Source organism: Rhizobium chutanense (assembly GCF_002531935.1).
GTDB lineage: Bacteria > Pseudomonadota > Alphaproteobacteria > Rhizobiales > Rhizobiaceae > Rhizobium > Rhizobium chutanense.
Genome location: NZ_NWSV01000003.1, coordinates 393,343 through 447,499, shown reverse-complemented (window position 1 = coordinate 447,499; position 54,157 = coordinate 393,343). Strand labels below are relative to the sequence as shown.

Annotated in this window: 58 protein-coding genes and 1 pseudogene (2 of these 59 running past the window's edge); 37 read left to right on the top strand and 22 right to left on the bottom strand. The window is 62.9% G+C overall.

The genetic code is table 11. The features are described 5' to 3' along the window. On the top strand, positions 1-149 hold the final stretch of the coding sequence (locus CO666_RS07245; RefSeq protein WP_097611381.1) for a branched-chain amino acid aminotransferase. The gene continues 739 nt to the left of window position 1, outside the view; only the last 149 of its 888 coding nucleotides appear in the window; its start codon lies beyond the left edge, outside the window; it ends in the stop codon at positions 147-149. 299 nt (positions 150-448) lie between these two features. On the opposite strand, the gene CO666_RS07240 is transcribed toward CO666_RS07245, so the two are convergent. Then, positions 449-724 (bottom strand): DUF4242 domain-containing protein, encoded by a 276-nt coding sequence (locus CO666_RS07240; RefSeq protein WP_003587811.1) that lies wholly within the window; start codon positions 722-724, stop codon positions 449-451. An 86-nt stretch (positions 725-810) separates the two neighbouring features. Between CO666_RS07240 and CO666_RS07235 the strand changes: the two genes are divergently transcribed. Continuing rightward, positions 811-2,196, top strand: a complete 1,386-nt coding sequence (locus tag CO666_RS07235) for a tetratricopeptide repeat protein (protein ID WP_097611380.1) — start codon at positions 811-813, stop codon at positions 2,194-2,196. A gap of 91 nt (positions 2,197-2,287) precedes the next feature. Here CO666_RS07235 and CO666_RS07230 read toward each other — a convergent pair whose 3' ends face one another. Together CO666_RS07230 and CO666_RS07225 are read right to left on the bottom strand one after the other, a co-directional pair. Then, entirely contained in the window at positions 2,288-2,833 is a 546-nt protein-coding gene (locus CO666_RS07230) for a hypothetical protein (RefSeq protein WP_097611379.1), read from the bottom strand. Positions 2,834-2,992: 159 nt separating this feature from the next. Then, positions 2,993-3,895, bottom strand: a complete 903-nt coding sequence (locus CO666_RS07225) for a LysR family transcriptional regulator (protein WP_097611378.1) — start codon at positions 3,893-3,895, stop codon at positions 2,993-2,995. 138 nt (positions 3,896-4,033) lie between these two features. On the opposite strand from CO666_RS07225, the gene CO666_RS07220 reads away from it, so the two are divergent. The 4 genes from CO666_RS07220 (at position 4,034) to nadE (ending at position 9,183) form a co-directional block, all read left to right on the top strand. Beyond that, a complete protein-coding gene (locus tag CO666_RS07220; protein WP_097611377.1) occupies positions 4,034-5,260 on the top strand; it encodes an HlyD family secretion protein in 1,227 nt (408 codons plus the stop codon). 96 nt (positions 5,261-5,356) lie between these two features. Continuing rightward, entirely contained in the window at positions 5,357-6,976 is a 1,620-nt protein-coding gene (locus tag CO666_RS07215) for an MDR family MFS transporter (RefSeq protein ID WP_097611376.1), read from the top strand. 22 nt (positions 6,977-6,998) lie between these two features. Continuing rightward, a complete protein-coding gene (locus CO666_RS07210; protein WP_097611375.1) occupies positions 6,999-8,204 on the top strand; it encodes an adenylate/guanylate cyclase domain-containing protein in 1,206 nt (401 codons plus the stop codon). A 145-nt stretch (positions 8,205-8,349) separates the two neighbouring features. After that, the gene (gene nadE / locus CO666_RS07205) at positions 8,350-9,183 is read left to right on the top strand and encodes an ammonia-dependent NAD(+) synthetase (RefSeq protein ID WP_097611374.1); all 834 of its coding nucleotides are present in this window, start codon (positions 8,350-8,352) and stop codon (positions 9,181-9,183) included. Between the two features lie 12 nt (positions 9,184-9,195). Here nadE and CO666_RS07200 read toward each other — a convergent pair whose 3' ends face one another. After that, on the bottom strand, positions 9,196-9,867 hold the full coding sequence (locus CO666_RS07200) for a glutathione S-transferase N-terminal domain-containing protein (protein ID WP_097611373.1): 672 nt from the start codon (positions 9,865-9,867) through the stop codon (positions 9,196-9,198). A gap of 114 nt (positions 9,868-9,981) precedes the next feature. Here CO666_RS07200 and CO666_RS07195 point away from each other — a divergent pair, with 114 nt between their 5' ends. Next, entirely contained in the window at positions 9,982-10,599 is a 618-nt protein-coding gene (locus CO666_RS07195; RefSeq protein ID WP_097611372.1) for a TetR/AcrR family transcriptional regulator, read from the top strand. Here the strand turns inward: CO666_RS07195 and CO666_RS07190 are convergent. After that, positions 10,561-11,826 (bottom strand): MFS transporter, encoded by a 1,266-nt coding sequence (locus CO666_RS07190; protein ID WP_097611424.1) that lies wholly within the window; start codon positions 11,824-11,826, stop codon positions 10,561-10,563. The genes CO666_RS07195 and CO666_RS07190 overlap by 39 nt on opposite strands. A gap of 117 nt (positions 11,827-11,943) precedes the next feature. Between CO666_RS07190 and CO666_RS07185 the strand changes: the two genes are divergently transcribed. Beyond that, a complete protein-coding gene (locus CO666_RS07185) occupies positions 11,944-12,285 on the top strand; it encodes a nuclear transport factor 2 family protein (RefSeq protein WP_097611371.1) in 342 nt (113 codons plus the stop codon). Positions 12,286-12,300: 15 nt separating this feature from the next. On the opposite strand, the gene CO666_RS07180 is transcribed toward CO666_RS07185, so the two are convergent. The 3 genes from CO666_RS07180 to CO666_RS07170 form a co-directional block, all read right to left on the bottom strand. After that, the gene (locus CO666_RS07180) at positions 12,301-13,032 is read right to left on the bottom strand and encodes a sulfite exporter TauE/SafE family protein (protein WP_097611423.1); all 732 of its coding nucleotides are present in this window, start codon (positions 13,030-13,032) and stop codon (positions 12,301-12,303) included. A 64-nt stretch (positions 13,033-13,096) separates the two neighbouring features. Beyond that, positions 13,097-13,750: a class I SAM-dependent methyltransferase gene (locus CO666_RS07175; RefSeq protein WP_097611370.1), complete on the bottom strand. Its 654-nt coding sequence runs from the start codon at positions 13,748-13,750 to the stop codon at positions 13,097-13,099. A gap of 208 nt (positions 13,751-13,958) precedes the next feature. Next, positions 13,959-14,285 carry a hypothetical protein gene (locus CO666_RS07170; protein WP_097611369.1) on the bottom strand — a complete coding sequence of 109 codons (327 nt, stop codon included), beginning with the start codon at positions 14,283-14,285 and terminating at the stop codon, positions 13,959-13,961. A gap of 210 nt (positions 14,286-14,495) precedes the next feature. On the opposite strand from CO666_RS07170, the gene CO666_RS07165 reads away from it, so the two are divergent. Both CO666_RS07165 and CO666_RS07160 read left to right on the top strand, forming a co-directional pair. Next, positions 14,496-15,098 (top strand): superoxide dismutase, encoded by a 603-nt coding sequence (locus CO666_RS07165; RefSeq protein WP_003569477.1) that lies wholly within the window; start codon positions 14,496-14,498, stop codon positions 15,096-15,098. 107 nt (positions 15,099-15,205) lie between these two features. Then, on the top strand, positions 15,206-16,051 hold the full coding sequence (locus CO666_RS07160; RefSeq protein WP_097611368.1) for a metallophosphoesterase: 846 nt from the start codon (positions 15,206-15,208) through the stop codon (positions 16,049-16,051). Between the two features lie 226 nt (positions 16,052-16,277). On the opposite strand, the gene CO666_RS07155 is transcribed toward CO666_RS07160, so the two are convergent. Continuing rightward, on the bottom strand, positions 16,278-16,970 hold the full coding sequence (locus CO666_RS07155; RefSeq protein WP_097611367.1) for a helix-turn-helix transcriptional regulator: 693 nt from the start codon (positions 16,968-16,970) through the stop codon (positions 16,278-16,280). 130 nt (positions 16,971-17,100) lie between these two features. On the opposite strand from CO666_RS07155, the gene CO666_RS07150 reads away from it, so the two are divergent. From CO666_RS07150 to CO666_RS07135, 4 genes are all read left to right on the top strand, one after another. Next, positions 17,101-17,736: a LysE family translocator gene (locus CO666_RS07150; protein ID WP_097611366.1), complete on the top strand. Its 636-nt coding sequence runs from the start codon at positions 17,101-17,103 to the stop codon at positions 17,734-17,736. A gap of 128 nt (positions 17,737-17,864) precedes the next feature. Continuing rightward, on the top strand, positions 17,865-18,305 hold the full coding sequence (locus CO666_RS07145) for a c-type cytochrome (RefSeq protein ID WP_097611365.1): 441 nt from the start codon (positions 17,865-17,867) through the stop codon (positions 18,303-18,305). Between the two features lie 137 nt (positions 18,306-18,442). Then, positions 18,443-19,357: a c-type cytochrome gene (locus CO666_RS07140; protein ID WP_097611364.1), complete on the top strand. Its 915-nt coding sequence runs from the start codon at positions 18,443-18,445 to the stop codon at positions 19,355-19,357. Between the two features lie 23 nt (positions 19,358-19,380). Further along, positions 19,381-19,635, top strand: coding sequence for a hypothetical protein (locus tag CO666_RS07135; protein ID WP_097611363.1), 255 nt, complete (start codon positions 19,381-19,383; stop codon positions 19,633-19,635). Here CO666_RS07135 and CO666_RS07130 read toward each other — a convergent pair. Continuing rightward, the gene (locus CO666_RS07130; protein WP_097611362.1) at positions 19,632-20,126 is read right to left on the bottom strand and encodes a GNAT family N-acetyltransferase; all 495 of its coding nucleotides are present in this window, start codon (positions 20,124-20,126) and stop codon (positions 19,632-19,634) included. The genes CO666_RS07135 and CO666_RS07130 overlap by 4 nt on opposite strands. 999 nt (positions 20,127-21,125) lie before the next feature. Between CO666_RS07130 and dmeR the strand changes: the two genes are divergently transcribed. The 3 genes from dmeR to bla all read left to right on the top strand — a co-directional run bounded on the left by dmeR (position 21,126) and on the right by bla (position 23,460). Next, positions 21,126-21,398: a Ni(II)/Co(II)-sensing transcriptional repressor DmeR gene (dmeR, locus tag CO666_RS07120; protein ID WP_049734460.1), complete on the top strand. Its 273-nt coding sequence runs from the start codon at positions 21,126-21,128 to the stop codon at positions 21,396-21,398. Positions 21,399-21,421: 23 nt separating this feature from the next. After that, positions 21,422-22,438: a CDF family Co(II)/Ni(II) efflux transporter DmeF gene (dmeF, locus tag CO666_RS07115; RefSeq protein ID WP_097611361.1), complete on the top strand. Its 1,017-nt coding sequence runs from the start codon at positions 21,422-21,424 to the stop codon at positions 22,436-22,438. A 92-nt stretch (positions 22,439-22,530) separates the two neighbouring features. Continuing rightward, positions 22,531-23,460: a class A beta-lactamase gene (gene bla, locus CO666_RS07110; protein WP_097611360.1), complete on the top strand. Its 930-nt coding sequence runs from the start codon at positions 22,531-22,533 to the stop codon at positions 23,458-23,460. A 374-nt stretch (positions 23,461-23,834) separates the two neighbouring features. On the opposite strand, the gene CO666_RS07105 is transcribed toward bla, so the two are convergent. Continuing rightward, entirely contained in the window at positions 23,835-26,174 is a 2,340-nt protein-coding gene (locus tag CO666_RS07105) for a glucose/quinate/shikimate family membrane-bound PQQ-dependent dehydrogenase (protein WP_097611359.1), read from the bottom strand. A 141-nt stretch (positions 26,175-26,315) separates the two neighbouring features. Further along, on the bottom strand, positions 26,316-27,818 hold the full coding sequence (locus CO666_RS07100; protein WP_097611358.1) for a protein adenylyltransferase SelO: 1,503 nt from the start codon (positions 27,816-27,818) through the stop codon (positions 26,316-26,318). Between the two features lie 256 nt (positions 27,819-28,074). Here CO666_RS07100 and CO666_RS07095 point away from each other — a divergent pair, with 256 nt between their 5' ends. Continuing rightward, positions 28,075-29,532 carry an MFS transporter gene (locus tag CO666_RS07095; protein ID WP_097611357.1) on the top strand — a complete coding sequence of 486 codons (1,458 nt, stop codon included), beginning with the start codon at positions 28,075-28,077 and terminating at the stop codon, positions 29,530-29,532. A 46-nt stretch (positions 29,533-29,578) separates the two neighbouring features. On the opposite strand, the pseudogene CO666_RS07090 reads toward CO666_RS07095, so the two are convergent. Further along, positions 29,579-30,091: pseudogene (locus tag CO666_RS07090) on the bottom strand (DUF1697 domain-containing protein); the annotation flags it as partial. A gap of 94 nt (positions 30,092-30,185) precedes the next feature. Continuing rightward, positions 30,186-32,294: a S9 family peptidase gene (locus CO666_RS07085; RefSeq protein ID WP_097611355.1), complete on the bottom strand. Its 2,109-nt coding sequence runs from the start codon at positions 32,292-32,294 to the stop codon at positions 30,186-30,188. Between the two features lie 254 nt (positions 32,295-32,548). Between CO666_RS07085 and CO666_RS07080 the strand changes: the two genes are divergently transcribed. Together CO666_RS07080 and CO666_RS07075 are read left to right on the top strand one after the other, a co-directional pair. Then, positions 32,549-32,938, top strand: coding sequence for a DUF930 domain-containing protein (locus CO666_RS07080; protein ID WP_010069440.1), 390 nt, complete (start codon positions 32,549-32,551; stop codon positions 32,936-32,938). A 101-nt stretch (positions 32,939-33,039) separates the two neighbouring features. Next, entirely contained in the window at positions 33,040-33,837 is a 798-nt protein-coding gene (locus CO666_RS07075) for a polysaccharide deacetylase family protein (protein ID WP_097611354.1), read from the top strand. A gap of 50 nt (positions 33,838-33,887) precedes the next feature. On the opposite strand, the gene CO666_RS07070 is transcribed toward CO666_RS07075, so the two are convergent. After that, positions 33,888-35,180: an NAD(P)/FAD-dependent oxidoreductase gene (locus tag CO666_RS07070; RefSeq protein WP_097611353.1), complete on the bottom strand. Its 1,293-nt coding sequence runs from the start codon at positions 35,178-35,180 to the stop codon at positions 33,888-33,890. 18 nt (positions 35,181-35,198) lie between these two features. After that, positions 35,199-36,365 carry an AI-2E family transporter gene (locus CO666_RS07065; RefSeq protein ID WP_097611352.1) on the bottom strand — a complete coding sequence of 389 codons (1,167 nt, stop codon included), beginning with the start codon at positions 36,363-36,365 and terminating at the stop codon, positions 35,199-35,201. Between the two features lie 47 nt (positions 36,366-36,412). Here CO666_RS07065 and CO666_RS07060 point away from each other — a divergent pair, with 47 nt between their 5' ends. Continuing rightward, on the top strand, positions 36,413-36,682 hold the full coding sequence (locus tag CO666_RS07060; RefSeq protein ID WP_179869627.1) for a hypothetical protein: 270 nt from the start codon (positions 36,413-36,415) through the stop codon (positions 36,680-36,682). A 19-nt stretch (positions 36,683-36,701) separates the two neighbouring features. On the opposite strand, the gene CO666_RS07055 is transcribed toward CO666_RS07060, so the two are convergent. Then, the gene (locus tag CO666_RS07055) at positions 36,702-37,667 is read right to left on the bottom strand and encodes a VOC family protein (protein WP_179869626.1); all 966 of its coding nucleotides are present in this window, start codon (positions 37,665-37,667) and stop codon (positions 36,702-36,704) included. Positions 37,668-37,853: 186 nt separating this feature from the next. Here CO666_RS07055 and CO666_RS07050 point away from each other — a divergent pair, with 186 nt between their 5' ends. From CO666_RS07050 to CO666_RS07035, 4 genes are all read left to right on the top strand, one after another. Beyond that, the gene (locus CO666_RS07050; RefSeq protein ID WP_010063341.1) at positions 37,854-38,273 is read left to right on the top strand and encodes a universal stress protein; all 420 of its coding nucleotides are present in this window, start codon (positions 37,854-37,856) and stop codon (positions 38,271-38,273) included. Between the two features lie 118 nt (positions 38,274-38,391). Then, positions 38,392-39,060 (top strand): PAQR family membrane homeostasis protein TrhA, encoded by a 669-nt coding sequence (gene trhA / locus CO666_RS07045; protein WP_097611350.1) that lies wholly within the window; start codon positions 38,392-38,394, stop codon positions 39,058-39,060. Positions 39,061-39,197: 137 nt separating this feature from the next. Further along, positions 39,198-39,707, top strand: coding sequence for a GNAT family N-acetyltransferase (locus CO666_RS07040; protein ID WP_179869625.1), 510 nt, complete (start codon positions 39,198-39,200; stop codon positions 39,705-39,707). A gap of 159 nt (positions 39,708-39,866) precedes the next feature. Then, positions 39,867-40,568, top strand: coding sequence for a pentapeptide repeat-containing protein (locus CO666_RS07035; protein WP_097611348.1), 702 nt, complete (start codon positions 39,867-39,869; stop codon positions 40,566-40,568). Between the two features lie 252 nt (positions 40,569-40,820). Here CO666_RS07035 and CO666_RS07030 read toward each other — a convergent pair whose 3' ends face one another. Further along, the gene (locus CO666_RS07030) at positions 40,821-41,348 is read right to left on the bottom strand and encodes a GNAT family N-acetyltransferase (RefSeq protein WP_097611347.1); all 528 of its coding nucleotides are present in this window, start codon (positions 41,346-41,348) and stop codon (positions 40,821-40,823) included. A gap of 84 nt (positions 41,349-41,432) precedes the next feature. Beyond that, on the bottom strand, positions 41,433-41,846 hold the full coding sequence (gene msrB, locus CO666_RS07025) for a peptide-methionine (R)-S-oxide reductase MsrB (protein WP_097611346.1): 414 nt from the start codon (positions 41,844-41,846) through the stop codon (positions 41,433-41,435). A 189-nt stretch (positions 41,847-42,035) separates the two neighbouring features. Here msrB and CO666_RS07020 point away from each other — a divergent pair, with 189 nt between their 5' ends. From CO666_RS07020 to CO666_RS06980, 9 genes are all read left to right on the top strand, one after another. Then, the gene (locus tag CO666_RS07020; RefSeq protein WP_097611345.1) at positions 42,036-42,251 is read left to right on the top strand and encodes a hypothetical protein; all 216 of its coding nucleotides are present in this window, start codon (positions 42,036-42,038) and stop codon (positions 42,249-42,251) included. A gap of 202 nt (positions 42,252-42,453) precedes the next feature. Further along, a complete protein-coding gene (locus CO666_RS07015) occupies positions 42,454-44,820 on the top strand; it encodes a putative monovalent cation/H+ antiporter subunit A (protein ID WP_097611344.1) in 2,367 nt (788 codons plus the stop codon). Then, a complete protein-coding gene (locus tag CO666_RS07010; RefSeq protein ID WP_097611343.1) occupies positions 44,817-45,236 on the top strand; it encodes a Na(+)/H(+) antiporter subunit B in 420 nt (139 codons plus the stop codon). Before CO666_RS07015 ends, CO666_RS07010 begins: the two co-directional genes overlap by 4 nt. After that, entirely contained in the window at positions 45,236-45,613 is a 378-nt protein-coding gene (locus CO666_RS07005; protein WP_097611342.1) for a Na+/H+ antiporter subunit C, read from the top strand. Before CO666_RS07010 ends, CO666_RS07005 begins: the two co-directional genes overlap by 1 nt. A gap of 58 nt (positions 45,614-45,671) precedes the next feature. Beyond that, on the top strand, positions 45,672-47,246 hold the full coding sequence (locus tag CO666_RS07000; protein WP_097611341.1) for a Na+/H+ antiporter subunit D: 1,575 nt from the start codon (positions 45,672-45,674) through the stop codon (positions 47,244-47,246). After that, complete coding sequence (locus CO666_RS06995) at positions 47,243-47,716, top strand: Na+/H+ antiporter subunit E (RefSeq protein ID WP_097611340.1); 474 nt, start codon at positions 47,243-47,245, stop codon at positions 47,714-47,716. The genes CO666_RS07000 and CO666_RS06995 overlap by 4 nt, the downstream gene beginning before the upstream one ends. Next, positions 47,713-48,084, top strand: coding sequence for a cation:proton antiporter (locus CO666_RS06990; RefSeq protein WP_097611339.1), 372 nt, complete (start codon positions 47,713-47,715; stop codon positions 48,082-48,084). Before CO666_RS06995 ends, CO666_RS06990 begins: the two co-directional genes overlap by 4 nt. Then, positions 48,081-48,413 carry a monovalent cation/H(+) antiporter subunit G gene (gene mnhG, locus CO666_RS06985; protein WP_097611338.1) on the top strand — a complete coding sequence of 111 codons (333 nt, stop codon included), beginning with the start codon at positions 48,081-48,083 and terminating at the stop codon, positions 48,411-48,413. Before CO666_RS06990 ends, mnhG begins: the two co-directional genes overlap by 4 nt. A 439-nt stretch (positions 48,414-48,852) precedes the next feature. After that, positions 48,853-49,284, top strand: coding sequence for a Ros/MucR family transcriptional regulator (locus CO666_RS06980; RefSeq protein WP_097611337.1), 432 nt, complete (start codon positions 48,853-48,855; stop codon positions 49,282-49,284). A 274-nt stretch (positions 49,285-49,558) separates the two neighbouring features. Here CO666_RS06980 and CO666_RS06975 read toward each other — a convergent pair whose 3' ends face one another. Both CO666_RS06975 and CO666_RS06970 read right to left on the bottom strand, forming a co-directional pair. After that, a complete protein-coding gene (locus tag CO666_RS06975; RefSeq protein ID WP_097611336.1) occupies positions 49,559-49,981 on the bottom strand; it encodes a SufE family protein in 423 nt (140 codons plus the stop codon). A gap of 276 nt (positions 49,982-50,257) precedes the next feature. After that, entirely contained in the window at positions 50,258-50,746 is a 489-nt protein-coding gene (locus CO666_RS06970) for a DUF5330 domain-containing protein (RefSeq protein WP_097611335.1), read from the bottom strand. Positions 50,747-51,197: 451 nt separating this feature from the next. On the opposite strand from CO666_RS06970, the gene CO666_RS06965 reads away from it, so the two are divergent. The 3 genes from CO666_RS06965 (at position 51,198) to CO666_RS06955 (ending at position 54,082) form a co-directional block, all read left to right on the top strand. After that, entirely contained in the window at positions 51,198-52,739 is a 1,542-nt protein-coding gene (locus CO666_RS06965; RefSeq protein ID WP_097611334.1) for a sensor histidine kinase, read from the top strand. Beyond that, entirely contained in the window at positions 52,711-53,646 is a 936-nt protein-coding gene (locus tag CO666_RS06960) for a peptidoglycan-binding domain-containing protein (RefSeq protein ID WP_097611333.1), read from the top strand. The genes CO666_RS06965 and CO666_RS06960 overlap by 29 nt, the downstream gene beginning before the upstream one ends. A gap of 91 nt (positions 53,647-53,737) precedes the next feature. Beyond that, positions 53,738-54,082: a DUF1491 family protein gene (locus CO666_RS06955; protein WP_097611422.1), complete on the top strand. Its 345-nt coding sequence runs from the start codon at positions 53,738-53,740 to the stop codon at positions 54,080-54,082. Positions 54,083-54,109: 27 nt separating this feature from the next. On the opposite strand, the gene CO666_RS06950 is transcribed toward CO666_RS06955, so the two are convergent. Next, positions 54,110-54,157, bottom strand: the 3' end of a protein-coding gene (locus tag CO666_RS06950; protein ID WP_097611332.1) for a DUF2336 domain-containing protein. It continues 1,002 nt past the right edge of the window; the window shows 48 of its 1,050 coding nt (coding positions 1,003-1,050); its start codon lies beyond the right edge, outside the window; it ends in the stop codon at positions 54,110-54,112.

Sequence of the window (54,157 nt, the reverse complement as noted above, 5' to 3'; positions counted from 1 at the left end):
CCGACGAAATCTTCACGACAGGCAATTACTCCAAAGTCGTCGGCGTCATCCGCCTCGACGACCGCAACCTCCAGGAAGGCCCGGTTACCCGCAAGGCGCTGGATCTCTACATGGACTGGGCCCACGGCAGAACCGAGAGCGAGGAGTGAGGAATGGTCCCGCGGAGCGGGAGCAATCGATCCAGTGAATCGATTGCAATGACGAACGCCCGGAGCGCAAGCGTAGGGCTGGAGCGGTTCGGCGCAGCCGAAGCAATCGATCCAGTGAATCGATTGCAGCTGCGAACGCCCGGAGCGCAAGCGCAGGGCTGCAGCGGTTCGAGCTAGCAAGCACAAGTCTGCGCCTCATCCGCCTGCCAACATCTTAGCCGCGGTCACGCCACGGGTTCCGGCCGTCCTTCGGACCGAGCTTCGCAGGTAGCGACCATCGATCCCTTGAAAATAGCATCTCAGGCCAGGTCGTCAGCAGCAATGTGCTGGACTTCGATAATGCGCTGCAAAGGAAGTTGCGCGATCTGGTTCGCTTCCTCGACACGCTCGGCAGAGGGCGCGTCGAAGAGGCAAAAAGACTTCTCTTCCGACGGCACGAAGGTCGAGCGCAGATACCGGACGGGCTTGCCTTGTTCAGTCATTTCGGCAGTCACGACCTTTGCGCGTGCCGCGGCGGCTGAAAGCTGCTGCGGAGTAATGCCGGGCAAGTGTCTTTCGACCATATACTGTGGCATGATGGGTTTCCTTCTGCGTAATGGATGAAGTTCAACCTCGATACGCTCACTTTGTAAGATGATAGCGCCGATCGGCGGTAAACGAAATGAGTATCTACTTCGCCGTAATCTTCACCGATCTCGTCCGTCACTCCGCGGTCTGGAACAATGTCTCACGGGATGCGGCAGCGGGCATCATCACGGAATATCGCTACCTGTCGCAGTCCCTTGCCAGCCAGTACGGCAGGCGGCATGAAAATTTCACGGGGGATGGTCACCTCTTTCTTTTCGAATCCGCCGACGTCGCAGTTCATTTCTCGCTGAAACTTATTGCGTATTGGAAACAACGCCGCCGGTCTCTGGCCGCATCTCAGCACGGGCATGATCTTCCGATCCGGGTGGGCTGCCACTTCGGCGAATGCTATCGGATTGCAGACGACGACGCGTGGATCGGCCGTGCCATCAATATCGCAAAGCGCGTGGAAGCGAGCGCCGACCCGGATACCTTATTTATCTCACAGACCATTCTCGAGCTTATCGACCTTCCTGTTTACAATTTCGAGGATGCTGGAAGTTTCGAGCTCAAAGGCGACTTTCTGCCTTGTCGCCAGCTCTACAGGATGGTGTCCGTCGACCAGGCCGCACTTGCCGCAAGGCCCGAGGACAAAATGACCGCGGAGGACTGGTTCCTGAGAGGGGTCGGGCTCGGATCGGGATTTGCTGATGCGGTGGAAGACGAACTGCGTTGCTATCGCAAGGCCCTGGAACTCCGTGCCACATATCCGGAGGCTCACAACAATCTCGGAATTCTTCTGAAAAGGCTAGGTGACGCCGTGGAAGCTGCCGAACATTACCGGGAGGCGCTCCGCCTTTGGCCGAATTATCCCGAAGGCCATTATAATTATGCGATCCTCCTGCAGGAAATGGGCGATAAGGGCAGCGCGGAAACACATTATCGTGACGCCATTCGCCTTCGTCCCGACTTTGTGGACGCTCGCCTGCGATACGCCGGCCTTCTCGAGGCGAACGATCCGGTTCAGGCCCACTGCCAATACCGAGAGGTCCTTCGTCTCCGACCCGGCTTCGCCGAGGGCAATAACAACTACGGCGTCTTCCTGGAGCGGATGGGAGATATGGCCGGCGCAGAAGCCTGTTATCTCCGAGCTTTGGAGCAGCAGCCCGATTACGCAGAGGCGCACTACAACTATGCCATGCTACTTGAGCCAGGCGACCGCCGCAGGGCGGAGGAAGAGTACCGCGCTGCCATTCGTGCGAGGCCGAATTATCTGGAGGCCCATAACAATCTCGCCGTCCTGCTTCACGAGAACGGGGACTTGCCCGCGGCAGAGCGCCATTACCTCGCCGCTCTGCAGTTGAAACCGGACGACCCGGGTGCGAACTACAATTTGGCTCTGCTCGCTCAGGCAAAGGGCGACGCAGAAACGGCCAGCCGCCATTTCCGACTTGCAGAAGAGTTGCGGAGCGGCAGCTAATGCAGGTCGCCTGAAGTAGGGCATTCCCGCACCGGTCAAGTCATCCACTTGCGATGCTGCGCAATCTATCCACTAACAGATGTGGGGCGCGTCAGAAGTACTCATCTCGCCTGTAGAATTTGCCGTAGAGGTGCGTCAGCACCGAATTGGCTGCCAATTTTTCTTCATCGCCGTCTCCATAAACCAGTTTGGGCGGATCGCTTTCGCTAAAAATGAGAGCGACAAAATGATTGTCACCCACGCCGGCGATCCCTGTCGAAACGTCGCGCCCCTCGATGATCGTACCGTTCTGTGCAGAGCCACTCGCGGCTGCGGCCGCTTCGAAACTCGATTTATTGAAAATGACGTACCACAGCCAAGGATCGAACAAAGGCACGATGACCATCGTCCCAAAACAAATCGGGACAATCATGATAGCAACAAGACGACTCACCATTCCGCGGAGACGACGACGAAATAACGCGACAAATACGCCGATGAACCAAACGAACAGAACGCCCACGACCGAGAGAAAGAGCAGCGCCCCTCCCAATAGATCGAAGAGCCCTCGTAGCCCATTGGCCGAATCAAGCGGCCAAAAATCCAGGGCGCGATGGTAAGCGGCACATATGGTGCCAAGACACGCAGCGGTGACCATTCGCCGAACATTCCAAGTGTCTATTGGCACAACCGACGCACCATCCTGTTGTTTTCATTATCGAACGGTGTTCAGTGAAGTCGAGGCATTTTTGGGGCAGAGCGGTCCTGCTGCCATTGTGTCGCAGTGAAGGGCGACCTCTGAGGTGAAATTACCTCCTCACGTCATCCACTTCCGATGCTCCGCAAATCTCTCCGCCAAGAGATCGATGAACAGCCGCACCTTGGTCGCCAGATGGCTGCGGTTGGGATAGACGGCGTTGATGTTGAACTCGACCGGGCGGTAGTCCGGCATGATCTTCACCAGCCGCCCTTCGGCGATGTCGTCGAACACCACGAAGCTCGGCGCCAGGAAGATGCCCTGACCGTTCAGCGTCAGGAAACGTAGCATCTCGGCGCTGTTGGAGACGGCGTTGCCGGCGATCTTGACGCTTTCCTGCCGGCCCTCGCCATCCTCGAAGCGCCATTCCTCGCCATAGGGATAATAGGCATATTGCAGGCAATTGTGATCGGCGACCTCGGCCGGCCTTTGCGGCATCGGACGGCTCTCGAAATAGGCCGGCGAGCAGACGAGCATATGGCGCCAGGGCGTCAGCTTGCGGGCGACGAGAGACGAATCCGGCGGCGGCACGGTGCGGATCACCAGATCGTAGCCGTCCTCGATCATGTCGACCATCCGTTCGCCGATGCTGAAATCGAGCGAGATCGACGGATAAAGCGCCATATATTCGCTGACAACAGGCAGCAGGAAACGCACGATGGCGCTGCTGGTATAGACCTTCAGCGTGCCGCGCGGCGTGGTGCTGAGTGCGCCCGCCGTCCGGTCCGCCTCGTCGAGTTCGGCCAGGATCTGCGAGGAGCGTTCGTAATAATATTTGCCGGTTTCGGTCAGGCTGACCTTGCGCGTCGTGCGGTTGAGGAGCCGCACGCCGAGCCGATCCTCCAGCGACTGCACATGATTGCCGACCATCGTGACCGACATGTTGAGCCGTCGCGCGGCGGCGGAAAAGCCGCCGCATTCCACCACGCGGCCAAAGACCATGAGACTTGTCAGCCGATCCATATTGCCCTCGGATTATCCGCTGAGAGTTGATGATCCTTCCCGATATAAGCAGATTATCAGAATGAATGGCAGGGTGCATTTTCCTTTCAATCGGACAGGGCCTCTCACAGGGGAGGCCAGGATTGAAGGAGAAGGACGATGGTCGAGTTACCCCGCAAGGACATTTTCGAAGGTGCCAGGCAGGCCGAGCAGATCCTGGCCGAGGAAGCCGCCAGGGCGCCTGTCGCCGAGGCGGCTCCCATGCCGGCCGCCGAAGCGCCGGTTGCGGGTGCTTCCGGAAGGACCGGCCGCAGCATCGTCAAACGCGCCGTCATGGCTGCCGCGCTGCTCGCCGGCGCCGCTTTATCAGGCGATTTCGGCTACCGCTACTGGACGGTCGGCCGCTTCATCGAATCCACCGACGATGCCTATGTGAAGGCCGATTACACCACGGTCGCCCCGAAGGTCGCCGGCTATATCGGGCAGGTGCTGGTCAACGACAATGACACGGTCAAAGCAGGCCAGGTTCTCGCCCGCATCGACGATCGCGATTTCCAGGCAGCCCTTGCGCAGGCGCGAGCCGATCTCAAGGCGGCGGAAGCCGCCATCACCAATATCGACGCACAGATCGCCCTGCAGCAGTCGGTGATCGAGCAGGCGAGGGCGACGATCGACGCCTCGCAGGCCTCGCTGGATTTTGCCGTTTCCGATGCCGCCCGCTCGGCCCGTCTGATCACCAGCGGCGCCGGCACGCAGTCCCGCGCCGAGCAGACCCAGTCGGCCAGGGAACAGGCCGCCGCCGCCGTGGAGCGCGACCGGGCAGCCCTTGTGGCGGCCGAGAACAAGGTGCCGGTGCTCCAAACTGAGCGCGAACAGGCGGTTGCCCAGCGCGACCGCGCGGCCGCCGCCGCCCAGCAGGCCGAGCTTAACCTTTCCTATACGCACATCGTCGCCGCCGTCGACGGCACGGTCGGCGCCCGCTCGATCCGCGTCGGCCAGTATGTCACCTCCGGCACCCAGCTGATGGCCGTCGTGCCGCTGCATGCGGTCTATGTCGTCGCCAATTTCAAGGAAACCCAGCTGACCCATATCAGCCCCGGCCAGCCGGTCGAGATCAAGGTCGACAGCTTTCCCGATATCTCGATCAAGGGTCATGTCGACAGCGTTTCGCCGGCCAGCGGCCTCGAATTCTCGCTGCTGCCGCCGGATAATGCCACCGGCAACTTCACCAAGATCGTCCAGCGCATCCCGGTCAAGATCGCCATCGACGACGAGGCTCTGAGAGGCCTGTTGCGCTCCGGCATGTCGGTCGAGCCGGAAATCGACACCAAAGCTGCCCGGAACGAGACGGCGAGAGGCGAGGGATTATCCGGACATGCCGGATGACCCCGATCATTCCCCGAATGATCCCGATCATTCCCCGAATGATCACCCCAACCCCGTCATGAGAAGGTTTCCGTGAGAACCGGAAAGAGATCAGCCATGGCCACTCTTCAGATCGCCGCAAACAGAAACTCGCTGGCGCGCCCCGCCGTCGCGGCGCCCGCCCAACCCGCCGCCATCAGCCCGCTGCGCATGTGGGTGGCCGTCGTCGGCTCGACGCTCGGCGCCTTCATGGCGGTCCTCAACATCCAGATCGTCAACGCCTCGCTGGCCGATATCCAGGGCGCCATCGGCGCCGGCACGGATGACGGCGGCTGGATCTCGACTTCCTATCTGATCGCCGAGATCGTCGTCATTCCGCTCAGCGCCTGGCTGGCGCGGGTCTTTTCGCTGCGCAACTATCTGCTGGTCAACGCCATCCTCTTCCTCGTCTTTTCGGTCGCCTGTGCCTTTGCCGCCAATCTGCAGCAGATGATCATCCTGCGCGCCATCCAGGGCTTCTCCGGCGGCGTGCTGATCCCGATGGCCTTCACCATCATCATCACGCTTCTGCCCAAACCCAAACAGCCGATCGGTCTTGCTCTCTTTGCCCTTTCGGCCACCTTCGCGCCGGCCATCGGCCCGACGATCGGCGGTTACCTCACCGAGAACTGGGGCTGGGAGTATATTTTCTACGTCAACCTGGTGCCCGGCGCACTGATGGTCGGCATGCTCTTCGCCTCGCTCGACCGGGCGCCGATGAACCTGAAACTGCTCGCCAAGGGCGATTGGCCTGGCATCGTCACCATGGCGATCGGCCTGGCCGCGCTGCAGACGGTGCTGGAAGAGGGCAATAAGGAAGACTGGTTCGGCTCGGATTTCATCCTCCGCCTGGCTGTTGTCGCTGCCGTCTCGCTCACCCTCTTCATCGTCATCGAGTTGAAGACCGCCCATCCGCTCTTGAACCTGCGCCTGCTGGTGCGGCGCAATTTCGGCTTCGGCATCGTCGCGAACTTCCTGCTCGGCATTGCGCTTTACGGCTCGGTCTTCGTGCTGCCGATCTATCTCACCCGCATCCAGGGCTATAATTCCGAGCAGATCGGCATGGTGCTGGCATGGACCGGCATCCCGCAGCTGCTGCTGATCCCGCTGGTGCCGCGGCTGATGAAACGTTTCGACGTCCGCCTGCTGATCGTCGTCGGTTTTGCTCTCTTTGCCGCCTCGAATTTCATGAATGTGCATATGAGCGGCGACTATGCGAGCGACCAGCTGTTCTGGCCGAACATCGTCCGCGCCATCGGCCAGGCGCTGGTCTTCACGCCGCTCTCGGCGATCGCCACGGCGGGCATCGAGCAGGAGAATGCCGGTTCGGCCTCCGCCCTCTTCAACATGATGCGCAATCTCGGCGGCGCGGTCGGCATCGCTTCGCTGCAGACCTTCCTGTCGAAGCGCGAACAGTTCCACTCCAACATCCTGACCAATTCGGTCTCGGTCTTCGAGGAGGCCACGCGCGATCGCATCGCCAGGCTGACGGCCTACTTCATGAGCCACGGCGTCAGCGATCAGGCGCTCGCCGGCCACAAGGCCATCGTCGCCATCGCGCTCAAAATACGCAAACAGGCCAATATCATGGCCTTCAGCGACACCTTTTTCCTGCTCGGTGCCGCCCTCGTCGTCGCCCTGCTCGCAAGCCTGCTGCTGAAAAAGCCCGGTCAACTCTCCGGCGGCGGTGCCCATTAGTTGTCTGAAGGAGGAGATAGCCATGATATCAGCGATCCATGTTCCCGATGCCGATCGGTTTCCGCCAAGGGCCGCCGGCAATGCCGTCAGCACCGGTGCGCTGCTCTCGGTCATCGAATGGCTCTCCGGTGACGAATGCCACGCGCTCGACGAAGCAGGCCTCGTCTCCGGCCTCGGCCGCAGGCTTCAGGCGCTCGGCCTGCCGGTCGACCGGCTGACCCTGCATCTGATGACGCTGCATCCCGAGCTCATCGGCCGCACCATCGCCTGGGCGCCGGGCGAGCCGGTGGAGATCCACGATCGGGAACACGGCGCCCGTGTCGCCATATCGAACACGCCGCTGCGCAAGGTGATGGAAACCCGCGAGCCGCTGGTCGTCGGCATCGGTGAAAGCGCCCATGGACGCTGGCAGCATATCGATGTCTTTGCCGATCGCGGCCTGATGCAGCTCGTTATCGCACCGCTCTGCAGTGTCGACGGCCCGGTCAGCGCCGCCGTCTTCGCCACCAGGCGGCCGGGCGGCTTCACGGCAGTCGAGCAGCAGCTGATCGAACGTATCCTGCCGGCGCTGCGCAACACCAGCGAGCTGCGCATTCTGCGTCAGGTCGAGCTCAGCCTGCTCGACACCTATATCGGCCCGTTGACGGCAAGCCGGATTCTGGCCGGCCGCATCCGCCAGGGCGAGATCGAATCGATGCGGGCGGCCCTGCTGCTTTGCGATCTCAGAGGCTTCACCGAACTGTCGAACCGGCTGCCCGGCAGCACCGTGCTCGGCCTGCTCAATGCCTATTTCGACAGGATCGTGCCGGCGATCACCCGCGAGGGCGGCGAGGTGCTGAAATTCATGGGCGATGCCGTGCTCGCCTTCTTCCCGGGCTACGATGCCGCCCATTCCTGCAGCGCCGCTCTCGCCTCGGCCTGCGCCATCCTCGATGAGATCGACCGTTTCCAGTATGAAGGCATCGGCGTGAAGGCCGGCATCGCCTTGCATTACGGCGAGGTCAGCTACGGCAATATCGGCTCCGGCCGCCGCCTCGACTTCACCCTGATCGGCCGCGACGTCAATCTCGTCAGCCGCATCCAGACCGCCTGCAGCGAGTTGGGCGAGGCCCTGCTGATGTCGGAACCGTTCTGCGAAGAGGCCGGGGCGGGGGGTGTGGCGTCGGTCGGAGCGCACAGGCTGAAGGGTTTTGCGGAGCCGGTGGAGCTGTTTACGATTGTGCGGTAGGTGCGAGCCCGCCCGGCCCAGAGATACGGCATCCCAACGCCCACCTGCATCGAATGCATGACAGCTCTGCCCGAAACGGCTTCGCCTTATCCCCATCTTTCCGACATAGTGGCACCGAAATTCCATACGTGGGAGGAAGAGGCTTATGACCGTGCTGTCCGACGAACAAGGCGAGATCATTCGCGATCTCGGCGTTGCCGCCGAGATCGATCCCGAGCACGAGATCGAGCGGCGGACCGCCTTTCTCAAGGATTATCTCGTGGCGTCGGGCATGCGCGGCTACGTGCTCGGCATCAGCGGCGGCGTCGATTCGCTGACGGCGGCGCTGCTGGCTCAGAAGGCGGTGCGCGAGCTGCGGGACGGCGGCCACGCGGCGGAATTCATCGCCGTGCGGCTTCCCTACGGCATCCAGGCGGACGAGGCCGATGCGGCGAGGGCGCTCGCAACGATCGGTGCGGATCGCACGATGGTGGTCAACATCAAGGCGGCGGCGGATGCGATGCTGGCGGCGGCTCAGAACGGCGGCCTCGCCTTCGCCGATGCCGGCCGGCAGGATTTCATCCTCGGCAACATCAAGGCTCGCCAGCGCATGATCGCCCAGTTCGCGCTCGCCGGCGCGCTCGGCAGCCTCGTCATCGGCACCGATCACGCCGCCGAGGCGGTGATGGGCTTCTTCACCAAATTCGGCGATGGCGCCGCCGATATCCTGCCGCTCGCCGGCCTCAACAAGCGCCGCGTCCGCCTGCTGGCCAAGCGGCTCGGCGCCCCGGACGAACTGGTGTTCAAGGTGCCGACAGCCGATCTCGAGGATCAGCGGCCGCTGCGCCCCGACGAGGAGGCATACGGCGTCAGCTACGACGAGATCGACGATTTCCTCGAGGGCAAGCCGGTCGGCGAGATCGCCCGCCGCCGCATCCTCGCCGCCTATCGGGCGACCGCCCACAAGCGCGCTTTGCCGGTCGCCGTCAACACTCTCTGAGCGCGGCCGACGCTATGGCCGGACCGGTTCGCCGGTCCGTCCGGCCGAGGCGAGATAGGCCTGTGGCGCGAAATAGACGCCGTCGGCATCGAAAGCCTGGAGGTCTTCGGCCTGCAGCGCTTCGCGCACCTTCGGTCGTGCCGCCACCCGGGCCATGAAGCCGTGCAGATCAGGCCATTGCTTGAGGTCGATCGCGGTCCAGGGCGACCAGTTCAGGCAGACGAAAAGATAGGCGTCCGCCACCGTGAAGGCCTCGCCGGTGAGATAGGGTCCGGCGAGACGGCCGTTCAGCCAGGCGAGCCGTTTGGAGATCAGCGCTCGGATCTCCCCATGCACGCCGGAATAAACCGGGTTGAACAGCAGCACCATCGGCTTGTGCAGCTCAGCGGTGATGAAATTGAGATAGGATTGCACCTCGTTGCGGCTGATGTCGCCGAGTTCGGGCAGCAAGGCCGAACCTTCGGCGAGGAACTGCACGATCGCCGGCCCCTCGGTCAGCACCTTGCCGTCGTCGAGCATCAGCGCCGGCACATAGCCGTTGCCGTTGATGCTGAGATAGTCCTTGCCGTCGCTGGTTCTCTGGGTCTGCCGGTCGACCTGAACGAGTTCGATATCCAGCCCCAGCTCCCGGCAGATGATGTGCGGCGAAAGCGAGCAGGCGGCGGCGTGCATATAAAGTTTCATTGCGGTTTCCTCTCCTCATCAGGCGGTCGATGCCGACCCCGATACCGTTGAATATCTGTACTGTTCCGCATAAAATAATTCTCGTCAAGAATTTAATGCGAAACGGTACAAAATATGAAGGATGAGAAGAAGCGCGGCCGCCCGCGGGGGTTCGACGCCAAGGCGGCGCTCGGCAAGGCGCGGGATGTCTTCTGGGACCGGGGCTTTGCCGCCGCCTCGCTCGACAATCTGAGTGCCGCGACCAATCTCAACCGCCCGAGCCTCTACGGCGCCTTCGGCGACAAGGAAGCGCTTTATCTCGATGCGCTGGAAGCCTATCGGCAGGACGGCATGGCGGTGCTGGCGGAAGCGCTCGACCCGTCACTACCGCTGCGCGACAATCTCGCCCGCGTCTATGCCGCTGCGCTGGCGATCTATCTGCATGGTGAGACCGCCGCCCGAGGCTGCCTGCTGATCGGCACGGCGACGGCCGAAGCGGTCGAGCATGAGCGGGTCCGCGCGGTGCTCGGCCGCAGCCTCAACGATTTCGACGGCGAGATCGAAAAGCGCATGCGCCTTGCGGTCGAAAGCGGCGAACTTCCAGAGAGCGCCAACCCGCAGATGCTGGCAAGGCTGGCCTCCGCCGTCATGCATTCGCTCGCCGTGCGCGCCCGTGCCGGCGACAGCCGCGAGGTGCTGGAGGCGATCGCCCGCTCAGGCGTCGAGCTGATCTGCGGGAGCCTGCATGGTTGATGTCTTGGCCTCCCTCGGCCGCACCATCCAGGCATAGGCAGCGCCCGCCAGAAGCAGCAGTGAGGTGCCGAGGAACACCGAGCGCATGCCGATATGCCCGCCGACGAAGCCGCCGAGGATGGGGCCGGCGACCTGGCCGACATATTGCGAGGAGATGGAAAGCCCGAGAATGCTGCCGGCAGCACTGTCCGGCACGCTGTGGCGGATGACGGCGGCGATGCAGGGCAGCAGCCCGCCGAGGGCTGCGCCCATCAGGAAGCGCAGCATGATCAGCTGCCAGGAACTGGTGACGAGCGCCTGCGGGATCAGCAGCAGCCCGGCAACGGCAAGCGCGCCGGCGATGACGGGCCAGTGGCCGATCCTGTCGGCGAGCCTGCCGAGCCGGGAGGCCGAAAGAATGCTGCCGAGCGCGGCCGCCGACATGACGAGACCCGATATCATTGTCACCTCATCGGCCGCCGGCACGATCTGCGCGACATAGACGGTGATGATCGGTTCGATCGACATATTGGCGAACATCAACAGCATGCCGGTCGCCAGCATCGCGATCACAGGGCGCTTGTCGGCGATGGATTTCCAGCCGCCGCTCGCCTTGGCCGCCTGTTTGCGGGCCGGCGACTTCTCCTCCTTGATCAGCAGGGCGGTGGCGAGAAAGGCCAGGAAGATCAAAGCCCCGGCGGCGAGAAAGGTGCCGCGGATGCCGATGATGCGCGGCAGCGCGCCGCCGATCAGCGGCCCGACGAGATTGCCGGCCATGATGCCGGAAGAGAGCACGCCGAGCGCCCAGGCTGAACGGTCCTTCGGCGTCTGCGTCGCCACCAGCACCATCGAGCCGGAGGAATAACCGCCGGCAAGCCCGACGAAGAGGCGCAGCGCCGCCAGCTGCCAGACATTGCCGGCCATGCCCATCAGCGAGATCGCCACCGTCATGCCGAGGCTGGCGCGCACCAGCATCAGCTTACGGCCGTAAATATCGCCGAGCCGCCCCCAGAGCGGCGCGACGAGAGCGGCGGCCAGGAAGGTGGCGCCATAGGCAATGCCCGACCATTGCACGATCGCCGCATGATCGGTCACGCCGAGCTCTTCGACATAAAGCGGCAGGAAGGGAAGCAGCAGCGTCATCGCCACGATCGTGGTGAAGGAGCCGATCAGCGAGACGGCAAGGTTGCGCCTCCAGTAGATCGAGCCGGCTCCAGCGCTGGCCGCGTCCCGTTGCGTGTCGGTCATTCTTGCCTCGGCGTCGATCCTGCGGGCGCCGTGGCGCCGCAAGCTGGATCATCTCGGGTGAAAGTGGTAAAAGGTAACCGATTGCATAATGCAATCGGATAATCGGAGGGTTTTGCCATGAACGAGATGCGATCCAGGCAACAGACTGTCCGCGATCTCTACACCGCCTATCTCGCCGATCGCAAGGACCTTGTCGGCGCCATGCTGACGGAGGATTTTACCTTCTCCAGTCCGCGTGACGACCACATCGACCGGGCGGCCTATTTCGAGCGCTGCTGGCCGAAGGAGCCGGTCTTCCGCGCGATCGAGATCGAATTCCTGGCGGTCGAGGGCGACGAGGCTGTTGTTCGCTATCGCGCCGAAAAACTGGACGGCGGCAGCTTCGCCAACATGGAAAGCCTGCGCTTCCGCGGCGACAGGATCGCCTCCGTGGAGGTCTATTTCGGCCGAAATCTGTAAGTTCGCGGAGACGGCTTAGAAGATGCGCATCGCCGACGTCGCGATGATGACCATCGACACCGCCACCATCAGCGGCCGCACCGGCAGCCGCTTGACGAGCATGGCGCCGAAAGGGGCGGCGATAACGCCGCCGATGATCAGGCCGATCGCCGAATTGAGCTCCGACCAGCCGAGCGTGACGACGAAGGTCAGCGAAATCGTCAGCGTCACCGCGAATTCGGTGAAGTTGGTCGAGCCGATCACCCGCTTCAGATCGTGGCCGCGGCCGACCAGCGTGCTGGTGACGACGGGTCCCCATCCGCCGCCGCCGATCGCATCGAGCACGCCGCCACAAAGCCCGACGGGCGGCACGGCCCAGTCGCGCACCTCGCGCCTGCCCGGTGGCCGAAACGCCTTGTAGAGGATCAGCAGCCCGATCGCGATCAGATAGGCCGAGACGAAGGGCGCGATCGTTTTGCCGTCGATATTGGCGAGCAGGGTGGCCCCGATCGCGCCACCGATCATGCCGGCCGGCGCGAGCCGCGCCACCAGGCGCCAGTCGACATTGCGATGATAGGCATGCGACAGGCCCGACGCGGCGGTCGTGAACATTTCCGCCACATGCGTCATGGCGCTGGCATTGGCTGCCGGCACGCCGAAGGCGAGAAGGCTCGTCGTCGACAGCACGCCGAAGGCCATGCCGAGTGCGCCGTCGACGATCTGCGCGCAAAAGCCCACCACGATGAAAAAGAAGAAGTCCGATGTCATGCGGTCCCCTCGGGCGAATGCCGGCATTATAGTGGAAGCCGCGAATGCGGGGAAAAAATCCTTCTCAGGCGGCAGGCCCGCGCTGCTTCAGTCGGACGATCTTGAAGAAACCGTTCGGAAAGACCGGCAGGATCTCGGCAGCGGCAAAATCGCCGCGGCGCTGGACCCAGGCGAGGATGCGATGAATGCGGAAGGCGGAGGACCAGCCGATGTGGCGCACCAGCGGCGCCACCGCCGTCTCGATCGCGCCCTGCAGGCCGGCGCCGTCGCCGAGCTTGCTGGCGAGGATGATCTCGCCGCCCGGCCTGAGCACCCGGGCGCATTCGTCGAGCGCCCGTTCGGGCTCGGGGACGAGGGTGATGACGAAGGGCAGGCAGACCGCATCGAAAGACCGGTCGGCAAAGGTGAGCGCATGCGCATCCATCACCTCGAGCGCCTGCACATGCGCAAGATTTTCGCGTTTTGCCTTTTCCCGCGCCCGCGCGATCATGTGTTCGGAAATGTCGATGCCGGTCACCCGGCAGTGGCGCGGGTAATGCCCGAGCGTCAGGCCGGTGCCGACCCCGATTTCCAGAATATCGGTGCCGGCTGCGGCGGCGAGTGCTGCCAGCTTGCGGTGACCATCGCGCAGGATGCCGCGATAGACCCGGTCATAGACTGGTGCCCAGCGCTGATAGATTTTCTGCTGATCTTCCGCCCTGCCGCGAAGCTCTGACATGTCGGCGCGCCTCCCTAACCCTTCTTTCAACTCCCGAGAGTAGGTTTCGGTTCCCCGCGCAATGTGACGCAAGGCACGGATTTGAAAGGCGGCTAAGAGCAATTCCAGCAAAAGTGCGTCGCGGTTTTGCGTCCGGAATTGTGTAAAAACAAAGAGATAGAGCATCTTCGTGATTCGAAGAACGGAAATGCTCTGGCCCCGCGGCAGCCTATTTTGCCGGCATGAGCCCGAGTTTTTCGGCGTCCAGCTCGCTGCCGATCTCGACGGATTTCTTTTCCTTATCGTAAACGCAGATCTGGGCGATCAGCCCATTGGCGCCCTTCGGCTTGCCCGTCACCAGAGCGAGCCCATAATGCGAGCTGCCGAAGGGGTCGACGGTGGCGGCGGGCTTTTCGAGCGCGACCGCCGCCTGCTTGCATTTGGCCTCGACGTCGGCGGCGAGCTGCCTCCACGCCTCGTCGGAGGAGGCATGCGCCGCGCCCGAGAGCGAAAGCAGCGCGGCGGCCGCCAGAAGCTGGATTATATTCCTGTTCATATCGGGTCTCCCTTGATCTCTCACAGGCAAAGCGGTTTTCGCGGCGGGCAAGCCGGGCGATTTGCCCGCGCGAATGAAGCCCTGCAACTGAGGCAAATTTTCCTCCGGCCGGTCGTTTTTTGATATTTCGCCGGTTGCCTCTCCGTGCTTCCCCTCCTATGTTCCGCCTCACCTGCCGAGACGCAATCTATTGCCAAGAGGAGATCTGACATGGCTTTCGAATTGCCTGAACTTCCCTATGATTACGAAGCGCTTGCTCCCTTCATGTCGAAGGAAACGCTGGAGTTTCACCACGACAAACACCACAAGGCCTATGTCGACAACGGCAACAAGCTCGCCGCCGAAGCCGGTCTCTCGGACCTCTCGCTCGAAGACGTCGTGAAGAAGTCCTTCGGCACCAATGCCGGCCTCTTCAACAACGCCGCCCAGCACTACAACCACATCCATTTCTGGAAGTGGATGAAGAAGGGCGGCGGCGGCAACAAGCTGCCGGGCAAGCTCGAAGCCGCCTTCGCCTCCGATCTCGGCGGCTACGACAAGTTCAAGGCCGATTTCGCCAATGCCGGCGCCACCCAGTTCGGCTCGGGCTGGGCCTGGGTTTCCGTCAAGAACGGCAAGCTCGAAATCTCCAAGACCCCGAACGGCGAAAACCCGCTCGTTCACGGCGCCACCCCGATCCTCGGCGTCGACGTCTGGGAACACTCCTATTACATTGACTACCGCAACGCCCGACCGAAGTACCTCGAAGCCTTCGTCGACAGCCTGATCAACTGGGACTACGTCCTGGAACGTTACGAAGAAGCCACGAAGTAAGCGGTTTTCATCTGAACATTCGGCACCCGGCGCCCCAAACGCCGGGTGTTTCGTTTTCACGCCAAGCCGTCACATCCCTGTCACCGGCTGCTCCTAATCACGCCCCCATGTCTTCTTTCGCTTCTCCCCTGTTCCGCTTCGGCATCATCGCCGACCCGCAATATGCCGCAATTCCGCCGCATCAGGCGATGGACCGCCACTACGCCAGCAGCCTTGCCAAGGTTGCCGAGGCGATCGAGGTCTTCAACGGCTGGGAGTTGAGCTTCGTCATGACGCTCGGCGATGTCATCGACCGGAGTTTCTCAAGCTTCGACGATATCCTGCCGGTCTATGACAAGCTCCGGCACGAGGCGCTCTTCCTGCTCGGCAATCACGATTTCTCGGTCTCGCCCGGCCATCTCTCCGAAGTCGCCGCGCGTCTCGGCCTGCCGTCGCCCTATTACAGCTTCTCCCGCCACGGCTGGCGCTTCATCGTGCTCGACGGCAACGAGGTCAGCACCTTCGCGCCGCCGGAAGGCCATCCTCATCGGGCCCTGGCTGCCGAGATGCTGGCGGCGCTGCAGGCCAAAGGTGCGGCGAATGCCCATCGCTGGAATGCCGCACTCAGCGACGCACAGTTCGCCTGGCTGGCCGATGAAATCGCCAGCGCTGCCGCCGCCGGTGAACAGGTCATCGTCATGAACCACTATCCGGTGCATCCGCCCTGCGAGCACGGCATGTGGGACAGCGAGCGCATCGTGACGCTGCTCGCCGCGCAGCCCCATGTCGTCGCCTATCTCAACGGCCACGACCATGCCGGCAATTACGGCAAGGCCGGCGCCTGCCACTTCGTCAATTTCAAGGGCGTGGTCGACACCGAGAAAGAAAACGCCTTCGCGATCGTCGAGGTGCATGCCGACCGCATCGAAATCCACGGCTTCGGCCGGGAAGACAGCCGCACGCTGGTTTATTAGCGGCAGGCGGCTCGTTCGTCCTTTGCGGGCTGTCTCGCTACTGCCCGGTTCGCGCGAGTGTTCAAGACCCCTCCCCAACCCCTCCCCACAAGGGGGAGGGGCTTAAACTGCCGCACCCCCTTTCCATATCCGCGCCGTTTCGAGAAGGAACGAGGTGGAGCCCCAGGTAAGTCCCTCCCCCTTGTGGGGAGGGGTTGGGGAGGGGTTTTTCCTAAGGCGCGCCCCATCAAACCGTCACCGGCGCCTCCGTCCACCCGCTCGTCCACAATTCCCTCAAGCTGTCGCCTTCGCCCTTGAAGAAATCCGCGGCCTCCTCACAGTGCTCCACCCGGTCGCTGCGGAAATTGCGGATCGCCTGGCGCAGTTCGCACCAGGCGACGATATTGGCGGTCTGCGAATAGTAGATCAGCGCGATCGGCCGGACCGTTCGCTCGGTCGCGCGGCCGAGTTCGTCGCGGTAGCCGAGCTTCAGCTTGCATTCGTCGCGGATCGCCCGGCGCACGATCGCGAGATCCAGGCCCGCCGGCTGCGCGCTCGAGCCCCAGGCGTACAGCGCCTTGCTGTCCATCGCCTGGCGCAGCGGCGCCGGCACGGCGGCTGATATCTTCCGGTTGACCCGGCGGGCCGCCTGTTTCAGCTCCTCGTCCGCCGTCCGGTCGAGCAGCGCCAGCGACAGCACGATCGCCTCCATCTCCTCGATCGAGAACATCAAGGGCGGCAGGTCGAAGCCCGGCCGCATGATGTAGCCGATGCCGCGCCCGCCCTCGATCGGCACCCGCATTGCCTGAAGGGCTGAAATATCGCGATAGATCGAGCGGACCGTCACTTCGAGCGTCTCGGCCATGTGAGCCGCCGTCATCGGCTTTCTGGCGAGCCTGAGGATCTGAATGATCTCGAAAAGCCGCGAGGCCTTGCGCATTTTTGCCTCTCCCATCCCCAACGCTCCTGACAATACACTGTCAGTTGGGTTCCCGTATAGATCCGCCTATCGGATTGAAAACAATCAGGGTCTTTCCAAAAAGCCCGCAGAACTCAAGGCGGTAACTGACATGAACTACCACGAAAACCTCTGGCTCTTCTTCACCCTTCTGTTCGGCATCATCATCGTGCCCGGCATGGATATGCTCTTTGTGCTCGCCAATTCGCTGACCGGCGGCGTCAGGCGGGGGCTGGCGGCGACAGGCGGCATCATGGCCGGCGGCGCGGTGCATTCGGCCTATGGCGCGGCCGGCGTCGGCCTGCTCGTCACCATGCTGCCGCAGCTTTTCAACGTGCTGCTCTTTGCCGGCGTCGCGTATATGATCTGGATCGGCATTTCGCTGATCCGCAGCTCGATCACCGTCGAGGCGGTCGGGCCGGGAACGGCGCGCTCCGGCTGGCGTGCCTTCCGCCAGGGCGCCGTCACCTGTCTCGTCAATCCGAAGGCCTATATCTTCATGTTCGCGGTCTATCCGCAGTTCCTGAAGCCGGAATACGGGCCGGTCTGGATGCAGGGCCTGATCATGGGAGCCATGACCGTCGTCACCCAGCTCGCCGTCTACGGCACGCTGGCGATGACGGCCGGCCGCAGCCGCGACCTGCTCGTCGCCAATCCCGACGCCACCGCCTTTGTCGGCCGCTTCGCCGGCCTGTTGCTGGTTGCGGTCTCCGCCTTGAGCCTCTGGCAGGGTTGGAAAAGCGCTTGAGCTGTTCGTATCACATTGTTTTTATGGCGATCCGGCAAAACGTGACTATCTCCCGCCATGGATTTTGTCATGCTCCCGGTGCAGATTGGCCGCCGGCCGCCTTGGCCTTCAGAAAATTGGAGAGGAATATGAATTGGAAAGCAGTAGCTGCCGCCGCAGCGATGGCCGCAATAGCCCTCGGTTCGGTGACCGCCGCCGACGGCACGCATGATTCGCGCATTGCCCTGATGAAGCAGATCGGCGGTGCGGCCGGCGCCCTCAGCGCCATCGCCAAGGGCACCAAGCCCTATGACGCCGAAGCCGTGAAGGCGGCGCTGACGACGATTGCCACAACGGCCAAGGTTTTTCCCGATCAGTTCAAGCCGGGCACGGAAACGGGCGACCAAGAGGCGAGCCCGAAGATCTGGGAAAACATGGATGACTTCAAGGCGCGCGCCGCCAAGCTCTCCACCGACGCCGAAACCGCGCTCGCCCAGCTTCCGGCCGATCCCGCCGCTGTCGGCGCCACGGTCAACACGCTGGGCGCCAGCTGCGGCGGCTGTCACAAGGCCTATCGCATCAAGGATTGATAGGCCGTTTGATCTGAACTTGATACACGATCCGCGCCGGCCTTGCTGCCGGCGCGGATCACCTTATTCTCCGCCCGTGCGAGGCCGGTCGCAGAATCGCGCCGCACAGAAAATTCGGCAAAAAGGGGAGGCGGGGCATGATCCGCAGGTTCATCCGGTTACTGCTCTGTCTGATCGGCGTCGCCGTCCTTGGCGGGGGCGCCTTCTATCTCGTCACCGCACCCGATCCGCTGCCGGAAAGCCATTGGGCCGGTCTCGGCGCGCCTGATCCGGTCAATGGCCAGCTGGTGTTCTGGACGGGCGGCTGCGTCAGCTGCCATGCCGCCCCGGGTTCGGAAGGCGATGCCAAGCTGACGCTATCTGGCGGTCTGGCGCTGAAGAGCCCTTTCGGCACCTTCCACGTGCCGAACATCTCGCCGGATGAAAAGGCCGGCATCGGCAGCTGGACGCTTGCGGAGTTCGGCAATGCGATGAAGCGCGGCGTCGGCCCTGATGGCCAGCATCTCTATCCGTCCTTTCCCTACGCCTCCTATGCCCGCATGAGCGATAAGGACGTCAACGATCTCTTCGCCTTTCTGAAAACCCTGCCGAAGAGTGCGAACGTCGCTCCCCCGCATGAACTGCCGTTCCCCTTCAACATCCGGCCGGCGCTCGGCGGCTGGAAATTCCTCTATTTCAACGATCAGCCGCGTGTCGCGCTGGCAAAGAGCGACGACAAGATCAAGCGCGGGCAATATCTCGTCGAGGGCCCCGGTCATTGCGGCGAATGCCACACGCCGCGCGATGCGCTCGGCGGCTTCCAGGCGGGGCAGTGGCTGGCCGGTGCGCCCAATCCGGAAGGCAAGGGCCGCATACCCGATATCACCCCGGCCTCCAAGAGCATCGGCGGCTGGAGCGAGGCCGATATCGCCAGCTACCTCGAAACCGGCTTCACCCCCGAATTCGATTCCGTCGGCGGCTCGATGGTCGATGTGCAGCAGAACATCGCCCACCTGCCGGCCGCCGACCGCGAGGCGATTGCCGCCTATCTGAAGGCCGTGCCGGGCCGTTAGAGCGCGCAGTCTCGAGGCTATCGATGAAGACCAAACCGACTCTTGAACAACTCGATCTCGTCATTACCCGCATGCGTGCCGGTCTTGCCGGGCGCAACGTACTGCTTGCCGGCTGGTTCGACGAGACGATGAGGGCGATGGAGGCGCGCTTCGCCGAAAGGCTGGAAGACCCCCGCGATCTGGCGTCGGCGCGCGCCGCTGCTCTTGCCTTCGTCAAGGCCGCGCTCCACCAATGGGCGACGCGGCCGGCGCATGAAAGGCAGAAGCCGCCGACTTAAGCGATCGATTGCATGTAGCGCATGCCGGTGACCGGCCGCGGGGTGAAATCCAGCTGTTCATAGAAGCGGTGCGCCAGCACGTTGCCGGTGGCGGCGCTGACGGAGAGGTAGCCGCAGCCGGCATTGCGGGCAGTCTCGCGGGCGCGGTCGACGAGCAGTTGGCCGGTGCCGTGGCCGCGATGGCCGTCGCGCACGAAGAGATGGTGCAGGTCCATGCCGCGCTTGCCTTCCTGCGCCCTGTAGAGCGGCACGAGAATGGCGTAGCCGATCAGCCCTTCGCCGGTCTCGGCGACGAGCGCCTGGATCCAGGGCAGCGGGCCGAAGAGATCGCGCTCCAGCTGCTCCGGCGTCGTTGCCGCCGCATCGCCGTGATGGCCGGCAAGCAGGGCGATCATCTCGTTGAGCTCGGGCAGGTCGCGCGGCTTGGCGGCGCGAATCGTCACCACCGATGGGCGCATCAGTGAAATTTCGCTGTCTTCGATTTCGGTCATGGTCTTCGCGTCCTTTGATAGTCTGCCGTCAGGACGCTGCCGATACAACAAAGCCGCCTGACGGCGGCTTGTTGACAATATGATCTGTCGGGCCGCCCTTTACAGGTACAGCCAAAAATACGAGCGGCTCTGGTGCGCGTTTTTGATCATGCAGCATCAATCGTCGGAAATGCCGCATTTGTCAATGGCGGATCGCGCGTGTCCCGTCCCTTGCCGTCCGGTTGGCCAAAGGATCTGCGGAATGCTTTGTGGCAGGAGTGACTACGACTGAACCGCGCACCTCGTGCCCACTGCCATCACGGAACGACGAGAGGATTTCCCAATCAAACACCGTCTGGAGGCACAAAGAAGCAGTTAACGCGGTATTTTCCATCTCGCCCCATCCCTGCAGCGTCAGAACGGTCATCTGTTGGCTGAAGGCAGATGTGATAGTCATGGTCGTGAGATGGAATCTCCTTTCCGTAAGGGATTAACAATAGCTGATTTCTGGTCACAAGATGATGGTCTCCCGGATGAAGGTGAATTGAGAATCCGAATGGCCCTTTCGTGACGTCCGAACTCGGAATCGCTTGGCAGTCACCACCGACATCGTTGCCATTGCAACAGGCGGGTGGGTAGGTCCAACCGCCAGCCGCCATGTGGGCATCGCTCTGTGCGAACAGACCCGTCAGTAAGACCGCAAAAGGCACCACAAGTGCTGTTGCTGGTGAGGAAACCATGGACCGCCCCTCGTAGTCCTTCGGCTTGGTGAGCCAGTTGGATTGTGCGCTCAATTCATGGGGTATGGGAAGCAATAGTTTGTGTGAACGTACATCGCTTCGTTGGGCCGGTAGTTGGTGGCATTTGCTACATAACCCCGGGACGGAGAGGGCGCGGCATGGTCCCTTCGCCCCGTTTACGGGAAGGTGGCGGCAGCCGGATGGGCTACGTATCGGCTATCTCAGAGCCCATCTCCATTCTCTTGATATACTATACCCCCCTATGTTATATAAAACCACCATGTCGCACACTACCCTGCAGAAAAAGAAACTCATCGCCCGCGTCAGCCGTTTGAAGGGGCAGATGGAAGCGGTCGAGCGGGCGCTCGAGGCCGAGCGACCCTGCGGCGAAATCCTGCAACTGCTCGCCTCCGTCCGCGGCGCCCTGACCGGGCTGACCGGCGAGGTGCTGGACGATCATCTGCGCGAACACGTGCTGAATGCCGATGACGACGCGGCGAGGGCGGAGGCGGTCGAGGAAATATCGGAAGTGCTGAGAACCTATATCCGCTGAGTGCCGTGACGAAGGAGCCTGTAATGCGTGCCGGAATCGACAAGGCTGGAATCGATGCCCTTGAACATGATCATATCTTCCTCGGCGCCGATCATGCGGTGAACGAGCGGCGCATCTGGCTGGTGATCGCGCTGACGGCGGTGATGATGGTGGCGGAGATCGCCGCCGGCACGGCCTATGGCTCGATGGCGCTGGTCGCCGATGGCTGGCACATGTCGACCCATGCCAGCGCGCTGCTGATTTCGGCGCTCGCCTATCTCTTCGCCCGCAGGCAGGCGCGCAACCCGCGCTTCACCTTCGGCACCGGCAAGCTCGGCGATCTCGCCGGTTTCGCCAGCGCCATCATCCTGGCGCTGATCGCCCTGCTGATGGCCTGGGAAAGCTGGCTGCGCCTTTCGAACCCGGTGCCGATCGGCTTTGCCCAGGCGATTGCCGTCGCGGTGATCGGTCTTGCCGTCAATCTGATCAGCGCCTGGCTGCTGGCCGGCGGCGGTCATGCCGCGCATGGCCATCATGCGCACGCGCATCATCATGGTCACCACCACCATGATCACGGTCATGGTGATCATGGCCATCACGCCCACGATCATCATGCCCACGACCATCATGCAAAGCCCGGCGACAACAATATCCGCGCCGCCTATCTGCATGTCATCGCCGATGCCATGACCTCGGTGCTCGCCATCGCCGCGCTGACGCTCGGCAGTCTCTACGGCTGGCTCTGGCTCGATCCCATCATGGGCATCGTCGGCGGCCTTGTTATCGCCAACTGGTCCTGGAGCCTGATGAAAGCCTCGGGCGGCGTTCTCCTCGACGTCGTCCCGCACGGCGAGACGCTGCCGGCGGAAATCCGCGAGGCGATCGAGACCGGGGAAGACCGGATCACCGATCTGCATGTCTGGCAGGTCGGTCCCGGCCACCACGCCACCATCGTTGCCGTCGTTACCTCGACGCCGCGCGAGCCGGCCTTCTACAAGGGCAGGCTTTCGGCGCTGACGGAATTGTCGCATGTGACAGTTGAGGTTACGCGCGCCGCGTAATCGGGCAGCGCGACGGCAATAGTGTTGCCGTGGGAACGAGATGCCGCCGCAATCTCGTCTTAGCTCTGTTCTCCGACTCACCGGAGGATGTCATGGATCTCAGCCTTACCCGCCGCCTGCTGCTCGGCTCGGCGCTTTGCCTACCTGCTCTGGGCCTGCCCGCGCCGGCGCTTCCCGCCAATGCCGAGGAGGGGGCCGAGCAGGGGGCCGAGGAAAAGACCGGGGAGGGCGACGATAACGTCGAGAGACGTCTTGCCGCGTTGGAAAAACGCACCGGCGGCCGCCTCGGCGTCTCGGTGCTCGATACCCAGACGAGCATCTCTTTCGGCTATCGCGGCAGCGAGGCCTTTCCGATGTGCAGCACCTTCAAGGCGCTGGCCGCGGGCTTTGTGCTGGCCCGGGTCGACAAGGGCGAGGAGAAGCTCGACCGGCGGGTGACCTACGGCAGGGACAAGCTCGTCGACTATTCGCCGCTCAGCGAAAAACATGCCGGCGCCGACGGCATGACGATCGCCGAACTCTGCGAAGCGGCGGTGACGGTCAGCGACAATACCGCCGGCAACCTGCTGCTGGAAAGCTTTGGCGGGCCGGCTGGTCTGACCGACTGGCTGCGCTCGATCGGCGACGGCACGACCCGTCTCGACCGCACCGAACCGACGCTGAACGAGGGCAAAAAGGACGATCCGCGCGACACCACGACACCGGATGCGATGCTCGATACACTCGGCAACCTGACCCTCGGCTCGGTGCTGACAGAGGCCTCCTCGGACCGGCTGATCGCCTGGCTGGTGGCAAGCACCACCGGCGGCGAGCGGCTGAGAGCCGGCTTGCCCCAGGAGTGGAAGGTCGGCGACAAGACCGGCACCGGTCCGAACGGCTCCCTCGGCGATATCGCCGTGATCTGGCCCCCCGACCGCGGCCCGATCGCCGCCGCCGTCTACATCGCCGAGGCGACCGTGCCGGTAAAGGATCTCAACCCGATCTTTGCCGAGGTTGGGCGGATGATCGTCGAGATGGTGTGAATCGCCAGAAAACCCCTCCCCAACCCCTCCCCACAAGGGGGAGGGGCTAACCCGGAGCGTCCGCCTCGTTCCACTCGAAACGTCGCAGATAGGGAAAACCGGTGCGGCAGGTTAAGCCCCGCCCCCTTGTGGGGAGGGGTTGGGGAGGGGTCTTCCTTTTATCGATCCCCCGCCGCGAAATGCGCCATCCGGCCGTCATAGGCTCTTTTGAAAGCCGGACGCGCGCAGGCACGATCGACTTAGGAGCGCAGTGCCGGAAACTCGCCGGCGGCTCTGACCAGGCTACACCCAATCATATGTCCAGATCGTCAGCGCCCCGGTGATGTCGTTTTTCCACTTGCAGGTTCAATGTGGTTCAAGGCGCAGCCTTCCCATCACGGCAACGTATACGCAATCACATAATCACCAGGCGTGGTGCCGACCGAGCCGTGGCCGCCGGCGACCATGACGACATATTGTTTGTTGTCGTCGGCCGTATAGGTCATCGGCGTCGCCTGGCCGCCGGCCGGAAGCCGCGCCTGCCAGAGTTCTTTCCCGTTCATCACGTCATAGGCGCGCAGGTAATTGTCGACCGCAGCGCCGAGGAAGGCGACGCCGCCCTTGGTCAGCATCGGTCCGCCGATGCCGGGCACGCCGACCTTGAAGGGCAGCGGCAATGGCGTCATGTCGCGGACGGTGCCGTTCTTGTGCATATAGGCGATCTTGCCGGTGCGCAGATCGACGCCGGCGACATAGCCCCATGGCGGCGCCTGGCAGGGGATTTTTAAGAGCCCGAGGAAGGGGCCCATGAAGACGCCGTAGGGTGCGCCGTCATTGCGGTTCAGCCCCTGTTCGCTGCCCTTTTCGTCCTGGCCTCTCGGCGGAATGTCGGCGGCCGGCACCAGGCGTGAGGTGAAGGCGAGATAGGTCGGCATGCCGAACATGATCTGCCGCTCCGGATCGACCGCCACCGAACCCCAGTTGAAGGTGCCGAAATTGCCGGGATAGACGATCGTCCCCTTGAGCGAAGGCGGCGTATAACGGCCCTCGTAATAGTAACGATGGAAGTCGATGCGGCAGGCGAGCTGGTCGAACAGCGACACGCCCCACATGTCTTTTTCCTGCAGAGGCTCGGGCGAGAAGGTGAGATCGGAGATCGGCTGGGTCGGAGAAGTATGATCGCCGGTGATCGCGCCGCCGGGTGCGGGAATTTCCTTGACCGGGATGATCGGCTCGCCGCTGCGCCGGTCGAGCACATAGAGATCGCCCTGCTTGGTCGGGCCCACAAGGGCGGGAACCACCGTGCCGTCCTGCTTCGTCAGGTCGATCAGCACAGGCTGAGCCGGCACGTCCATGTCCCAGAGATCGTGATGCACGGTCTGGCGCACCCAGCGCAGCTGGCCGGTGGCGATGTCGAGGGCGACGATCGAGGAAGAGAATTTCTCGACATTGTCGCTGCGGCCGATGCCGAGCTGGTCGGGCACCTGGTTGCCGAGCGGGATGTAGACCATCCCGAGCGCTTCGTCGACGCTGAAGACCGACCAGCTGTTCGGCGAGTTGGTCGTGTAGGTCTGGCCGTCGGCGATCGGCGTCGTCACGTCGGGATTGCCGGAATCCCAGTTCCAGATCAGCGCGCCGCTATTGATGTCGAAGGCGCGGATGACGCCGGATTGCTCCTCAGTCGAATAATTGTCGTTCACCGCTCCGCCGACGATGATCTTGCCGGCCACCGCCACCGGCGGCGAGGTGGAATAATAATAGCCGGCCGGATTGTAGCGCATGCCGGTTTCCAGATGCAGCACGCCCTGGTCGGCAAAACTGGTGCAAACCTTTCCGTCCGCCGCATCGAGCGCAATCAGCCGGGCGTCCGATGTCGGCAGATAGATACGTTCGGCGCAGGGCTGGCCGGCGGCGACGGTTGGATCGGCATAATAGGTGACGCCGCGGCAGGTCTGGTGCTGTCGGTTGGGGTTCATGCCGGAATTGGCGTCGTATTTCCATTTCTCCTTGCCGGTCTTGGCGTCGAGCGCGATCGCCCAGTTGTGCGGCGTGCAGAGATAGAGCGTGTCCTTCACCTTCAGCGGCGTCACCTGATAGGTCGTCTCGCTGATATCCTCCGGCCGTTTGACGTCGCCGGTCTGGTATCGCCACGCTTCCTTCAGCGTCGAGACGTTCTGGGCGGTGATCTGGTCGAGCGGCGAATAACGCTGGCCGAAAGGCGTGCGGCCGTACTGGTGCCATTCGCCATCCGGCACGCTTCCGCCGAAGGCGGGGTTGGCGGCGACCTTGTCGGCCGGCAGCTCGCCGGCGAGATCGTGCGGGTCCCTCGTCATCGAATAGACGGCGACAAGGATGGCGAGGATGACAGGCACGGTGAGCGGCCAGGGATTGGCGCCATAGGTGAAGCCGGTCGGGCTGCGCAGGCCGAGCGGCCGGCGGATCCACGGCGTCAGCAGCCAGAGCCCGAGCAGGATGATCATGCCGCCGCGCGGTCCCAGCTGCCACCAGTCGAAGCCGACCTCCCAGACCGCCCAGGCGAGTGCGGCGACGACGAGCACCGCATAGACCCAGAGCGCCACCGCCTTGCGCATCAGAAGCAGCCCGGCGGTGATCAGGAACATAAGCCCGGCGAACAGATAGAAGACACTGCCGCCGAGTGTCACGAGCCACAGCCCGCCGCCGCCGAGCGCCAGCCCGATGATGATGAAGAAGATCGAGGTGATGACGATCGCCATAAGGCTGTCTCCCGCTTGATTTCGCCGGGTGAGGGATCGGCGGAAAAGCCCCGCCGATCAGCCAGATAGCGCGAAGGAGATGCCTTTCAACGGCCGCAATTGCCGCAGGCCGTCGTCACGGTACGGTTGTATTGGGGCTGCTCACGTCCCGCAGAAGGTCGCAAGCACCCGTTCGTTCGGCTTCGGCGGTTCCAGATAGGCGGCAAAGCCCGGCTGGTCCTCATAGGGTTTCGAAAGCACGGTGAGCAGCGCCTCGAACAGCGAGAAATCGCCGTTCTCGACCGCGGCCTCGATCGCCTGCTCGACCCGGTGATTGCGCGGAATGAAGGCCGGATTGACGCCGCGCATGGCAATGCTGCGCTCGGCCCCGGTTTGCCGATCGCGTGACAGCCTCTCGCGCCATTGGGCAAGCCAGGCGCCGCAGGTCTCCGCCTCGCGGAAACTTGCCGCAAAGGCGGGCTCCGCGGCCTCATCGCCGGCAAGATCCGACAACCGCCGGAAGGTCAGGGTGAAATCGGCGCCCTGCGCCTGCATCAGCGACAGCAAGGCCTGCACCAGTTCGAGATCGCCGTCCTCTTGCCCGGCAAGTCCGATTTTGTCTCGCATGCCGGCCAGCCAATGCGCCTGGAAGCGTTCGCCATAGGCGCGGATCACCCCGTTCGCCTTGTCGACGGCACCGTCCGGCTCTTCGTCGATCAGCGGCAGCAGTGTTTCGCCGAGCCTTGCAAGGTTCCACTGGCCGATGCCCGGCTGGTTGGCATAGGCATAACGGCCGTGCTGGTCGATCGACGAGAAGACGGTCGCCGGGTCGTAGGCATCCATGAAGGCGCAGGGGCCGAAATCGATGGTCTCGCCGGAGACGGTCATATTGTCGGTGTTCATCACGCCGTGGATGAAGCCGACATGCAGCCAGCGGGCGATCAATGCCGCCTGGCGCTCCGAGACTGCCTCGAACAGCGCGAGATAGGGATTTTCGGCCGCTTTCAGCGCCGGATAATGCCGGTCGATGACATAGTCGGCCAGCGCCCGCACGCCGTCGGTGTCGCCTCTCGCGGCGAAATACTGAAAGGTGCCGACCCGGATATGGCTGGCCGCGACGCGGGTGAAGACCGCGCCCGGCAGCACCTCTTCGCGATAGACCGGCTCGCCCGTCGTCACCGCCGCCAGTGCCCGCGTGGCGGGAATGCCGAGCGCAAACATCGCCTCGCTGATGATATATTCCCTGAGCACCGGCCCGATGGCCGCCCGCCCGTCGCCGCGGCGCGAGAAAGGCGTCGGCCCGGCACCCTTCAACTGGATATCGAAGCGCCGGCCGCTGCGGTCGACCACCTCGCCGAGCAGGATGGCGCGCCCGTCGCCGAGCTGCGGCGAGAAGCCGCCGAACTGATGGCCGGCATAGGCCATCGCCAGCGGTTCGGCCCCTTCGGGGACGAGATTGCCGGAGAAGATCGCAGCGCCGTCGCGCCGCAGCGTCTCGACGTCGAGCCCGAGCTCGGCGGCCAGCGGCTCGTTCAGCTTGATCAGCCAGGGCTCGGCCACCGGCGTCGGCGCTTGGGCCGCAAAGAAGCGCGGGGGCAAGCCGACATAGCTGTTGTCGAACGGAAAGGCCGCACCGGGCCGATTTGTCTCAAGGGCGGAGGTCATGCTTCATAGGTAGGGCCGGGGTGTCTGCGGCGCAAGCCGCTCATGCCGGCTGAACGACCTTCACGAACATTAGGGCGATGCAAGGAATCGTGATCCGCCTTTCCCTCTCGTCAAAGCAGCTTTGCCATAAAGGACATAGCGCCGCCATGATCTCAAGCGTATAGCAGATCGTCTCCCCTTTGGCCTTGTGCCATGTCATCTCCGCGGCCTTGCTGCCTTGTGTGCTCCGCCGCGCCACCGCGAGTGATTCCGGACGATGTCGGATCAGATCTACCAGGCGCCGATGGTTCGGCGCGCCGCGCCCAATTTCCGGGTGATCGCGATGATTGTCGCGAGCGCGATGCTGATGGAAAATATCGACGCGACCGTGCTGGCGACCGCGCTGCCGACCATGGCGCGCGATTTCGCCGTCAGCGCGCCGGCCATGTCGATCGCGCTGACCTCCTATCTCCTCAGCCTGGCGATCTTCATTCCGGCGAGCGGCCGGATGGCCGACAGTTTCGGCTCCCGCACCGTCTTCCGCGCGGCAATCGCCGTCTTCGTCGCCGGCTCCATCCTCTGTGCGCTGGCGCCGACTTTGTCCTTCCTGGTGCTAGCGCGGCTCTTGCAGGGCATGGGCGGCGCGATGATGATGCCGGTCGGGCGCCTGGTGCTGATGCGCAGCGTCGCCCGCAAGGATATGGTCAGTGCCATGTCCTGGCTGCTGGTGCCGGCGCTGATCGGCCCGATCGTCGGCCCGCCGCTCGGCGGCTTCTTCGTCACCTATCTCGACTGGCGCTGGATCTTCTACATCAACGTGCCGGTCGGCATCATCGGCATGATCTTCGTCTCGATCTATATCGATGAGGTGAAGGGCAAGGCGAGCGGACCCTTCGATACGATCGGCTTCGTGCTCTCCGGCATCTCGCTCGGCTCGCTGCTCTTCGGCTTCGAAATGTCGAGCCATGAAGGCGAGGGCGCCTTCTCGATCTTCCTGATATCAATCGGCCTCATCTTCGGCATCGGCTATCTCAGGCATGCCCGCAGGCATCCGTCGCCGATCATGGATTTTTCGCTGATGAAGGTGCCGAGCTTCGGCACATCCGTCATCGCCGGTTCGCTGACCCGCATCACCCAAGGGGCGCAGCCCTTCCTGCTGCCGCTGCTCTTCCAGATCGGTTTCGGCCTGTCCGCCGCCGCGGCCGGCCAGATCGTCATCGCCACCGCACTCGGCGCTCTCGCCATGAAGCCGATGGCGAAGTTCGTCTTCAGCCGGCTCGGTTTCCGCCGCAGCCTCGTCCTCAACGGCATCCTCGGCACGGTCGGCTACGGCCTCTGCGCCGCTTTCCGGCCGGACTGGCCGATGCCGCTGATCTTCATCGTGCTGGTGCTCAGCGCCTTCTTCCTGTCGTTCCAGTTCACGGCCTATAACACCATTGCCTATGACGAGATCGACAAGGAGCGGATGAGCTCGGCGACGAGTTTCTACACGACCTTTCAGCAGCTCATGCTGTCGCTCGGCATCTGCATCGGGGCCCTGGCGCTGCACGGCTCGATGGCCTTCAACAATGTCGAGACGCCGTCGCTCGCCGATTTCTCCACCGCCTTCATCGTCGTCACTCTCATCTCGATCACTGCCACGGTCTGGAACCTGCGTTTCTCGCCGACATCAGGCGAGGAGATCAGCGGTTACAAGGCCAGGCGGACGAAGGTTGATGGAAAAACAAAGACTTGAGACGCGTCGCTTGAATCGAATTCTGCGCGCCGCACTCAGTTCTCACCTCCATGTCAGCCGCCATTTCCGCAAGTTTGCGCACGGTGTTGAGATTGCGCGAGGTGCCGGGTTTCAGCGCCGGCAGCTTCAGTTTCGAACGGCCGGACCCATTGGAATAATGCACATAGATCTCCCGGCCGGCGAGCTTCGCCTCCTCGCCATCCGGCGCCACCATTTTCTCCAGCGCATCGGCGGATGCCTTTTCGGGCAGGAAGTAGACGAGCAGGAAGTTCGGCTTGGCGTCGGGGAAAGGGGCGTTGGCGACGATATCGTCAAGCTCTTGACGGGTTCGCACCATCACGCCTGGATGTTTGCCCATCTTGCGGCCGAGCGCTTCATCGAGTTTTTTCTCGACCGTCTTTTCCGCCTCATCCGAGCGGAAAACCACGTTGCCGCTCTGGATGTAGGTTTTCACGTCGGTAAAGCCGAGGTCTTCGCAAATCGCCTTGAGTTCGGTCATCGGCAAAGAGCCAGTGCCGCCGACATTGATGGCGCGGAGGAGGGCGATGTAGACGGGCATTTCTCTCTCCCTTGACCCTTGTGCCGTGGCCGCCCCTCTGCCCTGCCAGGCCTGGCAAAGCAGAGGGGGGTGCCACACGGCACACCCCAACCCTTTACATTTTCCCCGCCACCTTGATCGCAAACGCATATTCGAACGCAATCTCTTCCAACCGCTGGAACCGGCCGGACGCGCCGCCATGGCCGGCGTCCATATTCGTCTTCAGCAGGATCGGCGCTGCGCCCGTCGTCTTGTCGCGCAGCTTCGCCACCCATTTGGCCGGCTCCCAATAGGTGACGCGGGGATCCGTCAGGCCGCCGAGCGCCAGGATCGGCGGATAGGCTTTGGCGCCGACATTGTCATAGGGCGAGTAGGCTGCGATCTGCTCGTATTCTTCCCGGCTGTCGATCGGGTTGCCCCATTCCGGCCATTCCGGCGGCGTCAGCGGCAAAGTGTCGTCGAGCATGGTGTTGAGCACATCGACGAAGGGAACGGCGGCGATGAGACCGGCGAATTTTTCCGGCGCCATGTTGGCTACTGCGCCCATCAGCATGCCGCCGGCCGAGCCGCCTTCGGCGATGATCTTTGCGTAGGAGGTGAACTTCTGTTGATTCAGATAGTCGGCAGCGGCGACGAAGTCCTTGAAGGTATTCGTCTTCTTTTCCATCTTGCCGTCTTCGTACCAGGCAAATCCCTTGTCCTTGCCGCCGCGGATATGGGCGATGGCATAGACGAAGCCGCGGTCGGCCAGCGACAGGCAGTTGGTGTTGAAGCCGGCCGGAATGGTGATGCCGTAGGCGCCGTAGCCGTAGAGCAGGCAGGGGGCGCTGCCGTCAAGCGGCGTATCCTTGCGATAGAGCAGGGTGACCGGCACCGTCTCGCCGTCCCAGGCGGGCGCAAAGACGCGGCGGGTGACGTAGTCGTCGGGATTGTGGCCGGACGGCACTTCCTGCGTCTTCAACAGCGTGCGCTCGCGCGTCACCATATTGTAATCGTAGAGCTGCGACGGCGTCGTCATCGAGGAATAGGAGAAGCGGATGACATCCGTGTCGTATTCCGCAGCACCGGAGAGCCCCAGCGAATAGGCCTCCTCGGCAAAGGCGATCGCATGTTCCTCGCCGGTCGCCCGGTCGCGGATCATGATCTGCGGCAGGCCGTCCTTGCGTTCCAGCCACAGGAGATGGCGGGCATAGGCCATGTGGCTGATGATGAGCGTGCCGGGCTTGTGGGCGACCACTTCGCGCCAGTTTTCCTTGACCGGATTGTCGACCGGCGCTTCCATGATCTTGAAATCCTTGGCGCCGCCGTCATTGGTGAGGATGTAGAAGACGTCGCCGCCCTCGGTCAGCGAATATTCGATGCCCTCCTCGCGCGCTGCCACCAGCTTCGGTTCCGCCGTCAGGTCCTTGGTCGACAGCAGCCGGTATTCGCTGGTCTCGTGGTCGTGAATGTCGATATAGATGACATCGTCGAGCAGCGAGCCGCCGACGCCCATGAAGAAGCCGGCATCGGCCTCCTCATAGACCAGCCGGTCTTCCGATTGTGGCCGGCCGACAATATGGTGGAAGACCTTCGACGGCCGGTGGTTCTCGTCGAGCGCCGAATAGAAGAAGCTCTTGCCGTCGGGCGCCCAGACGCCGCCGCCGCCGGTATTCTCGATCCGGTCGGCAAGATCTTGCCCGGTCGCGAGGTCGCGCACTTTCAGGGTGAAGAATTCCGAGCCCCTGTCGTCATAGCCCCAGATGCCGCGGCTATGGTCGCTCGTATGGTCGAGGCCGGCGAGGCGGAAATAGGCTTTGCCGGCGGCTTCTTTGTCCCCGTCGAGCAGCACCGTGCGGATCGTCTCGTTGGCAACGTCGCCGTCACGGGGAATGCGGAAATAACGCGGCTGTTCGCCGCCGGTGACATAGAAAGTGCCGTAGGCATAGGCGCCGTCCTTCATCGGCACCGAGCTGTCATCTTCCTTGATGCGGCCGCGCATTTCGGAAAACAGCGCCTTCTGCAGCGGCTTGGTGTCCTCCATCGCCGCGTTCATATAGGCGTTCTCAGCTTCGAGATGTTGGCGGATCTGGGGATCGAGGATCGACGGATCCTTGAACATCGCCTGCCAGTTGTCGGCGCGCAGCCAGGCATAATCGTCCGTGCGGGTAATGCCGTGGCGCGTATCGGAGACGGGCTTTTTCGGTGCGGCGGGCGGTGTCGGCAGGCTCTTGAAAACGGACAAGGAATTGGCTCCGGTGGGAATGTCGGGTTGGCAAGAGATAGAGGCGCGCCGCCGCCGGATCAAGCGGCAAGGCTGCGCCAAGGGTGCGGATGACCTTCCACAGGCAAGGAGGCGGCTCTGCCCGCTTTGCCTTGATGTCACCACAATATTTAAGAAAGTCCGCTCTCGTCGCGCGAAATTTGCACGTGCCAAGCCCCCGGCAAGCTGCCCGGGGCAGGGTGAAGAATGGACAACAGTAAGGGATTTTCTCCACAATGCCGAAACGTCTGCTCCTGTTTGTATCCCTCCTTGGCCTTGCTGCCCCCGCCTTCGCCGTCGATCCCGCCATCAAGAAGCAGCTGGAAAAACTCGATCCCTCGACCCGGCTGGAGCAGAGCTGCGACACCGAGGCGATGAGCCGCATCAACAATGACAGCACCGGCTTCAAGCCCGACAAGGTGATCGCCTATACGTTCAAGGATCCGGTCGCCGGCGACAATTCGCTGCAGGCGCCGGGGGCGGTCTTCCGCAGCAAGGGCGACTGGTACCATCTCTCCTACAATTGCATCACCGGTCCGCAGCATATCAACGTGCGCGAGCTCGATTACCAGATCGGCGACAAGGTGCCGCGCGAGAAGTGGGACAAATATTATCTCTACGATTGATATCGTTGGCCTTGTTCAGGCGGCTGCGGTGACATCCGGCCACATGGCGGCGTGCAGAAGCACGCGCTAAAATCAACGGACCCAATCGTAGAAGCCCCGATATGAACCGCATCCTTTTCGCTTCGGCATTCCTTCTCGCCGCGATATCAGCCGCATCGGCAGAGGAATTGCCGTCTGCGCCGCTGATCTCGGCGGCAACAGTTCCGGTTTCGAAAGCGCCGGCGGTAAAGCTCGTCGAGCCGCATCTGCATATCGCCCGCTCCAACCTCGCCGGCCATGCCCGCATCGCGCTGACCTTCGATGCCTGCATGGGCCAGGCTGACGAGCGCATTCTTTCGACCCTGGTGCGGGAACGCATCCCGGCAACGATCTTCGTCACCGCCCGCTGGCTGAAGCGCAACCCCGCAGCCCTTGCCGTCTTCCTTGAGAATCCCGATCTCTTCGAACTCGAAAACCACGGCCAGAACCATATTCCGGCCGTCGATACGCCGACGCTGATCTATGGCATCGCGTCGGCCGGCTCGGCGCAGGCGGTGAAGCAGGAGGTCGAGGGTGGCGCTGCCGCCATGGCCGCGGCCGGCATTCCGGCGCCGCATTGGTTCCGCGGCTCCACGGCCAAATATGACCTGTCCGCCATCGGCGAAATCCGCGCCATGGGTTACCGCATCGCCGGCTATTCGGTGAACGGCGACGGCGGCTCGCTGCTCGGGGCAGCGATCACAGAAAAGCGCATCGCTTCTGCCAAGGACGGCGATGTCGTCATCTCCCACATCAACCAGCCGACCCATGCGGCCGGCGAGGGGGTGGCGAAGGCGCTGGTCGATCTGAAAGCCAAGGGCACCGAGTTCGTCCGCCTCGAGGATGTCGAGGATATGGGTGACGACAAGACGACGGAGTGATTGAAGACAGGCTGCGGGACACCCCACGCAGCGACAGTCAATGCGGGACCTTACCTCAACTCGCTCCCCATCCGCACCACACCCTCTCCAAACCGCCGCAAGCCCGGTCCCTCCCGGTCGAGCGCGAAATCCTCGAACCAGTCGCGATGCATGCCGGCGAGCATGGCGCCGATCATCTGGGCGGCGAGATAGGAAAAGGTGATGCCGTTGCCGCCGTAGCCGTAGGCTGCGAGCACATGCGGCATCTCGGGCACCGGGCCGATCAGCGGCAGGCCGTCGGCCGTCTCGCCGAAGGTTCCGCACCAGGCATGCTCCACCCGCGTATCCGCCTTCGGCCATAGCCGCTTCATCTTTTCCCGGATTGCCATGGTCTTTGCCGGCAGCTTGCGGTCGCGCATTTCGGGATCGGTTGTGCCATCGTCCTCGCCGCCGGCGACGATGCGGTTGTCGGCTGTCGTGCGCATGTAGAGATAGGGGTGGGTGTCTTCCCAGATCAGCGCCCTGTCGCGCCAGAAATGTGCCGGGTCCTGCGGCACGGTGGCGAGCGCCCAGCTCGAGCTGACGCGGTGCAGCTTCGGCATGTCGAAGCCCGGCATCGAATAGCCGGTCGCAAGCACGACATGGCGCGCCTCGATGAGGTGGCCTGCGTCCGTCTCCGCCGTGACGTGATCGCCTTCGCTGTGAAGCGCCGTCACGGAAGCCTTCACCAGCCTCGTCCCGCGCCGAACGGCCATTTCGATCAGCGCCCAGGTCAGGAGCAGCGGATCGCATTCCGCCGAACTCGGCGAAAAGATCGCCGCATCCCGGTCGATTTCGAACTGGGTGAAGAGATCGGGATGTTCGAGATAGACGCCCGGCAGACCCGCCCGGCGGCGGAGTTGACGCTCCTCCAGAAGGTCTCGTGCCCCTTCCTGATTGGCAGCGAGATAGAGCGTGTTGCGCGGCCGGAAGCCGCAGGCAATTCCGTTTGCGGCAATCAGCTTGGAAAGGCCGGCGACCGCGGCACCACTGCGGCGGTAGATGCCGGCCGCGCGCTCGAAGCCGTAATATTCCTCAAGCTCGGTCAGCGTGCTGTCGATTTCCCATTGCAGCATAGCCGTACTCGCCGACGTGCTGCCGAAGCCGGGCTCCTCCCGGTCGATGATCACAACGGAAAAACCGCGCGCCGACAGATGTTCGCCCACCAATGCGCCGGTGATGCCGCCGCCGATCACCGCCACCTCGGCGGAAAAGCTCTGTTCGATCGGTCGCCATTGCGGCCGTAGGCCGCTTTTCCCCCAGAGAGAGCGGCCGCTGACCATCTGGTCGTGATCGGATTCGTTGAGATCGAGATCGGATGCCACCCACGCCTCCCGTTCAGTTCACTTCGGCAATTGCGGCTGCGGTTTTTCCTCGATCAGCAGTTCATCGATAACAGTCATGACGATCAGCGACAGCGGCAGCGCCAGCATGGCGCCGACGGCGCCCCACATCCACGTCCAGAACAGGATGGCGAGGAAGACGACGAAAGGATTGATCTCCAGCCGCCGTCCCATCACCGCCGGGAAGATCAGGTTTTCCATGAGAAGATGCACGGTGAAGAAGGCTGCGGCCGGCATCAGACCGGTGAACAGGCTGTCATAGGTGAGGATGCCGGCGATCGCGACGGCAAGCGTCATCAGCGTGATGCCGAGATAGGGAATGAAGCTCGACAGGAAGGCGAAAAAGCCCCAGAGCACCGGCGCCGCCAGCCCGCCGGCATAGGCAATGACGGTCATGACCACGCCGAGCCCGATATAGATCAGCGAGGCTGTGGCGAAATAGAAGCCGAGCACCTGTTCGACGCCATTGATGACGCGGATTGCCGCCAGGCGCTGCGTGCGGGTGCGGAAGGTCATGATGATTGCCTTGCGCAGGTTGACGCGGCTGGCGAGGAAGAGCAGCAGCGCCGCAAAGAAGATCATCCCCTGCACCAGTGCCGGCGTCAGGCTTGTTGTCACCACATGCAGCACATTGCCGGTGTTTTCGATCAGTGCCCCGATCGACATCGGCCCGCTTTCGAACGTCGCCGGCGTGATGTGCAGCCATTCGATGCGCTCGAGATAGGGCATGACGCGGTTGATGGTCCGCTCGGCGAAATCAGGGGCTTCATTGGCAAACGCCACCAGCGGGCCGGCGAGCGAGTTGACCAGCAGGAAGATCACCAGCGCGACGCAGCTTGACAGCAACACGGCGTTGGCAAGCCGCGGCACGCCCATTTTGCTGAGCTTTTCCGCCGCCATGCCGAGGATCATGCCGACGACGACGGCGAGGGTGATCGGGATGAGGATCAGCGACATCATGTAGACGGCGGCAAGGCCGAGTATGGCGAAGATGCCGATGATCGCCCAGGCCATGCTGATGTCGAGCCCGTCCTTTTCCAGCCGGTGTAGCGGCGGCGGCGGCAGCTCTTCCGCCGTTTTCTTCAGCGTCTGCGCCCAGGCGCTGGTATGGCGTTCGCCGATGGCGATCTTCTTTGCATGTTTGCGGATGCCGTTGGCGATGCCCATGCGGTGAGGTCCCCGAAGCCCCATTGCTTCGCGATGGAAACGCGCTGATGCGGTTCCGGTTCCGCCAGGTTGCCGCCACTGCCGCCGGCATGACGTATTTCCTGCAGCGCAGGCGGGCGCGATCCCCGTCGACAGCGTCGCGATCTGGCCCGATCCCGATCAATACGCAGCCGTCCGGCTCCGGCACCTTTGACGATAACCCCGCCTGCGGCCCGTTAAAGGCACCGGAAGCGACGGATCGTTCACCATCGCCGAGCGGAAACGGCGGCGGACCGACGGGCATCAATAACCCCGCCGGCACCGAGAAGGTCCAATAGCGACCGAGCTGTGTGCGCGTTAGGCCGACAGCGTCAGGCCGATGCCCCAGGGATCCCTGAGGAAGGTGCCGCCGTCGCGTTTCTCGCTCCTGATCTCCAGTTCGTCGAGCTTGGCGACCGCCGCATCCAGCGTCGCCTTGTCGTTGAAGCGGATCTTGTAGTCCGACAGTCCGGTCATGTTGGCGGCGCGTGCCGTTGCGCCGCGGCTGTTCCAGATATTGGCGGCGATATGGTGATGGTAGCCGCCGGTCGCAAAGAAGCTCGCGCCCGGACGGCTCGCCATCAGCTTGAGGCCGAGCACGTCGCGATAGAAGGCGTCTGCTTTCGGAATGTCGCCGACCTGCAGATGCAGGTGACCGATCGCCGTTCCCGCAACCATGCCGTCCCAGCGGTCTTCGGGCGCACTGTCATAGAGCGCCTGCAGGTCGAGGCGCAGCGTCGCCATATCGACCATGCCGTCCTGATCGAATTTCCACTGTTCGTGCGGCCGGTCGGCATAGATTTCGATGCCGTTGCCTTCGGGGTCGGAAAGATAGATCGCCTCGCTGACCAGATGGTCCGAAGCGCCGTCGAGCACGACATTGTTATGGGCTGCATGGCGCAGCCAGCGCGCCAGCTCGACCCTGTCAGGCATCAGGAAGGCAGTGTGGAAAAGGCCGGCGGCGTTGCGCGGCGCGATAGCGGCGTTCTTGGCTGTCGTCAGCGTCAGCAGCGGCTGCCCGCCGGCGCCCAGCACCTCGCCGCTCGCCGTCTTCTCGATGACCTTCAGGCCGAGCATCGATTGATAGAAGCCGGAAACCAGGCCGAGGTCGGCGACGACGAGATGCGACTGGTCGACATAAGCCGGCCGCGTCAGCGCATAGGAAGTTTCGGTCGTCATGGATTGTTCTCCTGCCCTTGATCCGGCCTGTAGAATGGAAGGCGTACCGGCGGTGGCGGCAAAAGTGCCGCCCGCAGCAAGCTCGAGGAAGTTTCGCCGGTTCATTCGCCTCTGTCTCCTCGGCTGCCGTACTTGACCTCTATATGGCGCATTCCGATTGTTCACAGAAGACACGTTTTTGAGGATGAAGCGTTGAGCAATTGTTGACGATGACTTGCGCCCACTTGATCGCGATCAATGCGATCATATCTTTTTAGAGGAAGCTTATGAATCGCAGTCATGGAGGGAGCCATGTATAGGAAGATTATCGTCGCGGTTGCGCTCGGCGGCATCGAAAAGGGAGAGAAGATCCTCCGCAAGGCGGCGTCCCTGCTCGACGCCGGCGGCGAGATCATCGCGCTCAACGTCATCGAGGATATACCGACCTATGTCGCGGTCGAACTGCCGGCCAATATGGTCGAAGACGCCATGCAGGATAGCCGCGACCAACTGGAAACGCTGGTCGCCACCACCGGTATTGCGGCAACCGTCGAGATCCGCAACGGCCCACCCGCCAAAGCGATCATCTCCACTGCCGAAAGCCATGGCGCCGACCTGATCATCGTCGCCTCGCATGTTCCGGATTTTTCCAACTACTTCATCGGCGCTACCGCCGACCGGGTCGTGCGCCATGCCAAATGCTCGGTGCTGGTCGACCGGCAAAAGATCTGATGTGCGGCAGGTCTTGCGGCCTGTCACGAAGATTTACCGCCTGTGCGCTGAGCCGCAGTTGCGCGCCCGTCTGTTCAATGAGACGATTGCAGCCGGGGTCTGAAACGGATTGGCGTGCATGGCCGAATTCAACGGTATTCGCTGGGTTTACGACAGATATGAACTGATCGCCGACGGCATCGTCCATGGCGTCGGTCTCGTGCTGGCGCTGATCGGCGCCACCGTGCTGATCTTCTATGCTACGCTCTGGAGCTCTTACGGCGCGCTCGCCGCCGCCTGGATCTATGGCGTCGGGCTGGTGCTGACGCTCGCCATTTCCTTTTCCTACAATGCCTGGCCGGTCTCGCCCACCAAATGGTACCTGCGCCGCTTCGATCATTCGGCGATCTTCCTGTTGATCGCCGCCACCTACACGCCCTTCCTCCAGCGCGGCGCCGACGATCCGCTGCTCTTCTCCATGCTGGTGGCGATCTGGCTGTTCGCCACCGCCGGCATCGTGCTGAAATGCGTCTTTCCCGGCCGTTACGACCGTCTGGCCATCCTGCTTTACCTCGCCATGGGCTGGAGCGGCGTGCTGGTGGCCGGGCCTGTCGCCGCGCGTATTCCCTCCGCCTCGATGCTGCTGATCGTCATCGGCGGCGTCATCTATTCGCTCGGCGTCATCTTCCATGTCTGGGAGAAGCTGCGCTTCCAGAACGCCATCTGGCACGGTTTCGTCGTTACCGCCGCCGCCGTGCACTATTCGGCCGTCTTCACCTGTTTCAGCCTGTCGGCGCCGGGCGTTTGACGAGAACATGTCGCGCAAAACCGTGCGCGGCTTTGCGACAACGACATGCGTGAAAACAAAGAGTTCTCGAAGCCGCCGTTTACATCTTCGGGAGCGGGGCGTATGCCATCCCGGCAGTCAATTCGAGCCGGGCAATCATGACAGACGCCGTTCTCCTCCGCGACGCCAGCGAAGCCGATCTTTCCGCTATCCGCGATATCTACAATCACGCCGTCGAACACACGACGGCAATCTGGAACGATACGCTGGTCGATCTCGACAACCGCCGGGAATGGATGAAGGCGCGCAAGGCGCGCGGCTTTCCCGTCATCGTCGCCGAACTCTCGGGCAAGGTCGCGGGCTATGCCTCCTACGGCGATTGGCGGGCCTTCGACGGCTATCGCCACACGGTCGAGCATTCTGTCTATGTCGACAAGGATTGCCGCGGCGCCGGCATCGGCGAGCGTTTGATGCGGGAACTGATCGTCCGTGCCGCAGCCGGCAATATCCATGTGATGATTGCCGGCATCGAGGCCGAAAACACCGCCTCGATCCGGCTGCACGAAAAGCTCGGTTTCCGCATTGCCGGCCGATTTTCGGAAGTCGGCACCAAGTTCGGCCGCTGGCTTGATCTGACCTGCATGGAGCTTCGCCTGCCTCCGGCCTGATCCGGCAGCGCCTTTGTGAAGGCGCTCGCCATCTTTTTATTGTAGTCTGAGCTGTGTAAGAAAGGGGAAGCTGCCTGCTTCGCGAGAGGCGGCTTCAGAACGGCATGCCCGAAATGTCATGCCCGAAAATGCCCGAATGTCATGGAGGTGAACAGTTCAATGGCAATGCACGGATCGTCGCTCGGTCTCCTTGCCCTCGTCCTTCTGGCATTTCCGCCGGTTGCCGCCCGGGCCGCCGATTGCGGCAGCCTGGCCTCGCCGAAGCTCGACTGGCAGGAATGCACCAAGAAGAACCTGATGCTGCAGGGCAGTGATCTCGAAGGCGCCAATCTCATCGGCACCGATTTCTCGCTGACCGACCTGGCCGGCGCCAACTTCAAATCCGCCAATCTCGAGAAGGCGACGCTGGTGCGTGCCTCCCTTGAGGGCGCCCATGCCGAAGGCGCCAATTTCGCCAAGATCGAGGCCTATCGCGCCAGCTTCGCCAATATCATCGGCGAAGGCGCCATCTTCGCCGGCGCCGAGCTGCAGCGGGCCAATTTTGCCGGCGCCCGGCTTGCCGGCGCGAGCTTCGAAAAGGCCGAACTCGGCCGCGCCGATTTCGATAAGGCGGTGTTGACGGGGACGAAATTCTCCTTCGCCAACCTTTCCCGCGCCGATCTCTCCGGAGCGGCCTTCGAAGGTGCGGCCATGTTCGATCGTGCCTTCATGTTCCTCACCCGCATCGAAGGCCTGGATCTTTCGGCCGCGACCGGGCTTGAACAGGCGCAGATAGAGCTGGCCTGCGGCGATGCCTCGACCAAACTCCCGGCCGGCCTCTCCGCCCCGACAAGCTGGCCATGTCCTGCCGAGCATGAGTGATCGCTCGGGGCGTCTGTCGACGTCCACTGTGAAAACCCCTCCCCAACCCCTCCCCACAAGGGGGAGGGACTAAGCTGCGGTCCCCGGCGGCGGTCAAAAGGAGAGGTCTTGCCGATTGTTACTTCTCAACGGTTGGGACGATTGGGGGGTACGTGAAGCGGTGCTGCACGGTTAGTCCCTCCCCCTTGTGGGGAGGGGTTGGGGAGGGGTGAGCGGCACCTGATGAGGGGGCGGTCTCAGGTCTGAATTTCCCTACAACTTCTCCGTAATATAGAGGTGGAATTCCACCGCGCTGCCATCGAGGCTTGCGGCTTTGAGGAATGCTTCCCGCCGCCGATGCACCTGCTCCGCGACCCGTTGCGAGCGAATATTGTCGGGCCTGACGATGGAGACGATACGCGCCAGGCTCAGCGTATCAAGCGCGTAATCTCGACACGCAATCGCCGCCTCGGCCGCATAGCCCTTGCCCCAATGGTCGCGCCACAGGTGATAGCCGATCTCGGGTTCCAGCCCCGCAGAGGTTTCCTGCAATGTGATGCCGCAATCACCAAGCAAGTCGCCGCTCCGCCGATCCGTCACCGCCCAGAGGCCGAAACCGTGGCCCGTATAACTGTCGAAGGCGAGCCGCTGAAACCAGCGTGCGGTTTCGTCGAAGCTCTTTACGCCAGGATAATAGCGCATGCATTCGGCATCGCCGAAAATACGGTGGAGAAGCGGGAGGTCCTCAGGCGTGATCTCCCGCAATATCAGCCGGTCGGTCTTCAGGATGTTTCGCGGCACGGCTTCTCCTCCTTGAACGACATAAAAGGTCAGAGGCTCATCGCATCCGGATGAGCCGCTTGCCGATCGCGGGTCGAGATCGCCTTACTTCCCCGCCTCGAACACCATGGCATGTCCATTGATGCAGTAGCGCAGGCCGGTCGGCGGCGGGCCGTCGGGGAAGACGTGGCCGAGATGGGCTTCGCAGCTGCCGCAGCGGATTTCGGTGCGCACCATGCCAAAGGCCGTGTCGCGATGTTCGGTCACCGCATCGGGCGATACCGCTTCGAAATAGCTCGGCCAGCCGCAGCCGGCATCGAATTTGGTGTCGGAGCGGAAAAGCGGCGCATTGCAGCCGACGCAGCGGTAAAGCCCGGTCTCGAAGGAATCCCAGTAGGGGCCGGTGAAGGCGCGCTCGGTGCCGTGCTGGCGGGTGATGCGGTATTGCTCGGGGGTGAGCTGCTCTTTCCATTCCGCATCGGTCTTATGGATCTTGGCGGTGGTTGCAGTTTCGGACATGCCATGCTCCTTTCGTCGAGGGGCGGTTCCGTTTTGCGAGAAAATGTGGTGCGCCGTCTCCGATTCATCAAGCCTTGGGCACCATCCTGCCCAATTCGCCGTGTACCGCTTTTGGAGGAGGACGCTTGCTCTTACATCCGTTAGGAGTTTTCTGTTAGGGTTAATGTTACGTGCATTGGGGAATCACTGGTGTTTGAAGCAGCAATTGTCCTGCTCTACGGCCTCGTCGCTCTGGCGGCCATGGCGGTCACACTGTTGGAAGGCTGGGCCAACCATGACGGCTTGACGCTCCATCGTCTCGCCGGGCTGTTCGCCTGCCTGATCTGGCCGCTGACGCTTCTGGTCTTCGTTCTGCACGGCGGCATCGCCCGGCTGCTGACGCGTCTTTCCCGGACGACGGCCTGACGGCGGCCCGGACGACAGCCTGATGGCGGCCCGGACGACGGCTTGACGGCGGCCCGGACGACAGCCTGGCGGCGGCCCGGTCGATAGCCTGATTGCCTTCGCCCTATGGGCGAAATCGCTTGAGACCCTCTCCTGTTTCGCCTAAGTCAGAAGACGGGCCGGTTTTCGCCGGCGCTTCGTTTACCGCGGTTGGGGAGGGGACATGGCCGATGTCACGGCTCTGACATTTCTGGCCCTGTGTCTGCCGCTTGCCGGCGCCCTTGTCGCCCCCGTCGTCATCCGCATCTTCGGCGCCAACGGCGCCTGGCTGCTGGCGATCGCGCCCTTGCTGGCCTTCCTGCATTTCCTGCGTTTCATTCCCAAGATCGCGCGCGGCGAAGTCGTTACCGGCGGTTATGCCTGGGTGCCGAGTTTCAATCTCTCCTTCTCCTGGCTCCTCGACGGCCTGTCGCTCGCCTTCGCGCTGCTGATCACCGGCATCGGCACCCTGATCGTGCTTTATGCCGGCGGCTACCTCAAGGCACACAAGGATCAGGGCCGCTTCTTCTCCTTCATCTTCCTGTTCATGGGCGCCATGCTCGGCGTCGTCGTTTCCGACAGTTTCCTGATGCTCTTCATCTTCTGGGAACTGACATCGATCACCTCCTTCCTGCTGATCGGCTTCGATCACGAGCGAGCGGCGGCCCGCCGCGCCGCCCTGCAGGCCTTGGTCGTGACCGGCGGGGGAGGGCTCTGCCTGCTCGCTGGCCTGCTGCTGCTCTGGAACGTCACCGGCGTCGCCCGGATGTCCGAGCTGATGGGATTTGGCGATCTCGTCCGCGAAAGCCCCGCCTATCTCGCTGTCCTTATCCTGGTTCTGGGCGGCGCCTTCACCAAGTCGGCGCAGTTTCCCTTCCATTTCTGGCTGCCGAACGCCATGGAGGCGCCGACGCCGGTGTCGGCCTACCTGCATTCGGCCACCATGGTGAAGGCCGGCGTCTATCTGCTGATGCGGCTCAACCCCATCATGGGGGCGACCACCGCCTGGGAAATCCTTCTGCCTTTCTTCGGCGGGCTGACGCTGGTGGTCGGCGCCGCATTTGCCATCGGCCAGACCGACCTGAAGCTCAAGCTCGCCTATTCCACCGTTTCCTCGCTCGGCCTGCTGGTCATGCTGATCGGTTTCGGCTCGGAACATGCGGTGGCGGCGGCGGCACTCTATCTGGTGGCGCATTGCCTCTTCAAAGGTGCGCTGTTCATGGTCGCCGGCATCATCGATCACGAAACCGGCACGCGCGATATCACCAGGCTCGGCGGCCTGATGCGGGCGATGCCGCTGACATGGATCATCGCAGTTGCGGCGGCGTTGTCGATGGCCGGCCTGCCGCCCTTCTTCGGCTTCCTCGCCAAGGAGGAGATCTATACGGCATTGGTCGGCGGCGATGTCCGCGCGCTGACGTTCACCGCCATAACCGTCTTCGGCAACGCGCTGATGTTTGCCGTCGCCTTCGCTGTCGGGCTGAAACCCTTTCTCGGCCGGCCGCTGGAGACGCCGAAACATCCGCACGAAGCGCCCGTCCTGCTCTGGCTCGGCCCGGCCGTTCTCGCCGCCCTCGGCCTATTTGCCGCGGTCTTTTCGAATTTCACCCACGCTGTCCTGTCCTCGCCGATCGCAGCCGCCATCCGCCAGACCCCCGCCGACATCGACATTTCGTTGGCGTTGCATCCAGGCCTTCCCCTGGTACTCTCCGCCCTGACCATACTGCTCGGTATCGGCCTATACTGGCAGCTCGCGCCCGCCCGCTCGGCGATGGCCGGTTTCCTCAGCGCGGCCGGGCGCGGGCCGGATCACGGTTTCGACCTCGCCATATCGGGGCTTGTCCGCTTTGCCGGCCGGCTCATGCGTGTCCTCCAGCCGGGGCGGCTGCAGATCTATGTCACCTGCACCTTCCTCGCGGTCGCCGCCATCCTCCTCATTCCTCCTGTCGTCTATGGTGAACTGCCGCGCCCTCCCGCCTGGCCGGCCGATGTCGGGCTCCATGAATGGGCGGTCTTGCTGATTGCGGCCTTCGGCCTTGCCGCCGTGCTCGTCGCCCGCGACCGGCTGACGGCGATCGTCTCGCTCGGTATCCAGGGCTTTGCCGTCGCCATCATCTTCCTGCTGTTCGGCGCACCGGATCTGGCTTTCACCCAGTTCATGGTCGAAACCCTGTCGGTGGTCATCCTCGCTCTGGTCATGACCAGACTCCGTCTCTCGCCGGGCGATCGGCGCCCGCTCGCACACGGGCTCTTCGACGGCGCGCTTGCACTGGCTTGCGGCCTCGGCTTCACGCTTCTGCTGATGCGGGCAACGCAGGCGCCGTTCAATGATGCGCTGACGCTCTTCTTCAATACCTATTCGAAATCGATTGCCCACGGTGCCAATGTCGTCAACGTCATCATCGTCGATTTCCGCGGCACCGACACGCTTGGCGAAATCGCCGTCGTCGCCGTCACCGGCCTGGCCATCCTGGCGCTGATCCGTATCCGTGCCGGCAGCGAGCGCAAGCTTGCCGCCAATGATCCCGCGCTGGAGGCGGAGGGCCGATGAACACCCTGATCTTCCGCACCATCGCTCCGTTCCTCACCACGCTGATGCTGCTTTTTTCGGTTTTCGTGCTGTTGCGCGGCCATAACGAGCCGGGCGGCGGCTTCATCGGCGGGCTGATCGCCGCCTCGGGACTGGCAATCTACGGCATTGCCCTCGGCGTCGCCGCCGTTCGCCGGGCGCTGTTTTTTCATCCGCTGTCGATTGCCGGCTTCGGCCTGCTGCTGTCGACGGCAGCCGGCCTTCTTTCCCTGTTTTTTGCCGTTCCCTTCATGACCGGCCTCTGGATCTATCCGGATCTCTTCGGTCTCGAAGTGCCGCTGTCGAGCGTCATGCTCTTTGATGTCGGCGTCTATCTCGTCGTCTTCGGGGCCATCACCTCGATTGCCCTGGCATTGGAAGAAAAGGAGATGGAATGATGGAGCCCCTTCTTTCGATCCTCGTCGGCCTGTTCTTTGCCGCCGCCATCTATCTCCTGCTGTCGAAATTCACGATCCGCATCGTGCTTGGCATCGCCATCCTCGGCAACTCGGTCAATCTGCTGCTCTTTACATCGGGCCGGCTGACGCGCGAAGTCCCGCCGATCATCCCGGCGGGCCTCGACAGCCTGCCCGAAGGCGCGGCCAACCCGCTGCCGCAGGCGCTCATCCTGACGGCGATCGTCATCTCCTTTTCCTTCCTTGCCTTCCTGCTGGTGCTGACCTACCGCGCCTATCAGGACCTCGGCACCGACGACACCAGCCAGATGCGCGCCGCCGAGCCCGACGACCGGCCGCTGCCGCCATTGGGGTATTGATGCGGATGTTTGGCACCACACGGCAGGCCCTCTCTCGCGATAGCGGAGGCCACCCCTGATGGCCGCCCCCACCACCGTCGATCTCTCCGCCGCCCTGATCACCGCCCCGGTGCCGATCGCCCATTGGCTCGCCGTCCTGCCGGTCGTCCATTGCATCGCGCTCGGCGCCGTCCTGCTGATGCTGCGCGCCTATCCGCGCCTGCAGGCCGGGCTTGCCATATCCGGCCTTGCGGGCCTGGCTCTGATCGATGCGGCGCTGCTTGCCAAGGTCGCTGCCGAAGGACCGCTCACCATGGTTATGGGGCGCTGGCTGCCGCCCTTCGGCATCGCCTTCACCGTCGATCTTCTCGGGGCGCTGCTGGCGTTCACCGCAGCCCTTGCAGCGCTCGCCGGCGGCATCTATGCGCTGGCCGATATCGGTGAAAGCGGCCGCCGCTACGGCTTCTTCCCGCTGCTCATGCTGCTGATGGCCGGCGTCAGCGGCGCCTTTCTCACCGGCGACGTCTTCAATCTCTACGTCTGGTTCGAGGTGCTGCTGATTTCCTCCTTCGGGCTGATCATCCTCGGCTCCGAACGCCAACAGATCGACGGCGCGCTGAAATATGCGGTGCTGAACCTCATCGCCACGACGCTGTTCCTGATCGGCGTCGGCATCCTCTATGCCGCCTTCGGCACGCTCAACATGGCCGATATCGCTGCAAGGGCGAGGGATTTGCGCGGCACGGCGCCGCTGATGACGCTGGCGAGCCTCTTTCTGCTCGCCTTCGCCATGAAGGCGGCGGCCTTCCCGGTCAATTTCTGGCTGCCCGCGGCCTATCATACGCCGCGCATCGTCGTCTCGGCGCTGTTTGCCGGCCTGCTCACCAAGGTCGGCATTTACGCGCTGATCCGGGTGATGGTGATGCTGCTGCCGGTAGAACGCCAGGAACTGACCCCGGTGATTGCGCTCGCCGCCGCCGCGACCATTGTCGTCGGCGCTCTCGGTGCGCTTGCCGAAAACGATATTCGCAGGCTGTTCGGCTATATCGTCATATCGGGCATCGGCAACATGCTCGCCGGCGTCGCTCTCGGCGGCGGCCCCGTCGGCGGCCCCGGCGGTGGCATTGATGGCATCAGCGGCGCGGTCTTCTATGCGCTCCATTCCATGGTGCTGATGACGGCGCTTTATCTTGCCGCCGGCGAGATCGCCCGGCGTGGCGGCGGCTTTGCGCTGTCAAATCTCGGCGGGCTCTATCGTCAAAGCGGCGGCTTTGCCGCACTCTCCCTCGTGCTTTTCCTGGCCGCCTGCGGCCTGCCGCCCTTTTCCGGCTTCTGGCCAAAAGTCATTCTCGTCAAGGCCGCGCTCGATCTCGGTGCCGGGTGGTTGTCGGCGGCAATCCTTGCCGGCGGTCTCCTGACGACGATCGCCTTCGGCCGCCTTTTCCTGCTCGCCTATTGGCGCCCGGCGCCGGTCGTTCTGACCCCGTCGAAAGCCGAATGGCGCACCAGCCTGCCGCTTGCCGCACTGACGGCTCTGGTCATCGGCTTCGGCATCCTGCCGGACCGGCTGCTGGCGCTGTCGCAAGCGGCCGCCGCCGGCCTTGCCGATCCGCAGGCCTATCTTCATTCGGTCTTTCCTGGAGGCGTGCGATGATCGCCTTTCTCTTCAACCTGCTGCTGGCCGTTGCCTGGGTCTCTCTTACCGGCAGCGCCTCGCTGCATAATCTGGTTTTCGGCTTCCTGCTCGGCGCGGTGGCGCTCACCATCATCCGCGAGCCCTTCGGCGGCAAAGGATATATCCGCCGCGTCGGCCGGGTGCTTTCGCTTGCCGCGCTGTTCCTGAAGGAGTTGTCGCTGTCGGCCTGGAGGGTCACGCTCACCGTCCTCTCGCCCAATATGAAGCTGAAACCCGGTATTTTTGCTTTTCCTCTGACGGTGACGAGCGATTTCGAGATTACCTTGCTCGCAAATCTCATCACCCTGACGCCCGGCACGCTTTCGGTCGACGTCTCCACAGATCGCCGCACGCTCTATGTCCACGCGCTCGATTGTTCCGATCCCGAGACAGCCAAGCGTGATATCGCCAATGGTTTCGAGCGCAAGATCATGGAGGCCTTCCGGTGATCACACCTGCCGCCATCGTCGCTGCCGCATCCTCGGCCGCCCTCATCATCCTCGGCCTGGCGCTGATTCTGACCGTCTGGCGCGTCGTTGCCGGCCCGACCTTGCCGGACCGCATCCTCGCCCTCGATATGCTGACCGGCATATCAATCGGTCTCATCGCCGTCATTGCGGTCAAGACCGGCTTTTCGCTCTATATCGATATCGCCATCTCGCTCGGCCTTGTCGGTTTCCTGGCGACCGTCGCCTTCGCCCGATTCGTGCTGTCGCGCGGCAACATCAAGTCGCCGGCGCCCACTTCTCCGGCAAAGGCCAACTCCTCGGCAAAGGCCAGCGCAAAAAAGCGTCACGCGGGAGGGAAAAAGCGATGATGGATTATATCCTCGCTGGGTTCACCGCTCTGCTGCTGATATCAGGCGCGCTCTTTGCGCTTGTCGCGGCGATCGGCCTCGTCCGGCTGCCCGATCTCTATACGCGCATGCACGCGGCTTCGAAGGTGGGAACAGTCGGCTCCGGCCTGCTGCTGCTTGCCGCCGGCCTCTATTCCGAGGATCTGGCGATTCTCGCCCGCGCCATTGCCGGCTTCGTCTTTTTGTTGCTGACGGCGCCGGTTTCCGCCCATCTGCTGGCAAGGGCCACCCACCTTTCGGGATATCAGCTCGGCGCCGTCTCGGTGCGCGACGATCTCGGCAAGCGCTGAGCCTATGCCGTTTCGCTGCTTTACCAGATTTATGCAAAACTTATGCACAGGAAGCTGTGAGTAAAGCTTGCCCAAGCGTGCCTTAATTCTTCATCCGTCATTTTTTCTCAAGAAAAACGACAAATAATAATTGGCCTTTTGGCCAAACGATGCTATTTGAAAATGCAAGTAGAGTTCTGATTGTGAATTACAATCGTACTGCTTCCAAGTCCCTCAGTTTTGATTTTTCATGTCTAACTGAGGCCATCGCCTGGGGCATGACGTAGTGGTTTGCAGTCAGGCAGTATAAGAACAGGTCTCGCTCTTCGGAATCTAGGGGTGGATTTCGCGTTTTTCGAAACAGAAGGTCGCTTCCCGTGCTTTTGCTGTTCGCTTCTACGAGGCGGGTCTTTGGCGTATCAGTCAAAGGCCGTTTGAGCATGCTAACAGGAGAAAAAATATGACGGATATGGCGACCGGCAATGCGCCGGAGCTGCTTGTGGAACTGACGGCCGACATCGTCGCGGCTTATGTCAGCAACCATGTTGTCCCGGTCAGCGACCTGGCTAATCTGATTTCCGACGTGCATTCGGCACTGAGCAACACGTCCGTACCGCAGCCTGCTGCGGCGATCGTCGAAAAACAGAAGCCTGCAGTTTCTGTCCGCAAGTCCGTACAGGACGAGCAGATCACGTGTTTGGAATGCGGCGGCAACTTCAAGTCCCTCAAGCGTCATCTGATGACCCATCACAGCCTCTCGCCGGAAGAATACCGCGAGAAGTGGGACCTGCCGACCGATTACCCGATGGTAGCCCCCGCTTATGCCGAAGCGCGTTCGCGCCTGGCAAAGGAGATGGGCCTTGGCCAGCGTCGCAAGCGCGGCCGCGGCTGAGCTTTTTCGAAGCATCGACGACAAAAGCCGGGTTTGCGCCCGGCTTTTTTGTTTGCCGTTTCAAGGCGATGACAATAATCACCCAGTATTTCATACCGCCGAAAATGATTCGAGCGGGTGCCCCGGATAATGTGAGCGATCCCCATCTTATGCTTTGCCGGCGGGCTGAGAATGATTCCTATACTATGAGCGGGTGGTAATATACTCGATTCGGCAGGAAGCGTTTTCCGAATCGATTGGCCGGCCTCTCAAAGTCGATCGGCTACGGTCGCGTTCAGGCCGCGGCTCGAACCCTGGCTTCTTCCCGGATCCTGTTGACCATCGACCGCAGCCCGTTCGAACGCTGCGATGACAGGTTCTCCACCAGGCCGATCTTCGAGAAAATCTCGAAGGCATCGAGACCGGCGATCTCGGCTGCCGCCTTGCCGGAATAGGTGGCCAGCACGATGGCGACGAGGCCGCGCACGATATGGGCGTCGGAATCACCCTCGAACTCCATGACGGGGTTATCGGGATTGCCGGTCGCATGGGTCACCAGCCAGACCTGGCTGGCGCAGCCCATCACCTTGTTTTCGGAGGTGCGCTTCTCCTCGGCGAGTTCCGGCAGCGCCTTGCCGAGTTCGATGACATAGCGATAGCGGTCTTCCCAATCGTCCAGGAAGGTGAAGTCGTCGATGATCTGGTCGAGGGATGCCATGGGAAAGCCTTTCAATCTTACCAGTGCATATAGGTGAAAGACCGGCGGATTTGAACCGCTAAAGCAATTTCGGGAAAAGTGTGACGCGGTTTGGCCGGGAATTGCATCAGTAGAGAAAGAAACGCCGTGAGGGATGGGCATCCTCACGGCGCAGCAATATGCTGAATTAAAACAGGGCAGGCACGTCAGGCATGGGGCATTTCCGCGTCATGCGGACCACCGATGCAAGCTCAAAAAAATGGCACGGTTATGGGCGGATGCCCGTCAGAAATTTCGTCAGATCGCCGGCTTCGGCGTCGGCAGCGGGATCGCGCCGGTCACCACGGTCTGGGCGTCGTCATCGACCGGCGGACGGTACGGCATCGGCTGGTTCAGCGCTGCCTTTGCTTCGCGCGCCTTGTCCTGAATGGCGGGTGCCGCCAGCGACGGCATGTTGAGGGCGACCGGCGCCTGCGATGCGGCAGGCTTTGCCGTCGTCGTCGCCTCGCCCTTGAACTGGCTGTCGAGAAGTTCATAGGCGACGCGGGCGCCTTCACGGGCCCGATAGCCGAGCGCAGTGATGGTTTCGGCGCCCTTGGTGCAGACCTCGGGTTTTTCCGAGCACATGCCACTGAGATAGTCATAGGCGCCGCTTGCCGCCGTGAACGCGTCGGAAAGCTGCAGGTGCGGGCCGCCCGCCAGCGTGTCGGAACTCTCCGTGCTGAAGACGGACAGAAGCACGAGCACAAGGCCAAACCAGAAGGATCCTTTGATCAGAAACCACATTGTCGTTGCCCATCCTGTTTTCCCGTCCGGTTCTTGTCGCCGAATCAGGCCGGTTGTCCGGTGTGTTTTCACCCTACCGCCAAGTTGCGAATGCCGCTTTTCGAAACTCACGCGCATTTGCGGCAAATTTAGTTCAAATTTTAGCGACCGGCATTTGAGGGACATTTCAGTCGAATGCGAGCGATCGCCGTTAAGCATCAGGGCAGCACCTGCTTGCAATTGCAGGGCTTTTGCCGGCTCGCCTTGCCACAGGAGTTAACGCAATGCTGAAATATGAGGAAAATCCGTCGCTTACCTGCTATTAACCACAAAAGGCAAAGAGCCTTCCAGATGCTTCAAAACGGGAATTCCGGCCCTTTCGAGCGGTGAACAGGGCTTTTGCCTTATCCTTTCTTTAAGTCGCCGGGGCCTATTGTCCGGATCGATAGACAGCCTTTTGGGCGGGTATTGCGTGCGTGTATTGAGTGACATTGGCGGCTGGGTGTCGGCCCTCGTAGACCGGGCGGCGACAAGCTGGCTCTCCCGGACGGGTGGCGGCGAAGCCGTGCGCCAACGCGAGCTCGCGATTCTGCGCCGCCTCGTGCTGTTCTCGTCGGCCGCTCTTATTGTCGCTCCTGTCGGCCTTTCGGCGGTCACCAGTCCGGCCGTCGCCCTGCCGGCCGGTGTCGCCATGGTCTGCGCCGCCTTTCTCTTTTCCGCCGTCGGCAGCATCGCGCTCGCCCGTCAGGGTTCGTCCGCCGGTATCGCCACGCAGTCGGCCGAGGATTTCTTCCTTGCCGCCACCCCCGGCCTCGTCTTCTTCCTCGACCCGCACGGCAGTGTGGCGACTGTCGGCGGCCGCGACCGGCGCGATTTCCTCGCCTGGATGCGCGATCCCAAGGGCAGGGGTTTCCTCGAGCAGGTGCATGTCTCCGACCGCATCCTTTTCCTGCAGGCGCTCGACAGCCTGCGCCGGGGCGAGGAGGCCGCGAGCGTCGATCTGCGCCTCGACCGGCCCTCGGTCTCGCGCGATCAACGCCAGTTCGCCTATCTCAGAATGGACATGACCGCCCGGCGCGATGCCGACGGCGAACTTGCCGCCGTCATTGCCCAGCTGCGCGATGTCTCCGTCGAGCAGCAGCTGCGGGACGAAGCCCACAACCGCGCCGCTGACGCCGAATCGGCAAACGACGCCAAATCGCGCTTCCTCGCGGCCGTCAGCCACGAACTGCGCACGCCGCTGAACGCCATTCTCGGTTTTTCCGATATCCTGATCGGCGAATATTTCGGCAAATTCGAAAACGACCGCCAGCGCGAATATGTCGCTCTGGTGCGTGAATCCGGCGCGCATTTGCTGTCGGTCGTCAACACCATGCTCGACATGAGCAAGATCGAAGCCGGCCGCTACGAGCTGATGCTCGATGCCTTCGATATATCGAGCTCGGTCAAATCATGCGAATCGATGCTGGCCTTGCAGGCCAAGACCAAGGGCCTGACGCTGACCAGCCGTATCCAGCGCGGCCTCGGCGAAGTCGTCGCCGATCAGCGCGCCATCCAGCAGATCCTCATCAATCTCGTCGGCAATGCCATCAAGTTCACCGAGGCCGGCGGCGTCGTCTCGGTCGATGCGGCAGCGCGCGACGGCATCTTGAAGCTGACGGTCAGCGATACCGGCATCGGCATCCCGGCCGACAAGCTGGCCTTGCTCGGCCAGCCCTTCGTCCAGATCCAGAACGATTACACCCGCCGTTTCGAAGGCACCGGCCTCGGCCTATCCCTGGTCAAGGGGCTGGTGGCGCTGCACGGCGGCCACTTTGCCATGGCCAGCCAGCCGGGCGAAGGCACGATCATCACCATCGAGATCGCGATGGACGGCTCGGGCGCCAAGCGCGCCGAAGACGCCGGTCATGGCGCGACTGTCGAGTTTCCGCCGCGGCTGAAGGGCGCGGTCAACACAGGTGCAGAATTGGAAGAGGGGCGTTTCGATGGCCGCGCGCAAGCGAAAATCGCCTAAGGGAAGAAAGGGCCGGCAGCAGCCGGGCCTTTTGCTCTCGGGCGCCGCCGCCTTGGGCGGCCTCAGCCTGCAGGGCGCATCCGTGCTCGGCGGTGTCATCGGCCGCAATCCATCGGTTGCCGGCGGCACGATCACCTTTGTCGTCATCTTCTCCTTCGTCGCCGCCAATGCGCTCTGGTATCAGCCGGGCCTGCATCCGCATCCGATTTTCCGCACCCGCGATCCGCAGTCCTCCAATGTGCTCGGCGCCCGCCGTCCGGCCGAGGAGCCGCAGGGCGACGTCACCACCTTCCGCATCGAACGGCCGGAGGATGCCGCCGCCACCACCAATGCAACGCCGGCGCCTGCTGCGCCCGGCCAGCAGCCCAATCAGCAGCCCAGTCAGCTTGTCATGGATATCCAGCAGCAGCTGGTGCGCCGCGGCCTCTATAATGGCATACCCGACGGCATCATCGGCCCGCGCACCAGTGCGGCCATCCTCTTCTTCGAGGAAACCGTCGGCATGCCCCAGACCGGCGATCCGACGCCGGAGGTGCTGGCGGCGCTGAAGATCGATGCATCGGGGCCTTCGACCGTGCCCGCCGAAAAGCCGCCCGAGGATGTGAGCTCGAAGGTGGCGGCGGAAGACCCGGTGGCAGCGGCAATCCGCAGCGCCGAAAAGACCGTCAAAACCGCTCCTTCGGCCACAAAGCAGCTTCCATCGAGCGACATCACCAATGTCGACCTGGTGCTGAAGATCCAGAAGGGTCTTTCCAACATGGCCTATGCCAATGTCGGCGTCGACGGCGTCGCCGGCGAGCAGACCCGCGCGGCCATTCGCCATTTTCAGAAGCACTACAACCTGCCCGAAAACGGCGAGCCGAATCAGGCGGTGCTGAAGAAACTCAAGGAAATCGGCGCTATCTAGAGGGTGTCGCGCAGGCGTACTGCAACCTCTCCGTCCGCGGGCGGCGTTGGGGCGCATTGCCGCCGGCTGCCCGCCAGTCTATACCGCGCCGATGAGATTACGCGCCGACATCTTCGTTTCCGCCCTGCTGCGCCGCGTCTTCGCCGGCGGTGATTTCGCCGCCGTCGAAAAGAAGGGGGCCGAGGAAGCGGGTGCGATCTTCATCCGCCAGCACTTCCGCGACGGCTCGGAAACGCTCTATGCGCCGGCGCCGCAGACCGCCTTCGGCGAGGGAGAGGCCGGCGATCGCCTGTTCGAAATCCGCCTGTTGCGCAGCGATCCGGAAGCCGTGCGCGCCATGTTGGAGCGTGAACGCCGCTTCGACCCGGATCTGTGGATCGTCGAGCTGGAGGCAGAGGAACTGGGCGACATCATCCCGCTTGCGCGGGATGGCTGACGTGAAAAGACGCGCAGTGCCTTGAATTCAGCGAGACCGCCGTCCGAGGACGCGCAGATCGCGTGGCGCAGGCGC

Excerpts from the sequence above, each read along its gene's own strand:
- dmeF (WP_097611361.1), top strand. The coding sequence starts at position 21,422 with ATGCGTGCCGGAATCGACAAGGCTGGAATCGATGCCCTTGAACATGAT.
- CO666_RS07190 (WP_097611424.1), bottom strand. The coding sequence starts at position 11,826 with ATGACCGACACGCAACGGGACGCGGCCAGCGCTGGAGCCGGCTCGATC.
- CO666_RS07135 (WP_097611363.1), top strand. The coding sequence starts at position 19,381 with ATGAAGACCAAACCGACTCTTGAACAACTCGATCTCGTCATTACCCGC.
- CO666_RS07240 (WP_003587811.1), bottom strand. The coding sequence starts at position 724 with ATGCCACAGTATATGGTCGAAAGACACTTGCCCGGCATTACTCCGCAG.
- CO666_RS07220 (WP_097611377.1), top strand. The coding sequence starts at position 4,034 with ATGGTCGAGTTACCCCGCAAGGACATTTTCGAAGGTGCCAGGCAGGCC.
- CO666_RS07015 (WP_097611344.1), top strand. The coding sequence starts at position 42,454 with ATGGCCGATGTCACGGCTCTGACATTTCTGGCCCTGTGTCTGCCGCTT.
- CO666_RS07105 (WP_097611359.1), bottom strand. The coding sequence starts at position 26,174 with ATGGCGATCGTCATCACCTCGATCTTCTTCATCATCATCGGGCTGGCG.
- CO666_RS07165 (WP_003569477.1), top strand. The coding sequence starts at position 14,496 with ATGGCTTTCGAATTGCCTGAACTTCCCTATGATTACGAAGCGCTTGCT.
- CO666_RS07080 (WP_010069440.1), top strand. The coding sequence starts at position 32,549 with ATGCCGAAACGTCTGCTCCTGTTTGTATCCCTCCTTGGCCTTGCTGCC.
- CO666_RS06995 (WP_097611340.1), top strand. The coding sequence starts at position 47,243 with ATGATCGCCTTTCTCTTCAACCTGCTGCTGGCCGTTGCCTGGGTCTCT.
- CO666_RS07215 (WP_097611376.1), top strand. The coding sequence starts at position 5,357 with ATGGCCACTCTTCAGATCGCCGCAAACAGAAACTCGCTGGCGCGCCCC.
- CO666_RS07230 (WP_097611379.1), bottom strand. The coding sequence starts at position 2,833 with ATGGTCACCGCTGCGTGTCTTGGCACCATATGTGCCGCTTACCATCGC.
- mnhG (WP_097611338.1), top strand. The coding sequence starts at position 48,081 with ATGATGGATTATATCCTCGCTGGGTTCACCGCTCTGCTGCTGATATCA.
- trhA (WP_097611350.1), top strand. The coding sequence starts at position 38,392 with ATGGCCGAATTCAACGGTATTCGCTGGGTTTACGACAGATATGAACTG.
- CO666_RS07195 (WP_097611372.1), top strand. The coding sequence starts at position 9,982 with ATGAAGGATGAGAAGAAGCGCGGCCGCCCGCGGGGGTTCGACGCCAAG.
- CO666_RS07005 (WP_097611342.1), top strand. The coding sequence starts at position 45,236 with ATGGAGCCCCTTCTTTCGATCCTCGTCGGCCTGTTCTTTGCCGCCGCC.
- CO666_RS06955 (WP_097611422.1), top strand. The coding sequence starts at position 53,738 with ATGAGATTACGCGCCGACATCTTCGTTTCCGCCCTGCTGCGCCGCGTC.
- CO666_RS07035 (WP_097611348.1), top strand. The coding sequence starts at position 39,867 with ATGGCAATGCACGGATCGTCGCTCGGTCTCCTTGCCCTCGTCCTTCTG.
- CO666_RS07155 (WP_097611367.1), bottom strand. The coding sequence starts at position 16,970 with ATGCGCAAGGCCTCGCGGCTTTTCGAGATCATTCAGATCCTCAGGCTC.
- CO666_RS07055 (WP_179869626.1), bottom strand. The coding sequence starts at position 37,667 with ATGAACCGGCGAAACTTCCTCGAGCTTGCTGCGGGCGGCACTTTTGCC.
- CO666_RS07065 (WP_097611352.1), bottom strand. The coding sequence starts at position 36,365 with ATGGGCATCGCCAACGGCATCCGCAAACATGCAAAGAAGATCGCCATC.
- CO666_RS07210 (WP_097611375.1), top strand. The coding sequence starts at position 6,999 with ATGATATCAGCGATCCATGTTCCCGATGCCGATCGGTTTCCGCCAAGG.
- CO666_RS07150 (WP_097611366.1), top strand. The coding sequence starts at position 17,101 with ATGAACTACCACGAAAACCTCTGGCTCTTCTTCACCCTTCTGTTCGGC.
- CO666_RS07200 (WP_097611373.1), bottom strand. The coding sequence starts at position 9,867 with ATGAAACTTTATATGCACGCCGCCGCCTGCTCGCTTTCGCCGCACATC.
- CO666_RS07140 (WP_097611364.1), top strand. The coding sequence starts at position 18,443 with ATGATCCGCAGGTTCATCCGGTTACTGCTCTGTCTGATCGGCGTCGCC.
- nadE (WP_097611374.1), top strand. The coding sequence starts at position 8,350 with ATGACCGTGCTGTCCGACGAACAAGGCGAGATCATTCGCGATCTCGGC.
- CO666_RS07130 (WP_097611362.1), bottom strand. The coding sequence starts at position 20,126 with ATGACCGAAATCGAAGACAGCGAAATTTCACTGATGCGCCCATCGGTG.
- CO666_RS06960 (WP_097611333.1), top strand. The coding sequence starts at position 52,711 with ATGGCCGCGCGCAAGCGAAAATCGCCTAAGGGAAGAAAGGGCCGGCAG.
- CO666_RS07060 (WP_179869627.1), top strand. The coding sequence starts at position 36,413 with ATGCGGTTCCGGTTCCGCCAGGTTGCCGCCACTGCCGCCGGCATGACG.
- CO666_RS06975 (WP_097611336.1), bottom strand. The coding sequence starts at position 49,981 with ATGGCATCCCTCGACCAGATCATCGACGACTTCACCTTCCTGGACGAT.
- bla (WP_097611360.1), top strand. The coding sequence starts at position 22,531 with ATGGATCTCAGCCTTACCCGCCGCCTGCTGCTCGGCTCGGCGCTTTGC.
- dmeR (WP_049734460.1), top strand. The coding sequence starts at position 21,126 with ATGTCGCACACTACCCTGCAGAAAAAGAAACTCATCGCCCGCGTCAGC.
- CO666_RS07040 (WP_179869625.1), top strand. The coding sequence starts at position 39,198 with ATGACAGACGCCGTTCTCCTCCGCGACGCCAGCGAAGCCGATCTTTCC.
- CO666_RS07100 (WP_097611358.1), bottom strand. The coding sequence starts at position 27,818 with ATGACCTCCGCCCTTGAGACAAATCGGCCCGGTGCGGCCTTTCCGTTC.
- CO666_RS06970 (WP_097611335.1), bottom strand. The coding sequence starts at position 50,746 with ATGTGGTTTCTGATCAAAGGATCCTTCTGGTTTGGCCTTGTGCTCGTG.
- CO666_RS07160 (WP_097611368.1), top strand. The coding sequence starts at position 15,206 with ATGTCTTCTTTCGCTTCTCCCCTGTTCCGCTTCGGCATCATCGCCGAC.
- CO666_RS07075 (WP_097611354.1), top strand. The coding sequence starts at position 33,040 with ATGAACCGCATCCTTTTCGCTTCGGCATTCCTTCTCGCCGCGATATCA.
- CO666_RS07145 (WP_097611365.1), top strand. The coding sequence starts at position 17,865 with ATGAATTGGAAAGCAGTAGCTGCCGCCGCAGCGATGGCCGCAATAGCC.
- CO666_RS07010 (WP_097611343.1), top strand. The coding sequence starts at position 44,817 with ATGAACACCCTGATCTTCCGCACCATCGCTCCGTTCCTCACCACGCTG.
- msrB (WP_097611346.1), bottom strand. The coding sequence starts at position 41,846 with ATGTCCGAAACTGCAACCACCGCCAAGATCCATAAGACCGATGCGGAA.
- CO666_RS07175 (WP_097611370.1), bottom strand. The coding sequence starts at position 13,750 with ATGTCAGAGCTTCGCGGCAGGGCGGAAGATCAGCAGAAAATCTATCAG.
- CO666_RS07225 (WP_097611378.1), bottom strand. The coding sequence starts at position 3,895 with ATGGATCGGCTGACAAGTCTCATGGTCTTTGGCCGCGTGGTGGAATGC.
- CO666_RS07000 (WP_097611341.1), top strand. The coding sequence starts at position 45,672 with ATGGCCGCCCCCACCACCGTCGATCTCTCCGCCGCCCTGATCACCGCC.
- CO666_RS07235 (WP_097611380.1), top strand. The coding sequence starts at position 811 with ATGAGTATCTACTTCGCCGTAATCTTCACCGATCTCGTCCGTCACTCC.
- CO666_RS07050 (WP_010063341.1), top strand. The coding sequence starts at position 37,854 with ATGTATAGGAAGATTATCGTCGCGGTTGCGCTCGGCGGCATCGAAAAG.
- CO666_RS07170 (WP_097611369.1), bottom strand. The coding sequence starts at position 14,285 with ATGAACAGGAATATAATCCAGCTTCTGGCGGCCGCCGCGCTGCTTTCG.
- CO666_RS07185 (WP_097611371.1), top strand. The coding sequence starts at position 11,944 with ATGAACGAGATGCGATCCAGGCAACAGACTGTCCGCGATCTCTACACC.
- CO666_RS06980 (WP_097611337.1), top strand. The coding sequence starts at position 48,853 with ATGACGGATATGGCGACCGGCAATGCGCCGGAGCTGCTTGTGGAACTG.
- CO666_RS07180 (WP_097611423.1), bottom strand. The coding sequence starts at position 13,032 with ATGACATCGGACTTCTTCTTTTTCATCGTGGTGGGCTTTTGCGCGCAG.
- CO666_RS07095 (WP_097611357.1), top strand. The coding sequence starts at position 28,075 with ATGTCGGATCAGATCTACCAGGCGCCGATGGTTCGGCGCGCCGCGCCC.